The 57671-nt window shown below is 55.5% G+C and carries 48 protein-coding genes, 1 riboswitch and 1 other annotated feature (2 of these 50 running past the window's edge); of the genes, 36 read left to right on the top strand and 12 right to left on the bottom strand.

Annotation, left to right across the window (positions count from 1 at the left end; all coding sequences use genetic code 11):
* The 3 genes from BCV73_RS25345 to folE all read left to right on the top strand — a co-directional run.
* On the top strand, window positions 1-234 hold the 3' portion of the coding sequence (locus tag BCV73_RS25345) for an HD-GYP domain-containing protein (protein ID WP_089549015.1). It extends 801 nt beyond the left edge of the window; 234 of the gene's 1035 nt are visible here — the last part of the coding sequence; its start codon lies beyond the left edge, outside the window; it ends in the stop codon at window positions 232-234.
* Between the two features lie 96 nt (window positions 235-330).
* Window positions 331-579, top strand: coding sequence for a YneF family protein (locus BCV73_RS25340; RefSeq protein ID WP_076175831.1), 249 nt, complete (start codon window positions 331-333; stop codon window positions 577-579).
* 57 nt (window positions 580-636) lie between these two features.
* Window positions 637-1230: a GTP cyclohydrolase I FolE gene (gene folE / locus BCV73_RS25335; RefSeq protein WP_076175829.1), complete on the top strand. Its 594-nt coding sequence runs from the start codon at window positions 637-639 to the stop codon at window positions 1228-1230.
* A gap of 828 nt (window positions 1231-2058) precedes the next feature.
* Here the strand turns inward: folE and BCV73_RS25330 are convergent.
* Window positions 2059-3123, bottom strand: coding sequence for an alpha/beta hydrolase (locus BCV73_RS25330; protein WP_076175826.1), 1065 nt, complete (start codon window positions 3121-3123; stop codon window positions 2059-2061).
* A gap of 411 nt (window positions 3124-3534) precedes the next feature.
* On the opposite strand from BCV73_RS25330, the gene BCV73_RS25325 reads away from it, so the two are divergent.
* Entirely contained in the window at window positions 3535-4278 is a 744-nt protein-coding gene (locus BCV73_RS25325; RefSeq protein ID WP_089549014.1) for an IclR family transcriptional regulator, read from the top strand.
* Between the two features lie 171 nt (window positions 4279-4449).
* On the opposite strand, the gene BCV73_RS25320 is transcribed toward BCV73_RS25325, so the two are convergent.
* The 4 genes from BCV73_RS25320 to BCV73_RS25305 form a co-directional block, all read right to left on the bottom strand.
* Window positions 4450-6462, bottom strand: coding sequence for an alpha/beta hydrolase family protein (locus BCV73_RS25320; protein ID WP_089549013.1), 2013 nt, complete (start codon window positions 6460-6462; stop codon window positions 4450-4452).
* A 322-nt stretch (window positions 6463-6784) separates the two neighbouring features.
* Complete coding sequence (locus BCV73_RS25315) at window positions 6785-8410, bottom strand: alpha/beta hydrolase family protein (protein ID WP_089549012.1); 1626 nt, start codon at window positions 8408-8410, stop codon at window positions 6785-6787.
* A gap of 61 nt (window positions 8411-8471) precedes the next feature.
* Window positions 8472-9575: a DUF1648 domain-containing protein gene (locus tag BCV73_RS25310; RefSeq protein ID WP_089549011.1), complete on the bottom strand. Its 1104-nt coding sequence runs from the start codon at window positions 9573-9575 to the stop codon at window positions 8472-8474.
* Entirely contained in the window at window positions 9575-9973 is a 399-nt protein-coding gene (locus BCV73_RS25305; protein ID WP_076175816.1) for a GntR family transcriptional regulator, read from the bottom strand. Before BCV73_RS25305 ends, BCV73_RS25310 begins: the two co-directional genes overlap by 1 nt.
* 366 nt (window positions 9974-10339) lie before the next feature.
* Here BCV73_RS25305 and BCV73_RS25300 point away from each other — a divergent pair, with 366 nt between their 5' ends.
* Complete coding sequence (locus BCV73_RS25300; protein WP_256992995.1) at window positions 10340-10678, top strand: PadR family transcriptional regulator; 339 nt, start codon at window positions 10340-10342, stop codon at window positions 10676-10678.
* On the top strand, window positions 10675-11238 hold the full coding sequence (locus BCV73_RS25295) for a DUF1700 domain-containing protein (RefSeq protein ID WP_084204204.1): 564 nt from the start codon (window positions 10675-10677) through the stop codon (window positions 11236-11238). The genes BCV73_RS25300 and BCV73_RS25295 overlap by 4 nt, the downstream gene beginning before the upstream one ends.
* 132 nt (window positions 11239-11370) lie before the next feature.
* On the opposite strand, the gene BCV73_RS35160 is transcribed toward BCV73_RS25295, so the two are convergent.
* Window positions 11371-11511: a hypothetical protein gene (locus BCV73_RS35160; RefSeq protein ID WP_167372933.1), complete on the bottom strand. Its 141-nt coding sequence runs from the start codon at window positions 11509-11511 to the stop codon at window positions 11371-11373.
* Window positions 11512-11740: 229 nt separating this feature from the next.
* On the opposite strand from BCV73_RS35160, the gene BCV73_RS25290 reads away from it, so the two are divergent.
* A complete protein-coding gene (locus BCV73_RS25290) occupies window positions 11741-12295 on the top strand; it encodes a hypothetical protein (protein ID WP_218828190.1) in 555 nt (184 codons plus the stop codon).
* 69 nt (window positions 12296-12364) lie between these two features.
* On the opposite strand, the gene acnA is transcribed toward BCV73_RS25290, so the two are convergent.
* Complete coding sequence (gene acnA, locus BCV73_RS25285) at window positions 12365-15079, bottom strand: aconitate hydratase AcnA (protein WP_076175809.1); 2715 nt, start codon at window positions 15077-15079, stop codon at window positions 12365-12367.
* A gap of 452 nt (window positions 15080-15531) precedes the next feature.
* On the opposite strand from acnA, the gene BCV73_RS25280 reads away from it, so the two are divergent.
* From BCV73_RS25280 to BCV73_RS34840, 14 genes are all read left to right on the top strand, one after another.
* Window positions 15532-16542 carry an amidase domain-containing protein gene (locus tag BCV73_RS25280; protein ID WP_373309610.1) on the top strand — a complete coding sequence of 337 codons (1011 nt, stop codon included), beginning with the start codon at window positions 15532-15534 and terminating at the stop codon, window positions 16540-16542.
* Between the two features lie 69 nt (window positions 16543-16611).
* Window positions 16612-17706 carry a D-alanine--D-alanine ligase gene (locus BCV73_RS25275; protein ID WP_076175805.1) on the top strand — a complete coding sequence of 365 codons (1095 nt, stop codon included), beginning with the start codon at window positions 16612-16614 and terminating at the stop codon, window positions 17704-17706.
* A gap of 140 nt (window positions 17707-17846) precedes the next feature.
* The gene (locus BCV73_RS25270; RefSeq protein WP_076175803.1) at window positions 17847-18167 is read left to right on the top strand and encodes a hypothetical protein; all 321 of its coding nucleotides are present in this window, start codon (window positions 17847-17849) and stop codon (window positions 18165-18167) included.
* Window positions 18168-18203: 36 nt separating this feature from the next.
* On the top strand, window positions 18204-19205 hold the full coding sequence (uvsE, locus tag BCV73_RS25265; protein ID WP_089550397.1) for a UV DNA damage repair endonuclease UvsE: 1002 nt from the start codon (window positions 18204-18206) through the stop codon (window positions 19203-19205).
* 239 nt (window positions 19206-19444) lie between these two features.
* A complete protein-coding gene (locus BCV73_RS25260; protein ID WP_089549009.1) occupies window positions 19445-20305 on the top strand; it encodes an inositol monophosphatase family protein in 861 nt (286 codons plus the stop codon).
* 135 nt (window positions 20306-20440) lie between these two features.
* On the top strand, window positions 20441-20713 hold the full coding sequence (locus BCV73_RS25255; protein ID WP_076175798.1) for a hypothetical protein: 273 nt from the start codon (window positions 20441-20443) through the stop codon (window positions 20711-20713).
* Between the two features lie 276 nt (window positions 20714-20989).
* On the top strand, window positions 20990-22336 hold the full coding sequence (locus BCV73_RS25250) for an ABC transporter substrate-binding protein (protein ID WP_076175796.1): 1347 nt from the start codon (window positions 20990-20992) through the stop codon (window positions 22334-22336).
* Window positions 22337-22453: 117 nt separating this feature from the next.
* A complete protein-coding gene (locus BCV73_RS25245; RefSeq protein WP_089549008.1) occupies window positions 22454-23407 on the top strand; it encodes a carbohydrate ABC transporter permease in 954 nt (317 codons plus the stop codon).
* The gene (locus tag BCV73_RS25240) at window positions 23404-24270 is read left to right on the top strand and encodes a carbohydrate ABC transporter permease (RefSeq protein ID WP_089549007.1); all 867 of its coding nucleotides are present in this window, start codon (window positions 23404-23406) and stop codon (window positions 24268-24270) included. The genes BCV73_RS25245 and BCV73_RS25240 overlap by 4 nt, the downstream gene beginning before the upstream one ends.
* A gap of 99 nt (window positions 24271-24369) precedes the next feature.
* Window positions 24370-26094, top strand: coding sequence for a sensor histidine kinase (locus tag BCV73_RS25235; protein WP_089549006.1), 1725 nt, complete (start codon window positions 24370-24372; stop codon window positions 26092-26094).
* A gap of 30 nt (window positions 26095-26124) precedes the next feature.
* Window positions 26125-27477 (top strand): ABC transporter substrate-binding protein, encoded by a 1353-nt coding sequence (locus tag BCV73_RS25230; RefSeq protein WP_089549005.1) that lies wholly within the window; start codon window positions 26125-26127, stop codon window positions 27475-27477.
* A 15-nt stretch (window positions 27478-27492) separates the two neighbouring features.
* The gene (locus BCV73_RS25225; protein WP_089549004.1) at window positions 27493-29100 is read left to right on the top strand and encodes a response regulator; all 1608 of its coding nucleotides are present in this window, start codon (window positions 27493-27495) and stop codon (window positions 29098-29100) included.
* Between the two features lie 94 nt (window positions 29101-29194).
* On the top strand, window positions 29195-30457 hold the full coding sequence (locus BCV73_RS25220) for an SGNH/GDSL hydrolase family protein (protein ID WP_089549003.1): 1263 nt from the start codon (window positions 29195-29197) through the stop codon (window positions 30455-30457).
* A gap of 117 nt (window positions 30458-30574) precedes the next feature.
* On the top strand, window positions 30575-31027 hold the full coding sequence (locus BCV73_RS34840) for a hypothetical protein (protein WP_143811897.1): 453 nt from the start codon (window positions 30575-30577) through the stop codon (window positions 31025-31027).
* 298 nt (window positions 31028-31325) lie between these two features.
* On the opposite strand, the gene BCV73_RS25215 is transcribed toward BCV73_RS34840, so the two are convergent.
* Window positions 31326-32240, bottom strand: a complete 915-nt coding sequence (locus BCV73_RS25215; protein WP_089550396.1) for an NADP-dependent oxidoreductase — start codon at window positions 32238-32240, stop codon at window positions 31326-31328.
* Between the two features lie 205 nt (window positions 32241-32445).
* Here BCV73_RS25215 and BCV73_RS25210 point away from each other — a divergent pair, with 205 nt between their 5' ends.
* Entirely contained in the window at window positions 32446-33312 is an 867-nt protein-coding gene (locus BCV73_RS25210) for a LysR family transcriptional regulator (protein WP_089549002.1), read from the top strand.
* A gap of 127 nt (window positions 33313-33439) precedes the next feature.
* On the opposite strand, the gene trpS is transcribed toward BCV73_RS25210, so the two are convergent.
* Window positions 33440-34453 carry a tryptophan--tRNA ligase gene (gene trpS / locus BCV73_RS25205; RefSeq protein WP_089549001.1) on the bottom strand — a complete coding sequence of 338 codons (1014 nt, stop codon included), beginning with the start codon at window positions 34451-34453 and terminating at the stop codon, window positions 33440-33442.
* A 317-nt stretch (window positions 34454-34770) separates the two neighbouring features.
* Window positions 34771-35081 (bottom strand) — a binding site (T-box leader).
* 368 nt (window positions 35082-35449) lie between these two features.
* Between trpS and BCV73_RS25200 the strand changes: the two genes are divergently transcribed.
* The 5 genes from BCV73_RS25200 (at window position 35450) to BCV73_RS25180 (ending at window position 42094) form a co-directional block, all read left to right on the top strand.
* Complete coding sequence (locus BCV73_RS25200) at window positions 35450-37258, top strand: sensor histidine kinase (RefSeq protein ID WP_089549000.1); 1809 nt, start codon at window positions 35450-35452, stop codon at window positions 37256-37258.
* A 41-nt stretch (window positions 37259-37299) separates the two neighbouring features.
* Complete coding sequence (locus BCV73_RS25195; RefSeq protein WP_089548999.1) at window positions 37300-38625, top strand: response regulator; 1326 nt, start codon at window positions 37300-37302, stop codon at window positions 38623-38625.
* A 116-nt stretch (window positions 38626-38741) separates the two neighbouring features.
* A complete protein-coding gene (locus tag BCV73_RS25190) occupies window positions 38742-39644 on the top strand; it encodes a carbohydrate ABC transporter permease (protein ID WP_240913475.1) in 903 nt (300 codons plus the stop codon).
* The gene (locus BCV73_RS25185; RefSeq protein ID WP_089548998.1) at window positions 39645-40517 is read left to right on the top strand and encodes a carbohydrate ABC transporter permease; all 873 of its coding nucleotides are present in this window, start codon (window positions 39645-39647) and stop codon (window positions 40515-40517) included.
* Between the two features lie 116 nt (window positions 40518-40633).
* Entirely contained in the window at window positions 40634-42094 is a 1461-nt protein-coding gene (locus BCV73_RS25180) for an ABC transporter substrate-binding protein (RefSeq protein ID WP_089548997.1), read from the top strand.
* 147 nt (window positions 42095-42241) lie between these two features.
* Here the strand turns inward: BCV73_RS25180 and BCV73_RS25175 are convergent, their stop codons facing one another.
* Window positions 42242-43552, bottom strand: a complete 1311-nt coding sequence (locus BCV73_RS25175) for a glutamate-1-semialdehyde 2,1-aminomutase (protein WP_089548996.1) — start codon at window positions 43550-43552, stop codon at window positions 42242-42244.
* A 42-nt stretch (window positions 43553-43594) separates the two neighbouring features.
* Entirely contained in the window at window positions 43595-44653 is a 1059-nt protein-coding gene (locus BCV73_RS25170) for an LCP family protein (protein ID WP_076175764.1), read from the bottom strand.
* Between the two features lie 211 nt (window positions 44654-44864).
* Here BCV73_RS25170 and bcp point away from each other — a divergent pair, with 211 nt between their 5' ends.
* The 3 genes from bcp to BCV73_RS25155 all read left to right on the top strand — a co-directional run bounded on the left by bcp (window position 44865) and on the right by BCV73_RS25155 (window position 47593).
* On the top strand, window positions 44865-45323 hold the full coding sequence (gene bcp / locus BCV73_RS25165) for a thioredoxin-dependent thiol peroxidase (RefSeq protein WP_076175761.1): 459 nt from the start codon (window positions 44865-44867) through the stop codon (window positions 45321-45323).
* A gap of 304 nt (window positions 45324-45627) precedes the next feature.
* A complete protein-coding gene (locus BCV73_RS25160; RefSeq protein WP_089548995.1) occupies window positions 45628-46089 on the top strand; it encodes a MarR family winged helix-turn-helix transcriptional regulator in 462 nt (153 codons plus the stop codon).
* Complete coding sequence (locus BCV73_RS25155) at window positions 46082-47593, top strand: DHA2 family efflux MFS transporter permease subunit (RefSeq protein WP_076175756.1); 1512 nt, start codon at window positions 46082-46084, stop codon at window positions 47591-47593. The genes BCV73_RS25160 and BCV73_RS25155 overlap by 8 nt, the downstream gene beginning before the upstream one ends.
* 151 nt (window positions 47594-47744) lie before the next feature.
* Here BCV73_RS25155 and BCV73_RS25150 read toward each other — a convergent pair whose 3' ends face one another.
* A complete protein-coding gene (locus BCV73_RS25150) occupies window positions 47745-48371 on the bottom strand; it encodes a DedA family protein (protein ID WP_089548994.1) in 627 nt (208 codons plus the stop codon).
* A 205-nt stretch (window positions 48372-48576) separates the two neighbouring features.
* On the opposite strand from BCV73_RS25150, the gene BCV73_RS25145 reads away from it, so the two are divergent.
* The 6 genes from BCV73_RS25145 to BCV73_RS25120 all read left to right on the top strand — a co-directional run.
* Window positions 48577-49914 (top strand): polysaccharide deacetylase family protein, encoded by a 1338-nt coding sequence (locus BCV73_RS25145; RefSeq protein WP_256992993.1) that lies wholly within the window; start codon window positions 48577-48579, stop codon window positions 49912-49914.
* Between the two features lie 168 nt (window positions 49915-50082).
* A complete protein-coding gene (locus BCV73_RS25140; protein WP_089548993.1) occupies window positions 50083-51066 on the top strand; it encodes an AAA family ATPase in 984 nt (327 codons plus the stop codon).
* On the top strand, window positions 51063-52373 hold the full coding sequence (locus tag BCV73_RS25135) for a DUF58 domain-containing protein (RefSeq protein WP_089548992.1): 1311 nt from the start codon (window positions 51063-51065) through the stop codon (window positions 52371-52373). The genes BCV73_RS25140 and BCV73_RS25135 overlap by 4 nt, the downstream gene beginning before the upstream one ends.
* On the top strand, window positions 52374-54590 hold the full coding sequence (locus BCV73_RS25130; RefSeq protein ID WP_089548991.1) for a transglutaminase-like domain-containing protein: 2217 nt from the start codon (window positions 52374-52376) through the stop codon (window positions 54588-54590). It begins immediately after the preceding gene.
* 78 nt (window positions 54591-54668) lie between these two features.
* Window positions 54669-56207 (top strand): glutamine-hydrolyzing GMP synthase, encoded by a 1539-nt coding sequence (gene guaA / locus BCV73_RS25125; protein WP_076175744.1) that lies wholly within the window; start codon window positions 54669-54671, stop codon window positions 56205-56207.
* A 343-nt stretch (window positions 56208-56550) separates the two neighbouring features.
* Window positions 56551-56650, top strand: a riboswitch (purine riboswitch).
* Window positions 56651-56806: 156 nt separating this feature from the next.
* Window positions 56807-57671, top strand: the 5' portion of a protein-coding gene (locus BCV73_RS25120; protein ID WP_089548990.1) for an NCS2 family permease. 506 nt of this gene lie beyond the right edge of the window; the window shows 865 of its 1371 coding nt (coding positions 1-865); its start codon is at window positions 56807-56809; its stop codon lies off the right edge, out of view.

The raw sequence follows: 57671 nt of genomic DNA, 5'->3' as shown, positions 1-57671 counted from the left end.
AAGCAGCTCGACCACGGCGTGCTGGTCCAGTTTACGAGGATGGTGTCGATCTATCCCAACGGGACGGCCGTCAGGCTGTCGAACAAGGAGACGGGGCTTGTCGTCCGTCAGCACCGAGGGCTGCCGGGACGTCCAGTCGTCCGGATCGTGCGCGGCGAAGCGGGTCATTTGGATATTAAAGAGCTGGATTTGGCGCAGGAAACGACCGTATTTATCGAGGCTGTATTGGCCTAGAATTCATTTGCGAGCCGCATTTGGACATGCTATGATAGGTTCGTGCTGCTCAGGCACGCGCAAGGAATCGATTTATACTTATAGGGGTGGCGGAATATGCAATATGTAATTCCAATTATTACGCTGATCGTCGGCTTGGTCGGCGGGTTTTTTATCGGCGTGTATTATCTGCGCAAGCAAATGGAAAAAATGCAAAATGACCCGCAAATGCTTCAAAAGATGGCCAAGCAAATGGGTTACAACCTGAACGGGCGCCAGATGCAGAAAGCGCAGCAGATGATGAAAAATCAGCAGTTTTCCGGCAAGAAGGGCCCGGCACAAGGTCAAGGCCGCAAGAAGAAATAATCCCCTCGGCATAGAACGTCTACAGAGAAGCAGGGGGTAGCGATAGGAGGAAGTGCTGTGGCTGGCGTTAAAGATTACGTGAACACGCGGGTTGGTGAAAACCGCGAGAAGATCGAGTACCATATCGAGCAAATTTTGAAGCTGATCGGTGAAAATCCCGAGCGGGAAGGGCTTCTAGAGACACCCGCCCGCGTTACCCGGATGTATGAGGAAATTTTTGCCGGATATGAGGTAGACCCGCGTGATGTGCTGGGCGTGACCTTTGACGAAAATCATGAGGAACTGGTGATCGTCAAGGATATCGTGTATTACAGCCAATGCGAGCATCATATGGCGCCGTTTTTCGGCAAGGTCCATATCGGCTACATTCCGAGCGGGAAAATTGCCGGACTCAGCAAGTTGGCCCGGTTGGTCGAGGCGGTCACCCGCCGTCTGCAGGTACAGGAGCGGATTACGTCCCAAATCGCCGACATTATGGTCGATGTGCTGCAGCCACATGGTGTGATGGTCGTCGTGGAAGGCGAGCATCTGTGCATGTGTTCGCGGGGCGTGAAGAAGCCGGGCAGCAAGACGGTGACCTCCGGCGTACGCGGCATTTTCCGTGAAGACCCGGCGTCGAGAGCGGAGTTTCTGTCTTTGATCAAAGAATAATGACGGCAATATAGAAAGAGGGCACGCCCGGAAGGGGGCGTGCCCTCTTTTGTTTGTACCAGCTATTTTTTGAAGATTATAGAATTTATAAATTTCAGCGAAAGCTGAACCATTCTATAATCGCAAGAAAAACTTCAGCTAATCGCGGTCTGTCTTCTTTGAAGGTACGTCGATAGACGTTTTTCTTAAGATTATAGAATTTATAAATTTCAGCGAAAGCTGAACCATTCTATAATCGCAAGAAAAACTTCAGCTAATCGCGGTCTGTCTTCTTTGAAGGTACGTCGATAGACGTTTTTCTTAAGATTATAGAATTTATAAATTTCAGCGAAAGCTGAACCATTCTATAATCGCAAGAAAAACTTCAGCTAATCGCGGTCTGTCTTCTTTGAAGGTACGTCGATAGACGTTTTTCTTAAGATTATAGAATTTATAAATTTCAGCGAAAGCTGAACCATTCTATAATCGCAAGAAAAACTTCAGCTAATCGCGGTCTGTCTTCTTTGAAGGTACGTCGATAGACGTTTTTCTTAAGATTATAGAATTTATAAATTTCAGCGAAAGCTGAACCATTCTATAATCGCAAGAAAAACTTCAGCTAATCGCGGTCTGTCTTCTTTGAAGGTACGTCGATAGACGTTTTTCTTAAGATTATAGAATTTATAAATTTCAGCGAAAGCTGAACCATTCTATAATCGCAAGAAAAACTTCAGCTAATCGCGGTCTGTCTTCTTTGAAGGTACGTCGATAGACGTTTTTCTTAAGATTATAGAATTTATAAATTTCAGCGAAAGCTGAACCATTCTATAATCGCAAGAAAAACTTCAGCTAATCGCGGTCTGTCTTCTTTGAAGGTACGTCGATAGACGTTTTTCTTATCATAGGGTCATTGTCGATATCCTTCTGCTCAGCCAGCTTGATATTGCCAAGGAAGGTGGACACCCGGCGCAGGTACTCACGCGAGTGTTCGCGGAAGATCAGCTCGTGGTGGCTGCCTTTCACGATCCAGACGTCCGAATACGGATTGGTCTGGTTGGAGGCAAGCTTCTCCGCGATTGGATAAGGCGCCTTCTCGTCCTCCGTCCCGTGGATAAAGAAGATCGGGAACGGATAATCCTCTTTTTTGACCTGCTGGTATGGAATCTGGTTCAGGCTCGTGCCGTTCAGTACCGGGAACAGCAGCTGCAGAATTTCCAGCGACGGATGCCGCGGCAGGTCGATCTGATTTTTGATGTTATGGTACAGCGTATCCGGCTCGAGCAGGAAGGTGCTGTCGAGAATCATGGCGTCGACATCCTTGGTCTGCAGTCCGGCCTGAAGGGCGGTGCCGGCGCCCATCGAGAAGCCCCATACCACGATCTGCTTGGCCCCGCGCTGCTTGGCCAGATCGATGGCCCCCAGCAGCTGCTGGGCTTCCACCTTGCCGCCCGTTGCGACGGCTTTGCTGTTCTGGGAAGCGAAACCGTAATCGAACATAATGACGTTAAAATTTAAGCGGTGGGCGAAATGCGCCAAATCGTACATCGGGATCCAGGTTTCCTCCCGGTTGGCGCCGTACCCGTGACTGAACACGATCGTCTTGGTTGATCCTGCGGCCGGAATGTACCAGCCCTGCATCATCCGGCTGCCGTCATGGGCCGGGAAAGTGACGTCCTCGTATTTCATGGACTTGGCCTGCATCGGATTGGAGTACAAGGGGGCGACTGTCGGATTGGACAACACCCAGGCGATGTAGGCATGCAGCGCAATGAAACAGAAGAGCAGGAAAAACACAACGGACAAGAGCAGTGCCACCAAAATATGCTTAAAGCGAATCATTCGCGTAGATAACGGTAATGGTGTATCGGGCAGGGGGCGGGGAAGATGTACGTCGTTACGGGATGTCATGTTCATGCGTGCCCCTCCTTATAAATACTTTACTATATTAAGTTTAACTTCCGGGCTTCGTTTACGAAACATATAAAATTTTACTCTATATCCTATGCAAGCCTGAGGTCAAAGTCAATCCGGGGCGGACAATTGTTAGACAATTGTAATAGTGAACCGCTCCATAGTTCACCTGCCGGCTACCCTTGTCCTCCTGATGCGGACATGAGCATAGAGTGCCCGGCGGCATGAACTTGCACATGCAGATGGGCACCCGGTGGTGCGCGAGTGCAGCGAAGCCGGACATTGGCCCTAGCTACCTATTGGCGTCTTCTTGCGAAAGGGTCAAAGAAGAAAATATAGACTTTATCCGGCGAATTTCTTATAATTTATGTAACCATGTTTCATGTGGTGAAACATTTGAGGGGCGGGATCGGAATGGAAGACCGCAAATTAACGGTTCGTGCCGTTGAACGGGCACTGGATATATTGATGTGTTTTACACAGAACAGCGAGCTGGGACTGACCGAAATCGCCGGAATGATCGGACTGCACAAGAGCACCGTCCATCGGCTGATGACGACTCTTGAAGAGAAGGCTTTCGTCGTCCGCGATGCGGCGACGGAGAAATACCGGCTTGGCATTAAAGTGTGGGAGCTGTCCACGCATTTATCGCAAAGCGACGATCCGGCGGTGCTGCTGCTGCCGGCGATGGAGCGGCTGCGTGACCGGCTGGGTGAGACGGTCAGCCTGTACCTGCGGGACGGGAAGGACCGTCTGCGGATCCAGGCGGTGCAGAGCAACCAGGCCATCCGGAGGGTGGCGCAGGTCGGGGCGCGCCTGCCGCTTACGGTGGGAGCGTCGAGCAAGGTGCTGGTTGCGTTTGCCGCGCCTGCCGATCAGGAGGAGCTCCTGAGCGATCCGGATTGGGCGGAGCTGGTGAAGGGCGGCAGCTATGTGCGGCAGCTGCAGGACATTCGCGAGCGGGGCTATGCGACGAGCATCGAGGAGCGCGAGCCCGGCGCCGCCGCGGTGGCGGTGCCGATCGTGAACCGGAACGGCCGCGTCGCCGCCGCCCTGTCCGTATCCGGCCCGGTGAGCCGGCTGTCCAGCGAAACGCTGAATGAGTTTGCTCCCGTGCTGATCGAAGCGGCGCGGGAAATGGGGCTGATGATTCCGTAAACGGACGTAAGCCCACTGAGGTTGTGAACGGATGAAGAGAATAAGAAAACAAACGGTCTGCGTCATCGTTATAGAGAAAGCCCGCCATACCGGGGAAATCCGGTAGGGCGGGCTTGTTTTAGATTATAGAATATGAATTAGAAATCAGTGGCATCAGTGAAGTCAGTGAAATCAGTGCTCGATATGCTCTTCAAACCAGCGTACGATATGGGTCAGCCGGCGGGTGCGCAGATGCGGATTGCCGCTGCGGGACAGGTTATGGTCGGCTCCCGGAAAACGGATGAACTGCGCTTCCTTGCCAAGGCGCTTAAGCGCCACGAACAGCTGCTCTCCCTGCTCGATCGGGCAGCGGAGATCCTGCTCCCCGTGCAGGATCAGGAGCGGCGTGTTCACCTGCTTCACGTAAGCAATCGGGGAATGCTTCCACAGCTTCTCCAGATCGTCCCACGGATTGCCCCAAATCTGATCCTCGGTAAAATAGTACCCGATATCGCTGACGCCGTAGAACGACACCCAGTTGCAGATCGAACGCTGGGTGACGGCGGCTTGGAACCGGTCGGTATGCCCGACGATCCAGTTCGTCATGAAGCCGCCGTAGCTGCCGCCGGTGACGCCGAGCCGGGAGGCGTCGATGTAGTCATAGGCGGACAGGACATAGTCCACCGCATCCATCAGGTCCTGGTAGTCGCGTCCGCCGTAATCGCCGCGGACCGTATTGACATGGACCTGGCCATACCCGTGGCCGCCGCGCGGGTTCGTGTAGAACACGGCAAACCCGGCCGCGGCGAGCAGCTGGAACTCGTGCATGAACGTGCAGCCGTACATCGCCTGCGGTCCGCCGTGGATTTCCAGGATGGCCGGCACCTTGGAGCCTTCCTTGAAGCCGACCGGCTTCATGATCCAGCCCTGGATCGGCCACCCGTCCGAGGCTTCGAAGCGGAAGGCTTCCGGCTCGCTCAGCACAAGTTCGCTGAACAGCTCCTTGTTGCAGTCGGTCAGCCGGGTCTCTTCACCGTTTGCCATGTCAAAGGCAAACAGATCTCCCGGATGAAGCGTATCTGCGGAAGCAAGAATCAGCCTGCCTTCCGGTGCCAGGGCGAACTGGTAAATTTCCCGGTCGCCGCCGGCGATGATTTCGTAATCGGAGCCGTCCAGCGCAAAGCGGGCGACCTTGACGCCGCCGTCCTCGCTCAGCTGCAGGAAGACGTACTTGCCGTCTTCACTGAAGACGGGCGGACTGCCGGCTCCCGCGCGCATATCGCCAACGCAGGCGTGTCCGAGCTGTACGTCCAGGTCCTCATAGTAGGCGTGTGCCTCGCCGCCCTCAGCGGGAATCAGGTAGATGCGTGTCAGCGTGGCAAAGCCGCAGTTCAAGTCGTCGGCCAGCATCAGGATATGGCTGCCGTCCGGCGTGTAGGCGATGGGCCCGATGCTCAGGCGCCCGTCCGTCAATTGGCGGACATTTCCGCCGTCCCGCTCCGCCACGAATAAATCGTTGGTCAGGCGGAGGTCCGGATCCGGGAAGGAAGCGGAGGCATGTGTGGCGGTATAGATGATGCGGCTGCCGTCCGGCGACCAATGGAACGAAGACACATCGAAGTCGCCCGAAGTGACCGGCGTGCATTCGGAGGCGGCAAAATCGTGAACGAACAGATGCGTTCTTCGATCATTCCACAGCCCGGCGCCGTCGGCCTTGTATTTTATACGATGAATGATTTTTTCGTCCGGCTGTTTGTCCTTGCCGGCTTTCTCCGCCTGGGCTCCGGAGTCCGCACCGACGGCCTCATCGGCCGAAGGAGCCTCGGCGCGGAGCAGAAGGGCGCTGCCGTCGGGCGCCCATTTGAAGGCGCTGACGCCGTGCTTCAGCTCCGTTACGGCCTGGGCTTCGCCGCCGTGCGCGGGCATGACCCAGACTTGGCGGGCATCGCCCTTCTTGCGCAGAAAGGCCAGCTTGGAGCCGTCGGGAGACCATGCTGGCGAGGCGTCCTGCTCGCCGGCGGTAAAGGCGGTATCCTCCCGGCCGTCCGGCGAGATCAGGCGAATATGGGAGGTGTAGCCCCCATGCTGGTCGTTAACGGTTTTCGATATGTACGCGACAGCGCCGGTCTTGGGGGATACGGCAGGGTCGCTGACCCAATGCATCCGGTACAAGTCATCGGCGGTAATGGGACGTTTTTCACTCATGGACAGGGCCTCCTAAGCATGAAATTGGAATAGGGGATGAAGCAATCAGATTCTAAACCACATTATCCCAGAGTTCCGGCGGGAAATCCATCCGCGAATCCGCGCAGGGGATGGAGGGCGTGACCACAAATCCATAAATCCACATATCCCACACATCCCAATCATCGATGGGTTTAACAACCTAAATAGGAAGACACAAAAAACAAGCCCCTTGATCCGGTTCAAGGGGCTTGCCGTGTATTTTAGTGACGTTATCAGCTGGCGGGAGTCTGAGCCATCTAGTGTTGGGGTTCTCGCTGCCGGCCGACGCCTTACGTCCGGTCTATTTCTGTTTGCCGATCCAGCTTGCGATCGTATCGATGATTGCCGGTGTCACGTTGGAAGGCTGCGCGTATTCCGAACCGGTAGAGAGGCCGTCATATTCGGCAAGCAGATGGTTTACTTTCGGGAATGGCTTATACTCCACATCGGCGCGGCCTTTTAATGCATCCTTCCACTGCTCAAATTCATGCATCGGCACCTGCCAGTCGTTTTCGCCCTGCAGGACGAGCATCGGGCCGCTCTGCGTTTTGGCTAATTCGGCTGGCTTGTAATCCTTCTTATCGTACCACCAGTAAGCCGGTGGAATCGGAAAGCTCTCCGGCAGGTGCGAGACCGAATACTGCGGGTCGTCCAGCAGCTTGGCGGCCTGGGTCCACACAGCTGCCTGCTGCTCGTAAGGCGCAGGATCCTGACCCAGCTGTTTTACGCGGGAAACCAATTCCGCCTGCTGCTCCACGACAACGTCGATAAATGAAGAACTCGGGCCGGACAGCAGGATAGTGCCGGCGATGTTCCGGCCGGCATTGGCATCGGCATCCACGATGAGCGGCATCGCATAACCGCCTTGACTGTGCCCCGCCACGTAAATCCGGGCGGGATCGACGCCCGGGGTCTGGGTCAGCAGCTTCACCGCCGACAGTGCATCGTCAACTGTCTCTTCTTTGACGGTTAATTTCGGGTTGGCGGCGATTTTAAAGGTATGCTCAAACGTGACCTTGTCGTAGCGCAGGACGGCGATGCCTTTGGCGGCTAATCCCGCCGCCAGGTCGCGGAACGGCTTGGCTCCGCCGATGGAGGTGTCCCGGTCGTTCGGGCCGGAGCCGTGAACGAGCACGACGGCAGGGAACGGTCCTTGGCCAGCCGGCAGGGTCAGCGTTCCGGGAAGAGCCCATTCCCCTTCGCCGATCCGGACCTCCCGCTCGGTATAAGCCTCTGGGTGATCATAAGCCGGAGGCCGGTATCCTCCCGCCGAGACCGGGCCGATGTTCAGATCGTCCACCAGGCGGTCTGCATTCAAGCGAAGGGTGATCTGAAGCGGTACGGCCGCCGTCTGCAGTGTATACGTCACATTATGGTGGACGGCATTGTCGCTTTCCTGCTTGCCGCCTACTGACGATACTTGGCCGTAGGCGCTCTCGTAGTTCTTCCACAGGCCGCTCAGCGTTTGAGCGGGCAGGGCCTGCTGCAGGGCGGGGCTCATGACCTTGGCCGCCTCAGCACCGTTCCCGGCCCTTAAGGCCTGGAGGAACAAGTCGGCATTGTCGGCGGCTTCAGAAGGGCCTTCGGCGCTCTCTGTGCCGCCCAATGCTGCCGACAGGAGGGCGGCCGGAGCCATCGCTTGTTGGCCGGTAATCCGGACAGTTCCTCCGGTCGGCACGGTTTTGCCGTTCAGTACGGCGGTGGAGCGCCCGATGGTCAGTACCAGCTTCGTGCCTTCTTTTGTGACGGTCACCGAGCGCTGATTCGGGTCCCAGCTGACTTCGGCGCCCAATCGAACTGCGGTTTCGCGAATGGAGACGTAGGATGCGGCGTCCGGAGTTTCAGCAGCAGCCGCCGCAGGGACAGACAGACTGATGGCCGTCAGGGAAGCAGCAGCCACCGCGCTTAGGGTTCGTTTCTTTTTCATAAACCTTCCTCCTAAAGGGGATATCCCCGAATGATAATATGACACATCGCGTTCCTGCGGGTTAACTTGCAATTCGGGCAGCGATGATGATCACAGCTAAGATACCGACCAGGAAAATCCAGGCGCCGGGTCTGCCGAAGTTGACCGTCCAGCCGATGCCCATCCGTTTTTCCACGAACAAGGCGGGGTCCTGCGGATTGAAATAAATATTGCCGAGCTTCCAGTATTTATCATCATTAACGACATGCGTTGCCCCGGAACCGGAAGATGGACCGCCGATCCGCCGTCCGCCCTGGCCGGTGGAAAAGGCCAGCACGATGGCCAGCACGACGATCAGAAGGGGCATCATCAGGCTGACAAGCATCATAACCTCCCGGCTCAGCGGATAGATCATGTTGTACTGAACGAACGAGAACAGCAGCACTATCATGAGGCCGGCCGCGACGTTGAACATGGACCATCTGCGGCGGAAGGCGGCGTTACGGCGTACCGACTGCTGCGGATTGGCCGGGTCAAGCTGCTGTTTGCTGCGGAGGATCGACCAGTTCGTGGTCATAAAGATCCCGATCATTACCAGCTGCATCAAGTTCAGGCCGAGAACCGTCCGGTACGATTTGGCCGCCGTTCGGGTCACTTCGCCCTGCCAGTTGAACTTCATGTTCAGCGTGTCGGGGATTTTATCGTAGTAAGCCAGGGCAAGGGCGGCGCTGATCAATGCAACGGCTCCATGGATCAGAAACCATTTATTCGACCAGACCAGCTTGTTCCCGCTGCGGAATGACGTATCCACGGCCACGACGGAAGGGTTCAGCGTCTCCGGGGGAAGCGTGGCTTTGAACCGTTTCATTTTCGTATAAAAAATCAGATTGATAACTGCCGAAGCAGCTACCAGCAGCACTACGAATCCCGAGATGATGGAAGGCTGCTGCTTTTCCGGCACAGTCAGCATGGCGAGGAGGCAGGTGATCAGCAGCACGCCATATGCGACTGAACCGGTCCATACATACTGCCTGCGCATGCGGCGCAGCGGAGCGCTGTGATACACGGCTTCGCTGACCGATACGCCGAAGCTGACGGTTTCGCGCGTCAAATAAGGCATGCAGATCAGAGACAGCGACAGGGGAACGAACATGGCAATCAGAAACAAAACGGATATCCAGTACATTAGGCATTCTCCTTTGGTTCTTGGGTGATTTCGTCGTAAAAGCTTTCCACGATCCGCAACAGCTCCGCTTTATCCATGCCCCGGCAGATGGCTTCGGCGATGACGGGTCTAAGCTGGGCTTCCTGTTTGTGCTGATAGTCCGGGGTGATTCCCGGCATGCCGTCGGGGTTCACGACGACCCCTTTTTGCCGGTGAATTTGAATAAATCCTTCCTGCTTGAGCAGCGTGTAAGCCTTATTGACGGTGTGCAGGTTCACGCCGATATCCGAGGCAAGGCTGCGGACGGAGGGAAGATACTCGCCCGGGGCCAGCTGTTTGCTGGCGATTCCTTCGATGATCTGATTCATGAGCTGTGTGTAAATGGGCACGTCGGACTGCATATCCAACCGGATAATCAATGATGAGCCCTCCTTTCATCAACATGCTGCTTAGGTCATATTTATTGTTAGAGTATGAACAACTGTTATACAACAAATATAACAGATGCGCGTATGATTGTAAATAGTTCACCAACCCAGAACACGTATCGTTGTAAATAGTTCGCCAACCCAGTGCACGTATAGTTGTAAATAGTTCACCAAATTAATGGACGTATGACTGAAATCAGTTCGCCAAACTAATGGACATATCGTTGTAAATAGTTCGCAGAACCATTGCACGCATGACTGTAATTAGTTTTCGGAACTATTTTGACATAGTACCTTGCAATGCAAAGTACCTGGTGTTATTATAGTTGACGAAGGGAGCGGACGAACGAAATGGAAATGTCGGAATGGACTTCACAGGTCCGCAGAGGTATCCTGGAATACTGCATTTTGCAGCTTATCGCCAAGCAGCCGAGATACGGATACGAGCTTGTGACGCTGCTGGATCAATGGGAGCCGCTTGCCGTGACGGAGGGAACGCTCTATCCGCTGCTTCGGCGGCTGCTAAAGGATCAATACATTGAATCGTTCTGGAAGGAATCGGAGTCAGGTCCGCCGCGCAAATATTACAGCCTGACCCCTTCGGGGCACCAGCTTGTGGAGATGATGTCTGCGGAGTGGAACAAGATCAGCCGGAGCGTCGATCAAATTCAAATCTATGGAGGAGAGATCTTATGATCAGCACATATGGAAGGTCTTATTTGGAGAAATTGAACAAGTACTTGGAGAAGCTTCCCGATGAAGAGCGGATGGATGCTGTTATGGAAATCGAGAGCCATATTGCAGAGGGCATCGCGAACGGGCAGCCGGAGGCGGCGATCCTGTCGCGTTTGGGTGATCCCCGCAAGCTCGCCAAGGCGTACCGGAGCCAGCACTTCGTCGAGGGGCATCGGAGCGGATCTTTCCGCGATATTTTGGCAATGGCGTTGTTCTACTGCACGACAGGGCTGCTGAGCATCATGGTCATCCCGGTCTTAGCCGTGATTGCCTACGGCTTTGGCTTTTGCACATTGTTGATATTGATCGCAGGCGCCATACGTACTTTCGGCGCGACCTGGATCAATATGGGCGTGCCTGGCATGGAGGTCCCGACAGAATACAGCATGGTGGTCGCGGCGATCATTGGCGCCATCATTGGAGGGATCGCATACTTCAGCTGGGTAGGTCTTAAAAAGTATATGGCTTTTTTGTCGACCCAGTATCGAAGATCACTGCCGGGCGGACGGGTGTCAGCATAGGTATTTGCAATTAACTGTTAACCGGAACGGAGAAAGACCGTACGCATCATGCGCACGGTCTTTTTCATTTATACAGCGGATCGCCGTGATTGTGATTCCGCCTGGCGCCCGACTAACACCGACCTTGGTGCATCAGCGGTTCTGGCTGATTTTCTCCTGCAAAATCTCTTGAAAGCTCCTATTCTTGTCCGCATCTTCCTTCACCGGCCGGTTAACGGGCTGCGGCTTAGGGTAAGACGGGTGATAGGGTATGATGCCGTGCATATGGATCATTCTGCAGGCCTCCTTATGCCAGGGATTTTGAAACGGATTTTCGTGAAGCAAGTTTAATTAAGAGCTAATCTGAAGACGCAAAAGTCCGTCACAGTGATCTTGTATCTTTTTTACCCTGTTGCTAGGTGAATGAAACATCAGATGACGTAGTGTCATCATCCCGGAATCGTGATTGGCGAACCGCCCCAGCTGTTGTAAAATTTAGTAAATCCAAACGAGGGGGGAAATGATGAGAACCGCTTGCGCTCTAATGATCTTGTTTATCCTGGCATTGGGAGGCTGCAGCAGCAGCGAAAAGAAGGATGAAAAAAAGTTCACCGTGGAGGATTTAGGCATCGTCAGCAAGGCGGATGGACGAAAGGTGTATTACGGAATGAAGCAGGCGGACGCTGAGGCCGTATTGGGACAGGGCAAAGAAAGGAGAAAGGGAGAGTTTGAATATGCCTTCGGTGTCTACGCATTTTATCGAGATGGCAAGGTTGCCGCTATCCGGCTCGAGGAAGAAGCGAAGAATCATTATAAAACTGCATTAGATGCCGAGATCGGCATGCACAAAGACCAGTTTGAAAGTATTTACGGGGATGTTCATATGCCGACCATACCGGGTTCCCAATTAACGTATGTTTTTGATATGAAAAAGCAGGTGCTTCTGAAGGAAAATAAGCCCAAGAACGATAAAGAAGCCAAAAATCTGCTGATCTTCAGTGCGCTGGAGTACGACGGAATCGTGGATACGATCGTCATCATCGACAGTTATTCAACGTCCCATGGTATCAAAGAATAGGGCTGTATTATAAAAAAGCCCCGCAGGCCATGTCCATGGCACTGCGGGGCTTTCCTATTTAAACCTAAATTATTGGTTGGCGATCATTTGACGCAGCACGGTTTGCAGAATGCCGCCGTTGTGGTAGTAATCCACGTCGACCATGCTGTCCAGACGGGCCGTTACCGGGAATTCGAACTTGGTGCCGTCTTCGCGTGTAGCGGTGACGGTCAGGCTCTCGCCCGGCTTGATGTCGTTGCTGAGTCCGACAATGTCGAACGTTTCGCGGCCGGTGAGGCCCAGGCTGCTCCAGCCATGGCCTTCCTGGAACTGCAGCGGAAGCACGCCCATGCCGACAAGGTTGCTGCGGTGAATCCGCTCGAAGCTTTCGGCGATAACGGCTTTGACGCCGAGCAGGAACGTACCTTTGGCCGCCCAGTCGCGGGAGCTTCCCGTACCGTATTCTTTACCGGCAATAACGACCAGGTTCTGTCCGTTATCCTGATACTTCATGGAAGCATCATAGATGGACACGACTTCGTCCGTAGGCAGGTAAGTCGTAACGCCGCCTTCGGTGCCCGGCGCCACTTGGTTGCGGATGCGGATGTTCGCGAACGTACCGCGCATCATGACCTCGTGGTTACCGCGGCGGGAACCGTAAGAGTTGAAGTCCTTGCGTTCAACGCCATGCTCCTTCAGGTACAGACCTGCAGGGCTGGTCGGCGAAATGTTGCCGGCAGGGGAGATGTGGTCCGTCGTGACGGAGTCACCCAGCAGGGCAAGCACGCGTGCGGACTTGATATCCTCGATGTCGGCCAAGCCGTTTGCGAGATTCTCGAAGAACGGAGGGTTCTGAATGTACGTGGACTTGTCGTCCCACTCGTACAGCTCGCCTTCCGGAACCGGAATCGCATTCCAGCGCTCGTTGGCAGTAAACACGTTTTCGTATTTGCGGCGGAACGCTTCAGGGCTGACGGACAAGCCGATCGCTTCTCTGATTTCCGCGGAAGTCGGCCAGATATCTTTCAGATAAACCGGCTGGTTGTTCGGATCGTAACCGATCGGATCGTTCTGCAGGTCAATGTTGACCGTACCTGCCAGCGCGTAAGCGACAACGAGCGGCGGCGAAGCCAGGTAGTTGGCTTTAACCTGCGCGTGGACGCGTCCTTCGAAGTTACGGTTACCGGACAGCACGGCAGCGACGGTCATGTCGTTGTCGGTGATAGCCTGGCTTACTTCGTCCGGAAGCGGACCGGAGTTACCGATACATGTTGCGCAGCCGTAGCCCGCTACGTAGAAGCCAAGGGCTTCCAGCGGCTCAAGCAGACCGGCTTTCTCCAGGTAATCCGTAACGACGAGGGAGCCCGGCGTCAAGCTGCTTTTCACGTATCCCGGTTTCTTCAGGCCGCGTTCCACGGCTTTCTTCGCCAGGAGACCCGCGCCCAGCATAACGCTTGGGTTCGACGTATTCGTACAGCTGGTGATCGCCGCGATAACGACTGCGCCGGTTCCCATTTCACTGACGGATCCGTCTTTATGCTTCACGGACACTTTTTCTTCAATCTTGGCATCGCTGAGGCCGTATCCGCCTTTTTCGATCGGCGTACGGACGATGTCGTTGAAGGCGTCCTTCATATGAGTCAGCTCGATGCGGTCCTGCGGGCGTTTCGGTCCGGCAAGGCTCGGTACGACCGAGGCCAGGTCGAGTTCGATGATGTCCGTAAATTCAGGATCTTCGGTTTCCGCGGTGCGGAACATGTTCTGTGCTTTGTAGTAGGCTTCTACCAGAGCAACCTGCTCATCGGTACGGCCGGTGTTGCGCAGGTAAGCCAGCGTCTCGTCATCGACAGGGAAGAAGCCGATGGTTGCGCCGTATTCCGGTGCCATGTTGGCTACCGTTGCGCGGTCCGCGAGGCTGATGTTGGCCAGACCCGGTCCGAAGAACTCGACAAATTTGCCGACAACGCCTTTTTTGCGGAGCATTTGGGTAACGGTCAGCGCAAGGTCGGTCGCCGTAGCGCCTTCCGTCAGGCTGCCTGTCAGTTTAAAGCCGATAACGTCAGGCGTTACGAAGTAAAGCGGCTGTCCGAGCATGCCCGCTTCGGCTTCGATCCCGCCGACACCCCAGCCGACAACGCCGAGGCCGTTGATCATCGTAGTATGGGAGTCGGTACCAACGAGGGAGTCCGGATATACGACCGTTTCTCCGTCGGTTGTCTTGGTCGCCGCCACGGATGCGAGATATTCCAGGTTGACCTGGTGAACGATCCCGGTTCCCGGAGGAACGGCGCGGAAATTGTTAAATGCCGTTTGGGCCCAGCGCAGGAAGCGGTAGCGTTCCTCGTTGCGCTCAAACTCCACTTGCATGTTGTAGTTGAGGGCGTCGCTGGTACCGAACGCATCAACCATAACGGAGTGGTCGATAACGAGATCGACCGGTACGAGCGGGTTGATCTTCTTCGGATCCCCGCCGGCTTTTTTCACGGTGTCGCGCATAGCCGCAAGGTCGACGACGACAGGTACGCCGGTGAAGTCCTGCAATACGATACGGGCCGGAATGAAAGGGATTTCCTTGTTATCGTCACGTCCTTCATTCCATTTGGCCAGCTGCGATACATGCTCCTGGGTAATGGCACGTCCGTCGAATTGGCGGACAGCGGCTTCCAGAAGCACCTTGATGGAGAACGGAAGCTTGGAAATGCTGCCGAGTCCCTGCTCCTCAAGAGCCTGCAGGCTGTAGTAACGGTAGGTTTTGCCTCCGACTTCCAGACTGCGGGCCGTGGAGAATTGATCCTTTGCTGTCATTACATGTACCTCCTTGATCGTAATTCGGTTCCTCTGCTTACTGTGGTTCATCAAATCAGTCATCATTCAGGTGGCTTGGGTGAGAGCGATAAGGGCGATCACTTTGCCGTTCCTTGTTTCACTAGATGAAACATAATTTCAAAATAGTGAGGTTCGCTTTTAGTATACCGTTTACAAGCCGGGGAGTAAAGTACTTTTTGCGTCTATTTATATGAAGAGACCGAGGCGGCAAAAGAACGGGAAAACGTTCCCCCGATCTGCGCCGGGACTGGTTCCGCGCACTGGCGGGACGGAGTGCGCAGCTTGTCCGCTTCCGGCCTTCCGGCGGACCTCTTCCGCGCGAAAATGGACCAGGGTTCATAGGTGCTCCCTTTTTTTCATATAGTGGAATATACGCAGCCGAAACAACATATTTCGGGTTAACGAAACGGGTGAAAGGGGAATGCATGGGAATGGAGAAGGAATGGAAGCAGACGCTGTACGCCTATGTAAATCAATACAACCAGCATCAGATCGATTACCGGTCACAACATACAGATCAGGTCGTGACGGATCCGGCTTATTTATTGGCAAGGAGTGAGCGGGCTTCCCGGCTGTCACAATGGTATGCCGCAAGGGGGGCAAGGCCGCTTCGCAGCGAGACGAGGGCCAAGCTGCTGCGGACGATCCGCGATACCCCGGAGGAGGCGGTCATCGACGTGCAGCTGTATGTGCAGCTGTTCTACGAAAAGGGCGGCGTCAATCATGTGGAGGAAATGATCCAGCGGGAGAGGCTGACCCTGATCCGGGACGGGGACGCCTGGGTGATCGTGTCGGTGGAGCAGCTGACGCCGGAGAAGCATCCGGCCGCCGGCATCCCTGCCGTGCACACCGGGCAGCCGGCCTACGCCTATTCCAGCGGCGGGTCGAAGCCTTACCTGAACGCCGAGGTGCTGCAGGGTGGCCCCGGCCGCAAAACATCGCGCTACAACCGCGCGGCAGCGGCGGCTTATGCCGACGAGTGGTGGGAAACCAGCAATCCGGAGTTTGCCGCATTCGAGGTGGACTGCACCAATTACATCTCGCAATGCCTCTTTGCAGGGGGCGCTCCGATCCACTATACTGGTAAAAGAGAATCGGGCTGGTGGTACAAAGGATATGTCGGGAGCAAAGAGTGGTGGAGCTACAGCTGGGCGGTTTCGAACGCGCTGCAGTCCTTTTTATCGTCAAGCAGCTGGGGGCTCCGCGGAGAGCTGGTGGAGCGGCCCGAGCAGCTGATGCTGGGCGATGTCATTTTTTATGACTGGGACGGCGACGGCTCCTTCCAGCACAGCACGATCGTCACGGCGTTTGATGCCGGCGGCAGCCCGCTGGTCAACGCCCATACGGTCAGCAGCAAGCACCGTTTCTGGGATTACAAGGACTCCTACGCCTGGTCGGAGAACACCGTATACCGTTTTTTACATATCCCGGACTACTTCTAAGCCATTATAATGGTATATGAACAGCGGCAGGAGGACACCTGCAATCATGAGGAAAAAGAGAGGTTTGGCATGGGGAACAACAAAACAACCGTAGGCCTTGTGTACGGCGGTAAATCAGGAGAACACGAGGTATCGCTGCAGACGGCCTTTGCGGTGATGAACGCCTTTGATTACGATAAATACGAACTTATTCCATTCTATATTACGAAGCAGGGCGAGTGGAGAAAAGGAACGACGCTGCAGGCCCCCCTCGGTAAGCTGGACCAGTTGAAGCTGGAACAGAGCCAGGAAGGTACAGAAGCGGCGTTGGGAGCAATTTTCAGCAGATTGTACGGCGGCGAGGCCGGCATCGACCTGATGTTCCCGCTACTTCACGGAACCTTTGGGGAAGACGGAACCATCCAGGGTCTGTTCGAAATGGCGAACATTCCTTACGTAGGCGCCGGAGTTCTGGCTTCCGCAGCCGGAATGGATAAGGCCGTAATGAAAAAGCTGTTTGCGCAGGCGGGCCTGCCTCAATGCGGTTACCGCTTTTTCACGAAATCGCAGTGGGAGCGCAGCAGCTTCAATCTGATCATGGGCGTCGAAGACGACCTTGGATACCCATGCTTTGTAAAACCGGCGAATTTGGGATCGAGCGTAGGCATCTCCAAGGCGAGAAACCGCGAGGAGCTGGAGCAGGCGATTGAGCTCGCTTTCCGCTATGACCTCAAAGTCATCGTCGAAGAGTTTGTGGACGCGCGCGAAGTGGAGGTGGCTGTGCTCGGCAATGACGAGCCGATGGCATCTGTGCCGGGAGAAATTATTTCCTCCAGCGATTATTACGACTACGCAGCGAAGTATACGGATGGGCAATCCGAAATGGTCATTCCGGCTTTGCTGGATGCCGAAACGGCGGACCGGCTGCGGGAGCTCGCCCTGATTGCTTTTCAGGCGATCGAAGGCAGCGGCATTACCCGGGCGGATTTCTTCATCCGCAAATCGGACGGCGCCATCTTCATCAATGAGGTCAACACGATGCCGGGCTTCACTCCGTACAGCATGTATCCGCTGCTCTGGCGTGAAACGGGCCTCGGCTATCAGGCGCTGCTGGACCGGATGATCGAGCTGGCGCTGGAGCGCTACAACAGCAAGCAGTCGCTGGTATTTGCCAACGACATTTAACTTGGCGCGGCAGATGCTTTCGTGAGATATCCGCCACGTGAGCGATTTAGACGTATAGCAACACATATAAGGTATCCGGCCGGCTCTGCAGTATAGGCCGGGTACCTTTTCCATTTTAATCAGGAGAAGGAGATGAAATGATGGGTTTCCAGACCGAATTTAATTCCGTGTGCAAGTTCAAAAGCGACCAGGAGCTGTACGAGCTGCTCGAATACGGACGCGGCAAAATGGTCAAGCAGGGCTTTCGTGTCTTCCCGACAGGCCAGAAAGTGATTGCCTATACCCCAAACAACGTGGCGGTGGCGATCGTTAAGATCGTCGGCTGCATCGCCGAGATCAATTTTCAGGGGCAGGAGGTCACGGAGGTCGAAATGGAGCTCATCCGCAAGCTGACCGACGAGGAGTCGCGGATTCAGACCGATTTGGCTTACGAAATGTTTTTTGGGGAACATACTTCTTAAGGATGATTTTATAACCAAGAGGAGTAGAAGCCGATGATGAGGGTCCGTTTCGGATACGTGGCGATGTCAACCGTAATAAAAGATGCGTCTCCCTCCAAAACGATGACGATGGCCAGTTTCACCAAACTGAACGACCGGGAGGCGGCCATTCGCAAACTGGAGCGGATTGCGGCCGAAAATTTGCATAACACGCTGCGGCTGCTGAAGCATAACCATGGCAGCGGCATTCATGTGTATCGGTTTTCTTCCAAACTGATTCCGCTGGCGACCCATTCGGACCTAAGCGATTGGAGCCCATATGAAGCCCTTCGTGAGCCGTTTGCCGAGGTAGGCCATTACGTCAAGCAGCATGACATGCGGGTGTCTTTTCACCCGGATCATTTCACGGTGCTCAGCACGCCCCGGGCCGAGGTGCTGGAGAGCTCCATTCGCGACCTCCGCCACCATGTCACGATGCTGAAGGCGATGGGGCTGAACGCGACAGCGAAGAACAACATACATATCGGCGGAGCTTATGGTGACAAAACCGCTGCGGCGCAGCGGTTTGAGGAGCATTTTGCCGCGCTGGACGAAGACATCAAGCAGCGGCTGACGCTGGAAAACGACGACAAGACGTTTACGGCCGCCGAGACGCTTGAGGTCTGTCAGCATGTCGGACTGCCGATGGTGCTGGATATTCACCACCAATGGGTCAATAATGATGGGGAGAAGCCCTGGGAGCTGTGGCCGGACATCCTGCAGACCTGGTCGACGCCGCTGGCGCAGGCCGACGCGGCGAAGGACAAGCCGCTTCCGCCGAAAATCCACGTGTCCAGCCCCAAGAGCGAGTCGGACCCGCGCGGCCATGCCGATCACGTCGAGATGGAGCCGCTCTTGACCTTTTTACGGAAGATTGCGGGAGATACACCTGCCGTGGATGTCATGATTGAAGCCAAAGCCAAAGACGGGGCGCTGTTCAAGCTGATGGAGGATTTGCAGGCATATCAGGGTGACGGGGTGCGTATTCTGGATGGTGCGAGTATTGAGATTACACCCTAGATAAGGCTAATCTCTTTACGGGCATCACCTTTGGGGCCAATGTGGAAATCGGTTTCCCGGTCCGAATCGGGCGAAACTTTGCCGGAGTCTATACGTATAGTTTTAGGAGATAGAATCAGCGGTGTGACGTTATAAGCTGATCCACACGGGGACGGGAGCTGTGTTCATGAGTCGTCTTGGCTCCGCCCGCGGACGGGGCCCCCAAAGTACAGATCTAATCAGAAAGTAGAGTGAATGCTTTGAACCAAGAGGGTAAGGTACCATATGTCGTAACCAGCAAGAGCTTTACGGCTGTAGCGATTAACGCCGCCTCGAAAGCAGGCGAATGGATTAAGAGTAAACTGGGCACGGTAAAACAGCTGGATACCAAGTCCGGAGCGCCGGATTTGGTCACCGAAGTGGACAAGGGCGCCGAGCAAATGATCCGCAAGCTGATTTTCACTCATTTTCCGGATCATGCGCTTCTTGGCGAGGAAGGGGTCGAGCCCGGACCGGAGGCTTCCAAGAAAGCGCTTGAGCAGGCGCTGGACGAAGAATACTTGTGGATTGTGGATCCGGTGGACGGAACGACGAACTATGTTCACGGGTATCCGTTCTTTTCCGTATCCATTGCCTTGGCGCATAAAGGTGAAGTGATCGTCGGCGTCATTTACGATCCTTCACGCGATGAAATGTTTGTGGCCGAGAAGGGCAAGGGCGCTTATGTGCATGGCAAGCGCATGTCCGTTTCCCAGCAGGGAACGCTGAATGAGAGCCTTCTAGCAACAGGCTTTCCGGTGGGCAGAGATACGACGCTTCCGCAAAATATGGCCGGACTCAATTACCTTGCGCCGCGGGTGCGCAACATCCGCTCCGGGGGCTCCGCAGCCCTGCATCTGGCTTATGTTGCCAGCGGGCGGCTTACCGGTTACTGGGAAGTCGGCTTGAACGCCTGGGACCTGGCGGCGGGATCACTGATGATCACCGAGTCCGGCGGCAGCATCACCGATACGCTCGGCAATCCTTATCATCTGGGCGTACGCCATGTGGTCGCCACGAACGGGCTGATCCAGCAGGAGCTGGTCGGCGCATTGAAGGAAGCGAAGGGGACCGGCGAATAGTTCGGAGATTCAGAGGCTGAGCCTGACCGTCAGGCTGTTTCATTAGGCTTGAATCGGGGTAACCAAACAAAGGACGTAATCGATCTTATTCACGCGGTGGCAGGCCACCGGTACAGCGCAAAGGAGTGTCAACCCATGAGTGAGAAGGACAATTTGGAGCGGCAGCTCAGTGACATGCTGACCGAAGGCGAGCTGCAGCAGCAGCAAGACCGTGAGGAGAAGGAGCGCGAGCTCATTTCTCCGAGATATGAAATCCGGATCCAGACGAAGATGGACCCGATCGTGGAAGAGACGAAGATTTACCGGGGCATGGCGAAGGAGCTTGATGACCGGTATGATAAATATATGAAGAGGGCCGAAGGGGACGGAGCTTCCGAAAGCAAATCCCTGGAGGACGAAAAGTCGTAGAGAACAGTATCGCTTGATCAGCCCAAATTAGACCTGTGTGGCAGCTGCCGGTTCCGGCAGAGAGGCCGTACAGGTCTTTTGTCGTTTGTTAAGGCTCCGAAATTTACCTCCAAGCTGAGATTCCTCTCCAACATACTTTCCCATCATTTTGTAGAGCGCATCCCCACCGTAATAATTTCAACCCTAAATCGCAATATTGCCTCCTCAAAATTTGGAAAGCGATCCGGTAGACTGATCCTTGTAAATCAACCTATTTTCGAGAGGGGCATTAAACAAATGAGAAAAGGCAAGAAATGGCCGGTCATGCTGCTTGCGCTCATCCTGATGGTATCCTTGTCCGCCTGCGGCGGGGGCAGTAAAAGCGGCAGCGGTACCTCGGAAGGAACAGCGGAGCCAGCGGCCACGACGGACGATTCCTCAAAGACAAGTTCGGACGAGAAGATCGAACTGTCCTTCTGGTCGCTCGGCACGACCAACTATGAGGAACTTGGCAAAGAATACACCAAAGAGCATCCCAACATTACGATCAAATTCCAGAACACGTCGGACCAGACTGCGCACCATAACAACCTGACGACGGCTTTGTCCGCCGGATCCGGAGCTCCGGACATCTTCATGCTGGAGATCGGCTTCATGGAGCGGTTCATTACGGCGGAGGACAAATTTTACAACCTGAATGATTTAGGGGCTAAAGATATCGCAGCCAATTACTTGGACTGGAAATGGAAGCAGGGCTCGTCCAAGGACGGCAGCTTCCAGATCGGGCTTCCGACCGACATCGGCCCGACCGTCGTGTATTACCGCACCGATTTGATGGAGAAGGCGGGGCTGCCGACCGATCCGGAAGAATTCGGCAAGGCGATCGATACGTGGGATAAATTCGCTGCCGTGGCCAAGCAGTTCAAAGAGAAAACCGGCAAGCCGTTTGCGGATTTGACGGATCTGGTCTACAACGGCGTTCGTGACCAATCCGACGGCGAGATTTATTTCAGCAAGGCGGACGGCTCCTTCATCGGCGACAAAAACCCGATGGTGAAGAAAGCCTATGACTTTACGGTCAAAGGCATTCAGGAAGGCTGGATCGGTAATACGCTGCTGTGGTCTCCGGAATGGGGTCAAGCGACCAACGACGGCGGATTCGGCGTCATGCTCGGACCGGCTTGGATGGCCGGCAACATCAAGACCAACGGACCGGACTCCTCCGGCAAGTGGAGAATTACGCAGCTGCCTGAAGGCGCGGGCAACTGGGGCGGTTCCTTCCTGACGCTGCCGAAGCAGGGCAAGCATTCGAAGGAAGCTTACGAATTCATCGCCTGGCTAGACAGCAAGGAGAATCAGCTGGAATCGTTTAAATCCAAAGGCTTGATGCCTTCGATTCCTGCGTTGTATACGGATGCGGCCTTCACCGGCTTCAAGGACGACTTCTTCGGCGGACAGGCGACGGCCGTGGAATACGGTAAAGCCGCACAGCGGGTCAAACCGGTCTACTACGGTCCGCTGCATGACCAGACGGATACGTTCTTCAAGGATGCACTGAAGAACGTCCTTGAGAAAAAAGCCGACCCAGCCAAAGAATGGGACGCTGCCGTCGAGAAAGCCAAAACGCTGGCGGAACGCAGCTAACCATTTTTCGGAAATTCAAATGTTAAAGCATTGATTCTGCATCCAAATTCGTCAGGACGGCCGCAGCGCCGCGCCTGGCGGGTTTGGAGGATCCTATGAGAACCGCGGAGGTGCAGCATGGCAGAAACCGTAATCGCTTCGCAGGCCCGGAGCAGCAAGAAGCCTTTTCTGACGGAGCAAAGGCGGAGCCGGATGACAGCCTATACGTTTATTTCGCCTTTTTTTATTTTGTTCGCCATTTTCGGGTTGTACCCGATATTCTTTACGATCTATCTTTCCTTCTACAAGTGGGATGCGCTCGGCCCGATGAAATACGTCGGGATGAAAAACTACGACCTGATCACGAGCGATCCGACCTTCTGGATCTCGTTCGGCAATACGCTCATCATGGGCGTGATGGGCACCGTCCCGCAGCTGATTATTGCGCTTCTGCTGGCGGTCATGCTCAACTCGGCGATGACCCGGTTCAAGAAGACGTTCCGGGTTCTCTTTTTCATGCCCAACATTACGTCGATCGTTGCTGTGACACTCGTATTCAGCACCCTGTTCGGTAACAACGGCATGATCAACTGGATGCTGAACGGCCTGGGGCTGGAGAGCGTGGCCTTTAACTCCGGCTGGTGGGGCGTCAAAATCGCCATCTCCACCATGGTCATGTGGCGCTGGACGGGCTACAACGCGATCATTTTCTTGTCCGGCCTGCAGAGCATTCCGATGGACCTGTACGAAGCCGCGCGGATCGATGGGGCGAACCGCCGCCAGCAGCTGGCTTATATTACGCTGCCGCTGCTCAAGCCGTTTATCGTCTTCGTGACGTTGATATCGACCATCGGCGCGCTCCAGCTGTTTACCGAGCCGTACGTCTATTTGGGGCAGTCCGGAACGGGATCGACCCGCCAGGAAGGGATCACGATGGTGACTTATTTGTACAGCGAGGCTTTCCGGAACGGATTTTTCGGAACGGCGGCGGCCACGGCGGTCATGCTGTTTATCATTACGATCATCTTCTCCATGATTAACATGTGGGTGTCGGGACGGATGAACGGAGATACGGAAGGTGGTAAGGCATGAGTTCACTTCAAACGGCTTCTTCCCGGACGCCGGGGGATACGGGAATCATCGGCAAAACGCTCTTTTACATTTTGCTCGTGCTCGGGGCGCTGGTCTCGATCTTTCCTTTTTACTGGATGTTTGTCATTGCGACGAATGACCGCGGGGCGGTATTCCATATTCCCCCGATGCTGTCCATCGGCGGCGAGTTTCTGAACAATTTCGAGCGGGTGCTGGAGCGGACGGACTTCTTTCGCGCGCTGCTCAATTCGCTTTTTGTCTCTTCCATGGTGACCGTGTCGGTGGTGTTCTTCTGCACCTTGGCCGGATACGCCTTTGCCAAGTACGATTTTCCGCTGAAAAATGCGCTCTTTTACTTCGTCATCGCGACCCTGTTCGTACCGACCCAGCTGAGCGTGCTGCCGACGTACATCATCATGGCGAAGCTGCACTGGATTGATACGTACAAGGCGCTGATCGTCCCGGCGATGGTGAACGCCTTCGGGATTTTCTGGATGCGGCAGTATATTTCCACGGCGGTCCACTCCGAGCTGATCGAGTCCGGACGGATCGACGGCGGCGGGCATTTCCGGATTTTCTGGAGCATAGCGGTCCCTGTCATTACGCCAGCCATGGCGACGCTGGGCATTCTCAATTTCATGAACGTCTGGAACGACTTCTTCTGGCCGCTCGTTGTGCTGAAGAACAGTGAGCACTTTACGATCCAAATCGCACTGCAGCAGCTGTTCTCCAACCGCGACGGGCTCGATTACGGCATGATCATGTCCGCGACGTTTACGGCGACGCTGCCCCTTCTGATCGTGTTCCTTCTCTTCAGCCGCTGGGTCATTGCAGGCTTGACCTCCGGGGCCATCAAAAGCTGATCCCCCTAAAATCTGCCAGACACGAAGGAATTATTTCATGCCATGAAGAATGAATAGATCTAAAGACATAGAAGCAGGAGGCAGGAGGACCCAAGTGCCATGAAGCTCCGCCGCAAAATATTACTGGCTATTATTCTTCTGGTGTTCATACCGGTCATCATCATGGGCGTAGTCACCTATTACAACTTTTCCAGTGCCATGGAGAAGAAGTCGAACAATTTCTACTGGATTTCGCTGCTGGAGACGGACCGCAAGCTCAAGTTCGCCTTGAATGAGATCAACTCCGTCTCCAATGCGGCGATTACCCAGCCGGTCATTCAGCAGTTTCTGAAAAATCCGGACGTAAGTGTGACGTACGACCGCAAGCAGGAGATCAACAATCTGCTGATCAACCACCCGATGATTACTTCGTTCAGCCTGTACTCCACCAGCCAATTGATTTATCAGTACAATGCGCCGATGTCATTCGGCGATTTGAAGCGGCAAACCTGGTATGCGTCCATGCTGGGCGCCGAAGGGCGTCCGGTATGGTCCGGGCCGGGGGAGAACGGTTCGGCGGCAGCGGGCCGTCCCGTCATGATTCATGCCCGCGTCATCAAAGACTACTACTCGCTGGAGACGATCGGCTATCTGGTCATCTATGTGAAGCCGGATATTTTGGATCAGGTATTCTGGGAAGCCGCGACGCTGAAGAACGGGGACATTCTGCTGGTGAACAAAGAGGGCAGCGTCGTATTTAACAAATCCGGAGACCGGATCGGGGAGAACATTTCTTTTCCTTTTCTGTCAGACACGTTCACCAAGACGAAGGACTATTACGTAGATTCTTTTCATCATGAAAAATCGCTCATTACCTTTTTGCCGTCCCACAACGAACAGTGGTATCTGGTTGCGGTGACGCCGCTGAAGCTGATTCGTTCTGAATCCGTTTCCATTCGGAATATCGCCATTATTTTAGGACTGTTTTCTTTGCTGTCGGCACTTTGGTTCGACCAATTTTTCATCCGAAGGCTGGTCCGCAGCCTGATCAGCGCCGTAAACGGCATGAAGCGGGTCAAGCAGGGCATCTTCGTGCCGATCACATCCCATACGCAAAGCGATGATGAAACCGATCTGCTGATCGACGGCTTTAATCGGATGAGCTCGCAGATCCAGGAGCTGATCCAGCAGGTCGAGACGGAGCAGACCCGCAAGAAGGAAGCCGAACTGCAGGCGCTGGTGGCCCAGATCAATCCCCATTTTATTTACAATTCGCTGGAGTCGATCAACTCGATGGCGGTGCTGGCCGGGAACCGGGATATCAGCAAAATGGTCATTTCCCTTGGCAAGCTGCTGCGGATCAGCATCAGCGAGAACCAGGAGCTTATTCCGCTGTATATGGAATTCGAGCATGTGCGCCATTACTTGAACATTCAGAAATACCGGTTCGAAGACCGGTTCGACTATGAAATCGACATTCCCGAGACGCTGCGATCGTATATGACCCAGAAGCTGATCGTACAGCCGATTGTTGAAAACGCTTTGTACCACGCCATTGAGCCGATGGAGGACAAAGGATATATCCGCATCCAGGCCGTTGAAGCCGGCCGGGACATCGTCATCGACGTGACGGACAACGGGCCGGGCTTTGACCCGGAGTCGCTGCTTCGTATTTGGAACAAGGAGTCCGCCGGATCGAAAAAGTATCATGACAGCGGTGTGGGCCTGAAAAACGTCCATGAACGGCTGCGGATCCGGTTCGGAGGCTATTACGGCATTCTCATATGCTCCTCTCCCGGCGGCGGATCGGTCGTCCGGATCCGGGTGCCGAAGATTATGCCATAGGACCGGTGCGTCAGGGGAGGAGTAAAACGGATGTTAAGAAGAAAACTGCGAAGCTGGGGCTGGGTGCTCCTCTATGCGGTCGTACTGACCGGCACGGTCGTCGTTGTGGCGCATGCCAACCATGAGCCGATCGAGGAGGACGCCACCGATAAGGTCACGCTGACCTTCCGGCATTTCTGGATCAGTGAGCATGACCGGCCGATGCTGAACATTTTTGAAGATGTCGTGCGCGAGTTTGAGGAGGCCCATCCCAACGTCAAGGTCAACTTTGACGGGATGGATCAAACGATCCACCGGGAGCAGAAGCTCAAGAGCGAGATGGTGACCGGAACACCTCCGGACATGTTCGTCCTGTTCGGAGGCGCCGAAATCGAACCGTACGTCAGGTCGAACCGACTGCTCGATTTGACAGAGTTCGTGAACGGTAACCACCTGGAGAACGAATTTAAAGATTTGAAGCTGTGGACCTTCGACCGCCATGTCTACGGCCTGCCGATTGAAGGCAACGCCGAGCCGCTGTATGTGAACGCCGCGCTGTTCCGCAAGCTCGGGATCGCCATTCCGGAAACGTTAAGCGAGTTAAACGAAGCGGTGGACGTGCTGCAGCAAAGCGGTTATATCCCGTTTGCCCTCGGCAACGAGGAGCGCTGGCCGGCGGCTATTTTTGCCCATTATTTAATGGACCGCTACGGCAATCCGCAAATGATCGAAAACCTCGTCGAGGGAAACAGCGGCAGCGCGTTTCAAAATGCGGCTTATCTGAAGGCATTTAACCAGATCGAGGCATGGGCGGAAAAGGGGGCATTCGGCCCCCATCCCAACGATATCTCGACCGAAGAAGCGATTGATCTGTTCAGCCATGGCAAAGCGGGCATGTATTTAAACGGCAACTGGGACATTACGTTGTTTCATAACGAACGGGCGCCGGCTGATTTTCAGAACGATATCAAGGCGATTCCGTTCCCGTCCCTTGAGCCCGGCGGCTCCAAGTCGCTTGCGGGAGGCTATACGATCGGAATCGGCTTGTCTTCCAATTTAAGCGAAGCGCAAAAAAAGGCGGCCTTGGAGCTGATGAAGAGCTTGTACACGACTGAAGTGCAGGAACGGATTGTGTACGAGGGCCTGCGGATTCCGTCCATGCGTATTCCTTTTGATGCCGAGCGGACCGGGCCGGTTTTTCCGCAGGTGACCGCCTTAATGGAGCAGGATCCGCAAACCTTCGTTCCTTATGACAATATGCTGTCCCCGGAAGTGAACAAATCGTTTCTGGCGGTCATCGCAGAGATGATTCACGGAGGCATTTCGGCAGGAGACGCATTGCAGGAGCTGGACGTCTCCTCACAGCAGTACTGGAATCTGAGGCGCAGCACGGCAGTGAAATGAAAGGAGGGATAGGAAGTGGAAGGTTCAGGCCGGCATTACACAGCCATATTGGTGGATGACGAACCGATTATTCTGCGGAGTCTGAAGGCTGCCATCCCTTGGGAGGAGCTGGGCATCGAGGTGGCCGGGGTGGCGAAGAACGGGGAAGGGGCTCTCGATTTAATCCGGGAGCATGCGCCGGACATCATCATCAGCGATATCCGCATGCCCGGCATGGATGGCATTACGCTGATGAAGGAAGTGCTTACGGAGAACCCTGGGCGCATTTTCATCGTGATCAGCGGTTATGGCGAATTTGAATATGCCAGGGAGGCGCTTCGGCAGGGGGCTTTCGACTATCTGCTGAAGCCCATCGATCATGACGAATTGACAGAGATGCTGAAGCGGGCCGCTGCCCGGCTGGACGCGCGGCGGGCCGACGACAGACTGCTGCACTCGGTTCAGGTCCTGTCCGTGATGGCCCGCGAGCGGATGTACGCGGAATGGATCGAGGGCAACGACCGTCCGCGCGGACCACTGGCGTGGCTGGAGAGCCATGAACTGGATGAGGACTACTTTATGGCCGTTGTGCAGCTGGATCATTACCACCAGCTGAGCGAACGTTGGTCGATGGCCGAAAAGCGGCTGTGGCTGTTTGCAGTTCGCAACATTTTAGAGGAGTGGTCGCAGCAGTACGGATGCCTGGCGGTATTTCCTTTTCACAGCGGAGAATGGATCGTGCTGTTCCCGGATGCGCTGCAGCCGCGGAAAATCACGCTTGGCCACGACCTGATCGACCGGATCCGTACGTATTCCAAGCTGAAGTGCTCGGTGGGCCTCAGCCGGACGACCCGTGGAATCCATCAGCTGAGCCGAGCTTATGACGGGGCAGCCCGGGCGCTGTACCAGCGCTTTTACTCCGAGCAGGAGGGTGTGTTTGCCGATACGGAACATGAGGATATGGCCGGGCATCCGGATTTAAAATATCCGAAGCATCTGGAATCACAGCTGCTGGATGCCATCCGGACGCTCGATACGGGGCGCCTGAACGCATGCTGGGATGAGCTGAAGGGATATCTGGAAGAACAGGCCTATCCGAAGGAGGGAGCCGAGCGGCTGCTCATCGAGCTGACGATCGTCCTGTGCCGCCAGCTGGAGCAGGGAAATCCGCCGATGGATTGGCGCCTGGACGGCCTGATTCATGAGCTGCATGACCAGGGAAGCCTGCATGACGCGATCGCTCTGCTTAAAGAAGCGTTTGCGGTGCAGCTGACGGATCACCTGAAAAGCCAGCAGCGTGAAGACGGGCCAACCGTGGTTGAAAAGGCGAAGCAGTATATCTCGAACCATTATCATCAAGATCTCAGCATCGAGGAGGTTGCGGAAGTCGCCGACCTGAGCATCAGCCATTTCTGCACCTTGTTCAAGCAGGTGTCGGGCTATACATTCCTTGAGTATTTAACGGAGTGCCGGATGGACAAAGCCAAGTACATGCTGAGCCATACGAGCGTAAAAGTGTATCAAATCGCGCCGCTGGTGGGGTATCAGGATCCGAAATATTTTACTCAGGTTTTTAAAAAGGCCACGGGCCAAACCCCGACGGAATACCGGGAATGGCATGCCGCCATTTCGGGGAAAAACTAATCCCCCAAACCGGTAAATGGTGGTAAACTGAAGTTAGCAAGCAAGCCTTTGGCGTCCTGCCGGAGGCTTGTTCCATTGAATAAGGAGTGATCACATGCTTCGAACTGTTCACAAGTACATAGGCTCGCTGTCCGCTGCGCTGCTGTCTTCGGCCCTGGTGCTGAGCGCGGCGGGAGCGGCACCCGCTTCTTCACCGCAAGCGGCGGCGAAAGAGCCCTACCGGATCGTCGCCTTCGGCGATTCGTTAACCGTCGGCTATGAGCCCGGCAAGGGAGAGAAGGACGTTCCTTACGGTTTTGTGGACCGCCTGCAGGAGCAGGGGCTGCTTCACGGCCGGACGGAAACGCTGAACGTGGGGATTGCCGGGCTGAAGAGCCAAGGGCTCCAAAACTTTGTGGAAGCCGTCGCAGCCGGACAGCCGATCGGTGCCGAGGCGATTCAGCCGAACCTGCCGGATCCCCGGACCGCCCAGATCGGCGCAGCGGCTCCACAGACCCAAGCGGCCGTGAAGGCCGCGGACGCCATTACGATCACGATCGGCGGCAACGACATGTCCCAGCTGCTTGAGACCGGGAGCCAAATGACGGACCAGCAGCTGTCCGACCGCGTACAGGAGCTGTTCAAGCTGTACTCGGACAGCATGAAGGTCGTTCTGGACGACCTGCACGGCTTGAATCCGGACGCGCTGATCGTGGTCGCCGACCAGTACCAGCCGATGCCGGAAATCGCCGACAAGGCGCTGTATCCGAAGCTGGGGCAGGCAGCCCAGGCTTTTACGGACGTCATTGACAAGATGGCGGCCTCCTATCAGTCGCAGGGCGTCAATGTCAAAGTGGCCCATGTGGCCAAGGAGTTCGTCGGCGGCGAGGGCACGATGACGCATATCATCGCGGATCGGGACATCCATCCGAACCAGATGGGGTATGAGGCGATGGCCAAAGTTTTCTCCGAAGTGATCTGGGGCGGCTACACCAAGCTGGTTGTTCACGAGGCGGGCGCACCGATGGGCATCATCGTCGGCGGCAAGGAGCTGAACACGCCATACAAGCCGGTCATCAAGAACGGCGCGAATTTCGTGGCCATCCAGGACATCGTGAACGCGGTCGGCGCCACCTCCAAGTGGGACGGCAAGACGTCCAGCGCGACCATCAGTTACGCAGGCAACACGGTCGTCATCACCATCGGAGCCAGCACCGTGAAGGTGAACGGCCAACCGGTCACCGTCGGCGCACCGGCGTTCCTGAACAAGGTCGGCAAGGAATCGAAGACGTACGTACCGCTGGCAGCGCTGGCGCAAGGCCTCGGCTTCGACGTCCAGTACGTGGCGAAGCTGAGAACGGCATTTATCAATCCATAATAAGCACGAGAAGGGCTTCCCCGGTGATGGGGGAGCCCTTGTTTATTGCGCTTCGAGGCTTAGCCTCTGGTTGTGTCGCTCCGAAGTCTTCTTGTAGGCCCGCTGCGCGTTCGGCTCATGCTTCCGACCGCTGTTGCTCGCGAATTTCCGGGAATGGACGATGAGGAAGAAATTCGCTCACAAAGGCGGCCGCTGCCGCTTCTCCAGCATGAATCCGGCCGCTCCGCTGAAATCGGGGAAGTGGAGGTAGCTATGCCTGCTGCGCTAAGGCACCTAATTATGGCAGGGAGAGCATCACTTCGAAGCTGTGAAGGCCGGCGCTCCGGCGCTCGGACCTCTGGTGGGATTTCTCCGACGCCCACATCTCTGATCCATGCCATCGCTCCGAAGCCATCCTGTAAGCCCGCTGCGCGTCCGGCTCATGCTTCCGGCCGCTGCCGCTTCTCCAGCATGAATCCGGCCAGCTCCGCTGGAATCGGGGAAGTGGAGGTAGCTATGCCTGCTGCGCTAAGGGAGAGCATCGGCTTCGAAGCCTATGAGGGCGAGCCGACTGGAGCCCAACTCCCCTGATTAATGCCTTTTGTAGCCCCGCCCGAAACGCTGCTCCTGCTGCCGTAAACCGGCAGGCAGGTGCCCCTACACATCAGCTAACACATCTGCTGCCACTCCGTATTCTCAAAACCCGCTTCTACTTTTCTCCATTCGAACGCACGCGGAAACTGCCCGTACTCTTTACGCTGCACCTACCCGATTCACCGGCCAACCAGCTTCTGGCCCACGCCCATGCAACGGATACCCCAATTGGCCGGACAGCCGGGCAACGCCGGCCGAGTCTGCTGCGAACGGCGGGGACTCCAGCAGGCCTCCCTTACCCGATCACCAGCACGATCTTGCCCTGGCCGTGCCCGCTGGCCAGCTCGTGGTGCGCCGCGGCGGCCTCTTCCAGCGGGAAGGTTCTGCGGACGTGGACCTTCAGCTTGCCCGCGGCGCAGAGCTCCGCCAGCTCGGCCAGCCGCGCGGCCGAGCGCTGGCTGCGGATCATGCGGACGCCGAGCTCCGCTGCAAGCTCGCCGTCCACGATCGTGCCGATGCGCTCCCTGTCCGGGACGAGGTCCACGGACACGCGGAGCGCATCCCTCCCGGCAGCGTCGAGGGCCGCATCGACGCCGCCGGGAGCCAAGGCACGCACCCGATCGCCAAGGCCGGGGCCGTAGGCGACGGGGATGGCCCCCAGTGTGCGCAGGTAGTCGTGGTTCCGCTCGCTGGCGGTACCGATAACCGTGGCGCCCAAGGCGCGGGCAAGCTGGACGGCCATGGTGCCGACCCCGCCGGCGGCGCCATGGATCAGGACGGTATCGCCCTCCCCGACGCGAAGCTCCTGCAGGGCGGTGTGGGCGGTTTGCCCCGAAGCTGCGAGCGCCCCAGCTTCTGTCCAAGGGATGCCCGGCGGCTTACGTACGATTTGGCTGGCGGGAACGACGACGTATTCGGCGTAGCTGGCCAGCAGAGCCCAGCCGATTACGTCATCGCCAGCCGCGAAGTCCGTTACGTGGTCTCCAGCCTGCTCGATCGTTCCGGCGAAGTCATTGCCGAGAATTTGCGGAAACCGGATGCTTAGACCAGTCGGGACCCATCCCCTTTCCCGGACGGCCAGGTCGAACGGTTGAACGCCGGCCGCTTTTACGCGAACCCTGACTTCATCAGGGCCGGGTAAGGGGAGCGGCACATCCGCCGTATGCAGTACGTCCGGCGGACCGAACGCGCGGATCACCGCCGCTTTCATTGTCTGTTGTTCTGTCATGCTATCGATCATCCTTTCGGTCATTGAATATAGTAATATCCAGAGCTTTGATTTCATGCCTCCTGCGGTGAGTTTGAGCAGCCTCTCTCGCCTTCGGCCTGTATTTATTCTATAATCGATCATAAATAATAAAAAATATATATAATGCTATTTATTAATAACCTTTGGTATATAAGGAGGGATTTCGATGGAACTGCTGCAGCTTCAATATTTTCGCAAAGTTGCCGAACTTGAGCACATGACCCGGGCGGCGGAAGAGCTGCGCATTGCCCAGCCTGCCCTCAGTAAGACGATTTCACGGCTGGAAGAGGACCTGGGCGTGCCGCTGTTTGACCGGAAGGGGCGGCAGATCCAGCTGAACGCCTTCGGCCGGGCATATTTGCGCAGGGTGGAGACCGCGCTGAACGCCCTGGAAGACGGAAAAAGGGAACTCGAAGATCTGGCGGGAGCGGAGAAGGGCAGGGTGAATCTGGCGACGACCACGCATAAATGCTTCTCCGACCGGATCGGAGATTTTCTGGGGATGCATCCGGGAATCCGGCTGCAAATTTCCCAGGCGGGAGAGCAGGAGAAGCGGGATAAGCTGTTAAGCGGGGAGCTGGACCTGTGCATCACGTTCCCACCGATCGAGCAGCCGGGCATCGAGGGAATTTCCTTTTTGACGGAAGAAATTTTGCTGGCGGTACCTTCGTCACATCGGTTTGCGGGCCGCAGCAGCATCCGGTTAAGCGAGGCGGCGGGGGAGGCTTTTATTTGCATCCAGAGCAGCAATCCATTTCGGAAAATGACGGATCAGTTTTGCAGGCAGGCCGGGTTTGAGCCGGATATTGTGTGCGAGGTGGATGAGCATTCGGCCGTTGGCCATTTTATCCGGGCGGGAGTAGGCATCGCCTTTATCCCTGAAACGCTGGTAGACCGGATCGGATTTTCGTTTCATGTGCTGCGGATCGAGGAACCGGTCTGCCGGCGCACTTACCAAATCGCATGGCAAAAGGAGCGCTATTTATCCCAAGCTGCGCGCGAATTTCGGGACTTCCTGGTCCAGAGCTTTTAAAGCGTGCCGCTTCGTTATTACCAATCAAAAAAACCGCCCAAGGAACGGTTTCTACCGTATCACCTTGGACGGATATTCTCCTATGGGCTAACCGGAGGGTTCCGGGCAGCCCATTTTTATTGCGATTTTATCTCCGGTCAAAATAGTTGATCCCCATAGCCTCCCGCACTTCGCCCATCGTTTGGCGCGCGGTCTCGCGGGCTTTGGTGGTACCTGCCATCAGGATGTCGTCGATGTCACCGGGACGCTGTTCATACCGGGCGCGGCGTTCGCGGATCGGCTGGAGCACCTCTTCGATCGCACCGGTGATTTTAGCTTTGCAGGCGGCACAGCCGAGCGTGCCCCGGGTGCACATGTCATGAATATTGCCGCTGTCCTCGGGGCGAAAAATCCGGTGATACCCGTAAATCGTGCAGACCTCCGGATGGCCGGGATCGGTTTTGTGCACGCGCGCCGGATCGGTTGGGGCCTTGCGAATCCGGCTGCGGACCTCATCCGTGGTGGAATCGAGGGAGATGGCGTTGCCGAGGCTTTTGCTCATTTTACTCGATCCGTCGAGCCCATCCAGCCGCTCACCCACGATAATTTGCGGTTCCACCAGGACGGGGGCGTACAGCTCGTTAAAGCGCCGGACGATTTTGCGCGTCTGCTCGATATGGGGGATCTGGTCATCGCCGGCGGGAACCAGGGTGGCTTTGCAGAAGGTGATGTCCGCCGCCTGGCTGACCGGGTAGCCGAGGAAACCGTAATACAGATCCTCGTATCCGCGCTCGGCCGCTTCGCTCTTGATCGTCGGGTTGTGGCGCAGCGAGCTGACTGACACGAACATCGAATAAAACACCGTCAGCTCGGCAATCTCGGGGATCATCGACTGCACGAACAACGTCGCCTGGTCGGGATCAATGCCTACCGACAAATAGTCCAGCGCCACCTGCCGCACGCTTCCGGCCAGCATTTCCGGCGTATGAAAATGGGTGGTCAGCGCCTGCACATCCGCCAGCATGATATAGGTTTCGTACTGCTGTTGAAGCTGCACCCGGTTCTTCAGGCTGCCGACGTAATGGCCGAGATGCAGCTTGCCAGTCGTCCGGTCTCCGGTAAGGACAATGTCCTTGGGTTGTGAGTTTGTTGAAATTGTCATGGTTATTCCTCCTGAATTGAAATTGTTTTGTATACGGAACTTCATTTGCGATCATGTCTAGTAGCCCGGTCTTCCCGGGACGCCACCACCAGCCGTCATCCATGGCCATCACCTCCTTCAATCATGCAGTTTTGCTTAAGTTGATCGGGCAGAAGGACCGGCGATAGACGCCGATACCACGCTCGGGATTGGGTCTTAAGCTCATGCCTTCCTTAGGTCAAGCTCAAGACAAGTCTCCAGTCCCCATGCGCATTTCAACGCCAAAAAAGCCCCGCCCTTGGGATCTCCATGCTGAAAAATTTCCAGACGGAGATCTATCCAAGGACGGGGCTCTAACCCGCGGTGCCACCTTGATTGGCCGCCATCCTCTAGGGATGCAGCCCTGCTCAACAGGTACGGATTTCGGCGCTAAACGAAAAAAAATTGCGTATGCCTTCCTCGATACCCTGCCCCGGTTAACGGTGGGGACCTGTCGCCCATCCTACTGTCCGCTTCTTTGGGGAAGCGTTCCTGTTCAGACGGGGCACTCCGAAGCCCACTTCCGCGCGCGCCGCCACCGGCTTGCACCACCCGCCGGTTCTCTGTGAGGCCGCAATTCGCGCGTACTCTTCTTCATCATCGTGAAAATGGATTTGCACTATTGTAGCTCATTTTTTCGAGGAAGGAAAGAGGGCATCTGCCGTTATTTCGCTCCCATTCCGTTGCTATCCCATTGCAATCCCGGTGCTATTTCGGTCACGACTCCGTTGCTAACCTTTTGCTATTCCGCCGCTATTACGTTGTCATCCCGTTGCTATTTCACCGCCGCGGCCGCCAATAACACTTCCATAAAATTTTACTGGCAAGCCGTCGAAAATAAATTACACTAGGACTAATCGCCCATGGGCCTGTCTACTGGGGCATATCTTACAATCGCGAATGATTGTCGTAGAAACGCACATACTTCCCCATTTTTATTGTTGGTATATTGAAGGAAAGCCGGAGGTGTTATGACTGATGAAGCGGGGGATCCGCAATCCGCTGGCGAGAATGAACGTCAGGCAGCAGATGATCCTGCTGTTTCTGGTTCTCGTCATTCCCGTGTTTATTCTGAACGGGTACGGCAACAACAGGGCGGGCCAGATTTTAAAACGCCATGTAACCAATGCTTATATAGAGCTGAACAAGCAAAATTTCAAACTGATCAGCCGCGATATTGAAACCGTTAACAAGGTGACGGCGACGGTGTTTCAGAATTCGGTGGTCCAGCAGCTGGATACGACGGGGAAAGACACGGTGCTGCAGCGGGTGAAAACCTACGAGAAGCTGGAGCGCATGCTGAGCTCGTACTCGCAGGAGAGCGATGAGCGCGAGCCGCTGTACTATTCGCTGTACGTGTACGATCCCGGCAACCATTACTTTTTTGCCCCTTATTATCCGGAGTCCAAAAAGTCCGGGGTTTATTTCTTTTCGAACGAGGCCGAGAAGCCGGAATGGTTTGATGAGGCGGTAGCCCGTAAAGGGAACGGCTATTTGCGGCTCACCGATCATTTATCCCCGCCAGCGAAGGGGCAGTATGACCAGAAGACGCTCGGCTATGTCCGCGCGATCAACAACATTGATCAGGGCGGTACGATCGGCGTGCTGATGGTAACGAACGTCGACGCGCGGATCGGCGAATCGCTGAAGACCGTGTCGCTGCCGGAAGGCGAGTTGTATTTTACCGATTGGAACAATCACATTCTGACCTCTACCCAGCCGGATGCCGAGGGCGTGCTCAGCCTTCCTCCCGAAGTAGAGCCGGGGAATTCGCCCATGGGCGTTAAGGACGTCATTACAAAGGATTTTATCTATGTTGTGGATTATAACTATGTGCTCCAGCAGAAGCTGGTGTACAAAGTGCCGGTCAAAGCGCTCCTGCAGCAGCAGGACGAAATGAAGCATGTCATCCAGATCATCTCGGTCGCGTATTTCGCCGCCGGTTTGATCATCATTTTATATTTCTGGCGGTCCTTGATGACCCCGCTGCAGAAGCTGGTCACCTTCGTCCGGCGTTATGAGCCGGGGAATGCCGTGCCCGAAACGCCGCACCGGAAGCGCAACGACGAGGTCAGCGTGCTGATCTCCACCATTTACGAAATGGCCCGGCGCCTGAACGATCTGATTCATTACAAATACGACATGGACTTAAAGCAAAAGGAAGCGCAGCTGTCGCTGTTGTACCAGCAGATCAACCCGCATTTGCTGTACAACACGCTGGAGAGCATCTACTGGAAAAGCAAGATGGAAGGCAACCACGTGTCGGCCGAGATGATCAAGGACCTGTCTAAGCTAATGAAAATCAGCCTGAGCCGCGGGAGGGAGCTGATTACGCTCGGGGAGGAGCTGGAGCATGCGACCGCCTATATCAAGCTGCAGCAGAACCGATACGATTATGTGTTCCAGGTGGACATCAACGTCGCGGAATCGCTGCACCCGTTCAGCATTCCGAAAATTACGCTGCAGCCTTTGATCGAAAACGGAATCATTCATGGCATTAAAAATATGGGCGAGGACGGCGAAATCCGCATCGAAGCGGAGGCGTCCGGGGGCATCCTGCGCATTCGCATCTCCGATAACGGCTACAAACCGGTGGACATCGAAGCCATCAACCGGAACTTAAACAGTGAAACAGATGATCCTGCGGCCGGTTACGGGGTCCGGAACATCCATCAGCGGATACAGCTTCACTATGGCAAGGAGTACGGCCTTGTCTACAGCGTTCGCCCGGGCGGGGGGACGCTGGTCACGATCACGCTTCCCGCCGAAACGGCAGGCGGTTCATGACAAACAAGGGATAAACAAGCTACATACAAGGGGGAGCATCCATGTTCAATATTTTGGTCGTCGACGACGAGCCGCTCATATGCAAGGGATTAGCCGGGCTGCTGAGCGCATCGGGCCTCGACATCGGTCAAGTCTACACGGCGGGCAGCGGCCATGAGGCGCTCGATATCGTCCGGATGGAGGAGGTCGACCTGCTCGTCACGGACATTCAGATGGGCGAGATGAACGGAATCGAGCTGATGCACCAGGCGAAAATCATCAAGCCGTGGGTTCAGACGATTATTATTTCAGCGCATGAAACGTTCCAGTACGCGCAAAGCGCGATCCGGCTCGGAGCCAAGGACTATTTGCTGAAGCCGCTGAACAGCGAGCAGTTTCTGGACTCCGTCGGGAGCGTGCTGCTCAAGATGGATAAACGGATACCGCAGGTGAATGAGCTTTTGACAGCCACGCAAGAAGATTTTCGCATGGAGGAGCCCGAGCCCCGCAAGAACGAGCTTCTGAACCGGCTGCTGTCCGAAGAAGCGGGCCATGAATCCAGGGATCTTGAGACGGGCGGTGAATATGGCGAGCTTGGGCTGAAGGGTCCGTATTTTGCCGTCATGAAAATGAGGCTGGACCTTTCCCCCGGCAGTGCGCCCTATACCGACAGGGATCGGCGGCTTCTCCGGTATGCCTCGCTCAATATTGTGAAGGAGCTGCTCGATCAGGAATGGGATGCGCTTCTGTTTTACTCGCCGGATGACGACATCCATGCGATTATCCAGTGGAGCGAGGCGGCGAATGTCGAAACCGGCGAGAACAAGCTCAGCCAGCTCGAAATGGCCGGCCGCAGCGTGTACCATCATATCCGCAAATATTTGAAGCTGGAATGTACAGTCGCCATCAGCCAGATCCTGAAGGGCATTCCTTTTCTTTCCGTACTCGGCCGCCAGGCCGATAAAGCGATGCTGTGGAGCCGGCACTACCCGGACTACCACGTTTTTTATTACGGGGACTTCAATTGGCATAACTACGCTGAAGATCCGTCTGCAGAAGAGCTGTCGACGCAGAGCAACCGGATTGTGGAGAGCACGAGGCGCTATATCGAAGAGAACTACAGCCAGAAGGGGCTGACCATTCATGAGGTGGCGAAGAAGAATCATGTCAGTCCGAACTATTTGAGCTACCTGTTTAAGAAAATTACCGGGCATAACCTGTGGGAGTACGTCATCAAGCTGCGGATGGAGGAGAGTCGCCACCTGCTTCAGAACACGGACCTGCGCCGCTATGAAATCGCCGAGCGGGTGGGATACGAGTCGCCGGAGCATTTCAGCAAAATATTCAAAAAGTATTTCGGCGTGAGCCCGAGCGAGATGAAGAAGTAAGAACAGCTATCATTTCCATAGAACTAGACATGTGCGCGGGCAGCCTGATTTTCTACAATGATCCTTAAGAAACATTAGAGGAAAGAGGGAGACAGATGGGGGAACCCGCTACAGCTATGTTAAAGCCGGAAGCGAAGAGCGAGCCGGCGGGCAGACGAACGAGCAGGTGGAAAAAGCATCTTTGGGGATACCTGTTCATCCTGCCGGCCATTGTCATTTTCATTTTGTTTTTGTGGGTGCCGATTATCAAAGGAGCGGTGTACAGCTTCTTTACGATTGATTTCGTTAAAGGCAACACCTTTGTCGGTTTCGATAATTACGCCAGGGTGCTGCACGACCCCGATGTGTGGACAGCCGTTAAAAATACGCTGTATTACATGTTTTTAACGGTCATCATCGGCTTCTGGGTGCCGATCGTGGCATCGATCGCGATTTCGGAACTGCGGTTTTTTCAGGGCTTTGCCCGGATTGCCGCTTACCTGCCATTTGTCGTACCGGGTGTGGTGTTGTACGGCATGTGGCGGTGGATGTATGACCCGGTCGGTCCGATCAATGGGCTGCTCAGCAGCTTCGGTGTGGAACCGGTGTCCTTTATCTCCGACGGGCGCTGGTCCATGATCTCGATCGTGTTCATGGAGACGTGGCAGCAGTTCGGATCGGCGATGCTGATCTATTTGGCCGGCGTGCTCAGCATTCCGAGAGACTGGTATGAAGCCGCCGAGATCGATGGGGCCGGCGTGTGGAACCGGATCCGCTACATTACGATCCCTTCCATACGGAATCTGATCGTGCTGATGTTTATCCTGCAAATCATCGGGACGTCCCAAGCCTACCAATCCCAGCTCGCCCTGCTGGACGGGGGACCGAACAACACGACGCTGACTTATGCGCTGCTTATCGTGAAGTACGCGTTTAACCAGCTGGATTACGGCTCGGCGACGGCGCTGGGCATGCTGATGTTTATCGTACTCAGCCTGCTCGGACTGCTTCAATTCAAGATGAACAAGGAGGATTACTAGATGAGCCAGCATGACAGAGGAATCCTTTCTTCTTCCGATTTGAGGAAGCCGCTGAACAAAGTGGTGTACGGCATCATGGTGCTTGGCATCACGGTGATGATCGTCACGATGCTGTACCCGATTCTGATGACGATGTTTAACGGTCTGAAGACGAACCAGGAAGTGAACTCGTTCCCGCCGCATTTCTTTCCGCAAACGTGGAATTGGGGCAATTTCTCGGAAGGCTGGGACTACATCAACCTGCCGATGTTTTTGAAGAATACGATCTTGATCTTCGTCGGCAATCTGCTGATGACCGTGCTGGTGCTGGGCTTGGCCTCGTTCAGCATCTCGAAGCTGAATGTGCCGTTCCGCAGGGGAATCTACTTTTTCATCCTGATGACCTTGTTTATCCCGGCTTCGAGCTATATCATTCCGAACTTCGTGAATTTGAAGGAGCTGGGCCTGCTCAACACGTACTGGGCGTTCTGGCTGCCGGCCGGAGCGAGCGCCTACTATTTTCTGCTGATGAAAAATTTCTTCGACGGCATTCATCCGGAGATCTTCGAAGCGGCCCGCATCGATGGAGCGTCCGAGCTCACAAGCTACGTCCGGATTGCCGTTCCTTTGTCCGTGCCGATCTTCGCCACACTGGCTATTTTTATCTTTTCCACGGCATGGAACGACTGGTTCTGGCCGTCGCTCGTGATGCACAGCGAGGAGAAGTATACGCTGGCCACGGCGATCTACAAATACGTCATCAACGCACGGAGCATGGACAACAACATCAAATTCACGATTTTGTTCATGGTCATGATCCCGCCGATCTTCGTGTTCCTTGTGTTCCAGAGGTTCATTATGCGGAGCGTCAGTTTGTCGGCGGTCAAAGGCTGACCGGCCAACATCGTAGGCATGCACATGAAGGGCATACGATTACACATCGATTGATGAACCATCCTCTCTTATGATGAGAGGGTAAACCATACCATTTGACGAAAAGGGGAGTTTCAATGCGTAAGTTTTCCATGGTGCTGATGTGCCTCCTGCTGTCGGCCTCGGTGCTTGCGGCTTGCAGCGGCGGCAGCAAAACGGCCGGTGGCGACAATCAGGGCGGCGGGTCCGATGGATCCGGATCCGGGGGAACGACGGCGACGACGGATGCGGGGAAATCGGAGGACGATATTACCCAGAAGAAAATCACGATCAAGATCCACTACCCGCTCCCGGACCAAAAAGATCTGCGGGCGCAGGAAGACGACAAGATCAAACGGTTCACCGAGAAGTACCCGAACGTGACGATCGTGAAGGATGACTGGCAGTACAGCGTCAACGAAATCGGCATCAAAATGGCTTCGAACGAAGCCCCGACGTTCTACAACACGTTTGCGACCGAAGCGCAGATGCTGGTGGAACGCGGCTGGGTCGCGGACATTTCGGACCTGTACAACAAGTGGGAATACAAGGACGAAATGAATCCGCTGCTGCAAAACCAGTTCATGGTGGACGGCAAGGTCTACGGCGTTACCCAGAACGGGTATATCACGTCGACCATGATCAACAAAGCACTGCTTGACGCCAAGCAGGTTCCGGTGCCGCCCTTGGACTGGACGTGGGACGATATGTACAACACGGCCAAAGGCGCGGCTGATGTGAAGAAGGGAATCTCCGGCATTGCCCCGATGGGGAAAGGCAATGAAGCCGGATGGAACTGGACGAACTTCCTGTTCGAAGCGGGCGGGGAAATTCAGAAGGTGGAGAACGGGAAATATACGGCGGTGTTCAATTCGGATGCCGGCGTGAAGGCGCTCGATTTCTATAAAAAGCTGAGATGGGAAGCCAACGCCATTCCGAAGGATTGGGCTCTCGGCTGGAGCGATGCCCTGAACGCGTTCCAGCAGGGACGGACGGCGATGGTCATCGCAGGCGCGTATGACGTCATTGACGCAGCGCTCAACCAGGGCGGGCTGAAGCCGGAGAACGTGCTGGCTTATCCGATGCCGGCGGCCGAGAAAGGCGGCAAGCATTACGGTATTCTCGGCGGCAACTATCTCGTCATTAATCCGAACGCCACCAAGGATGAGCAGGAAATGGCGTTCCGTTACATCACGTTCGACTATTTTACGGATAAAGGGCTGGAAGCGCTCGAAGGTAACATCCAGGAGCGTAAGGCCAACAATAAATATTTCGTGCCGGCACCACTGAACTACTTCAAGGACGATTCGGAGTACGGCAAAAAGGTGGCCGCGATTTACGACAAGTACGACAACGTGTACAAGTACGATCCAAACCTGTTCGGACTGTTGGACGGCAAGCCTGAAGCCCAGTACGGCACCCAGGATTACTATGGCGCGATGTCCAACGTCGTACAGGAGCTGTTCTCGAAGAAAGACACGGATTCCAAGAAGCAGCTGGACGACGCGGCCAAACTGGTACAAACCAAATTTTTCGATGAGATCAAGCCTCAGCAGTAAGGAAGCGGACGGCCAGAATGGTGGCCAGATGTTAGCTTAGAGGTACTTATCATAAATACAAAAAAAGACCCTGTCCACGGCATAACAGCCGCAGGCAGGGTCTTCCGTTATAATCGGGGTGGATTCCAATAATCCCCGGATCCTCTTTTACTTGCTGATCTCCTTGAAGGAGGCTTCTGCTGCTTCCAGCGTCGCGTCGATATCCGCTTCGGTATGGGCCGTGGTCAGGAACCAGGCCTCGTATTTGGACGGCGCGAGATTGATATTACGGTTTAGCATGGCGCGGAAGAAGGCGGCGAAGGCTTCGCCGTCCGTATCCTGCGCTTCGTCGTAGTTGGTCACCGGATGGTCGCAGAAATGCGTGGACAGCGACCCGCGGATGCGGTTGATCTTCAGCGGCACGCCGTAGCGGCCGGCCGATGCCTGAAGTCCGTCCGCGAGCTTCGCAGCGAGCCGGTCCATCTCTTCATAGACGCCCTCGCCTTGAAGCACTTCAAGGCAGGCGATGCCCGCCGAGATGGAGGCCGGGTTGCCCGCCATCGTGCCGGCCTGGTAGGCCGGGCCGAGCGGCGCGACCTGCTCCATCACTTCCTTGGACCCGCCGTAGGCTCCGATCGGCAGCCCGCCGCCGATGATTTTGCCGAGGGCGGTCAGATCCGGCCGGATCGCGTCATGGTTCTGCAGGCCCGCAAAGGTCTGCGTGCTGCCGTAGTGGAAGCGGAAGGCGGTGATCACCTCGTCATAGATGACGAGGGAGCCGTTGTCACGAGCCATGCGGCAGAGGCCCTCGAGGAAGCCCTCCTTCGGCATAACCATGCCGAAGTTGCCGACGATCGGCTCGACCATGACGGCCGCCACGTCGTCACCCCATTTGGCCAGCGCCGCCTGAAGGGCGTCGAGGTCATTATAAGGCACGGTAATGACCTCGTGCGCAATGCTCGTCGGGATGCCGGCGCTGTCCGGAATGCCGAGCGTGGAAGGGCCCGAGCCGGCAGCCACGAGCACGAGATCCGAATGGCCGTGATAGCATCCGGCGAACTTGATGATCTTGTTGCGCTTCGTGTAGGCACGCGCGACGCGGATCGTCGTCATGACGGCCTCGGTGCCTGAGTTGACGAAGCGGACCTTGTCCATCGACGGGATCGCTTCCTTCAGCATCCGGGCGAGCTGGATTTCAAGCTGCGTCGGCGTTCCGTACAAGGTGCCGTTCTGAGCGGCACGCGTAATGGCTTCCGTGATATGCGGGTGGGCGTGCCCGGTAATGATCGGGCCGTAAGCGGCGAGGTAGTCGATATAACGGTTGTCGTCCTCATCCCAGAAGTAGGCTCCGTTCGCCCGCTTCATAAAGACGGGCGCCCCGCCGCCAACCGCCTTAAACGAGCGGGAGGGGCTGTTGACGCCGCCGACGATGTGCTGCAGTGCTTCCTGATACAATTGTTCGGAACGTGTTCGATTCATGACGGATAACTTCCTTTCTCAAATAAAAAGCAGGCGGGCAGCCTAGTTGCTGCTGCCCGTACTGCTGTTCTCCCCGGTCTCCCCGGAGGTTGTTGAATTGGTATTGGTTGGGGTGCCTGTTTTGCCTTCGCTGGATACCGGCACCGTCTCCGGCTTGTTCATAATATCCTGGATATACTGCTTCAGCTTGCTTTCGCTGGAAACGGTCAGGACGGAAGCACTGCCGATCTTTTCCTCTTTCAGCAGCTTCATCGGCGGAATTTGCTCGCTGCCGGCCATTTGACTCTGGTAACCGACTGTCGCCAGTTTCCACATGTCATTGACGGACAGGTTCGTATCTATATATGGGCTGACCTGCTCCAAAATGTTCGGCAGCTTCATGATGGACGTCGTGGACTGCATTTTCTGGGCGACCGCCTTCAGGAAGGCCCGCTGCCGCTCCGTCCGCGTAAAGTCCGATGTTGCGTCGTGACGGAAACGGACGTACTGCAGAGCCGTTGTGCCGTCGAGATGCTGCTGGCCCTTTTTCAGGTCGATATCGTATTCATGGTTGTCTGCGTTGCTCGGATAATACATATCCTTCTCCACGTAAAAATCTACGCCGCCGACGGCGTCCACCAGCTTGATGAATCCTTGAAAGTCCGTATAGACATAATACTGGATAGGAATGCCAAGCAGATCGCCGACCGCCTTCATTGCCGTATTCGGTCCATGGGTAATCGCTGTATTGATGCGGTCTTGGCCGTGTTCGGGAATGTCGGTGTACGTGTCGCGGAGGATCGAAAAGACATTGATGCGCTTCTTGACGGGATCCAGGGAGGCGACCATCATGCTGTCAGACCTGGGAACTTCACCTTCCTTGATGCCGCGGGCGTCCACGCCCATCAGCAGGATGTTGACCGGTTCGGTGCCTTCCCATTTGGGAGGATCGGGAACTTTGACTTCGACGGGGGTAACCGATTTAAAAGGAGAGTTTTCAGCGGACTTCTGCAATCCCTGCAGGCCATTATAAATCGATGCGAAATAATAGACCGCATAACCGATGATGGCTAATACGATAATGGCTACAATCCATAATATTGTTTTTTTCCTTGGAGTCATTCCTTTTCTTCCTTTCGCTATCCTGTTGAAGGAGAGTGCTTGTCTTCGACATGTTCAGACATTTGTAGAGTAAGGATTCATTTATTATAATTTTTTTTGACAATACAATCAATTTTACATTCTGGAAAGCATTTCACCAAGATAAAATGAACGAAAGTGTTCAATTTATATAGATGTAGTGCTTGGCCTCTGAAAGGAGAAAGTGATACATATGACACAATTTGCAGTTGGAGACATGGTTCCCGATTTTACCCTTCCGGCCTCGACAGGGGAGGAGATCACCCTCAGCAGCTTTAGGGGACGCAAGGTGGTGCTGTATTTTTACCCGAAGGACAATACGCCCGCGTGCACGCAGGAAGCCTGCGATTTCCGCGACGCACTTCCTCAGATTGAAGCGAAAGGCGCGGTCGTGCTTGGGATCAGCCCGGACGAGCTTAAATCCCATGGCAAATTTGCCGAGAAATACAGCCTGCCGTTTCCTTTGCTGTCCGACAAGGACCATCATGTGAGCGAATTGTACGGCGTATGGCAGCTGAAGAAAATGTACGGTCGCGAGTTCTGGGGCGTCGTCCGTTCGACGTTCCTGATCGATGAAGAGGGAAGGCTCATCAAGGAATGGCGGAAGCTCCGGGTGGCGGGCCATGCCGGCGACGTCGTTTCAGTCCTTTAATTTTATGTAACTGGCCGTACAAATATTAAAAGTGAAACGCATGATCATAACTATAAGAAGTAAAGCATTGAAAAGGAGCTGGGCTGCCCGGAATGGTTCGGGGGCCCAGTTTTGGTCTGCAGCCGCTCCGGGTACCGCTCTTCTAATGAAAGCGATTCCGGTAAATTTCATGGATATTTTTGAAAATGAAATGCAAAAATATATGTAAATTTATTCTTATGTTTTTATTGACACGTAAACATGTTGGTTTTAAAATAATTCGTATGCGAAATATTAAGAGATGGAAATAGAAACAGGGTGAAGAATGATTTTGGGTCCTCAAGAAGAAATTCTCGAACTGTTGTACTCTTTTCGCCAGGTCAATCTCACGTTTTACCAAATCTTCTGGAAGCATGCCGATGCTCTTGAGACCACCTGGATTCAATATCTTGTCCTGCACACGCTCCGCGAGCATCCGGACATCGGACTCTCCGAGCTGGCAGATTTAATTCTTATGGGGAACAGCGCCACAAGCGGGGTTGTCCATCGGCTCGTCAAGGCCGGGCTCGTTGAACGCAGACGGCTCCAGACGGACCGGCGGTCGATCGCGCTGCGGATAACCGAGAAGGGAGATGAACTTAGACAGCAGACCGAGCAAGTCAGCATGGGCTGCCTGCTGCCTCTTTTACAGATCAAACAGGAGGACAGAAGCCATTTACTAGCGACACACCAGCAAATTATTCAGATTTTCAGCCAAAAGGGAGAGAGAGAAAGAAATTATGAATAGCAGTCAAGCTCAATCAATGGAGCATATCCGGAAAGGGCCGATCATTGCCGCACTGCTCCTCGGCGCATTCGTGGCATTTTTGAATCAGACCTTGATGAATATTGCCCTGCCCAAAATTATGGATGATTTGGGCATTCAGCCGACGACAGGCCAATGGCTTACGACCGGCTTCATGCTGGTTAACGGCGTATTGATTCCAGTATCGGCATTTTTGATCGCACGGTTTACAACCCGCCAGCTGTTTATTTCGGCGATGACGATGTTTTCGCTGGGAACGCTGATATGCGCGATATCACCCAATTTTGGGATACTTATGGCCGGCCGCGTCATTCAGGCGGCTGGCGCAGGCATTTTGATGCCGCTGATGACCGTCGTGTTCCTGAACATTTTCCCGATCGAAAAACGGGGCTCTGCGATGGGCATGATGGGGATCGCCATGATCCTGGCTCCGGCTATCGGACCGACGTTGTCGGGGTACATCGTTGAACATCACTCCTGGCGGGTTCTGTTCTACATCATTCTGCCGGTAGCGATCATCGCCACGTTAATCGGCGTATTTTTCTTGAAGAACGTAACGAGCGTGACCAAACCGAAATTCGACTTCCTGTCGGTGGTTCTGTCGACCATCGGCTTCGGCGGCCTGCTCTATGGCTTCAGTGACGCGGGTACCGACGGATGGGGAAGTGCGACCGTTATTTCCACGCTCATTGTCGGTGCGGTAGGTCTGATCCTCTTTGTATGGCGCCAGCTCGTATCCAAGATTCCGATGCTCGAGTTCCGGATTTTTAAATACAACATGTTTACGCTGACGACGATCATTAACGTCATTATCACGATGGCGATGTACGCGGGCATGATCCTGATGCCGATCTTCCTGCAGAACATCCGCGGCTTCACGCCGCTCGAATCGGGCCTCATGATGCTGCCCGGCGCGATTCTGATGGGGATCATGTCGCCGATTACCGGCGCGGTCTTTGATAAAATCGGCGCAAGATGGCTGGCCGTCGTCGGCTTGATCATCACGGTGATCATGACTTATGAATTCAGCCGTTTGACGGTTGAAACATCGTACACCCACCTGATCGTCATTTACACGATTCGGATGTTCGGTATGTCGATGCTGATGATGCCGATTCAGACCGCCGGTCTCAACCAGCTGCCGCGGAACATGAACGCCCACGGTACGGCGATGTCCAACACGCTGCGTACGATTTCGGGCTCGATCGGTACGGCGATCCTGGTGACGGTCATGACCAATGAAACGAAGAGTCATGTCAAGGACGTTCTTGCCGGGGGGACAGTCAATCCGGCCGACAAAGCCGCTATGGCGAAGCTGACCGCCGATTCGATGGTTCACGGCATTAACTATGCGTTCATTGTTGCAACTTGGCTGAGTGTCGCCGCGCTGGCTCTCGCTTTCTTCATCAAAAGAACGAAGCCGCACACCGAGCTAAAGAACGAGCTTCAAGGACAAAGCGTCAGCACCGCAAACGCGGAGGGTTAATGAACTTATATTTTTAGGATGTAAAAGAAAAGACGCGCACTGCATTTCATGCAGCGTGCGTCTTTTTTATTTGTGGGAACGGGCGGGGAAGACGTCACTGGACGGAGCTGATCGCTTCCTTGCCGTGGCGGTTCACTGTCCAAACTGCATGTCAGCTGACATGCAGTTTGGACAGCAGCGAGCGCATTTTTTTGCGGTAACGGTAGAGAAGAAACCCGACAACAGCGATAATGACGGCGCCAACGATCCAGAAGGAATACTTTTCCACCAGGTGAAAAGCGAACTTCCACTGCGGCCCGAATATTTTGCCGATGCTGATAAACAACAAGACCCAAACCAGCGCTCCGCTGTAGGCGAACAGCGCAAACTTGCGGAAGGGCAGGGCAATCATGCCGGCGAAGTAGCCGGTAAAATGGCGGACGCCGGGGATGAAATATCCGATAAAGACCAGGCTTTGCCCGTATTTGTTAAACCAGCGGCTGGCCCGTTCCAGTTTATGCTCGGAGAGCAGGAACCATTTGCCGTAGCGCTGGAGAAAAGGAAGGCCTGCCTTGAGGCCGATAAAGTATGTAATGGTCATCCCCAGGGTTGTTCCGGCAAATGCAATAATCAGCAGCCACCCGTAATGAAGCATGCCGTCGTAGGACAGGAAGCCTGCATAGGCCATCGTCGTTTCTCCGGGAAAGGGGAGGGCGATAAATTCCAAAGCCAGTCCGAGAAACAGCACGAGGTAGCCGTACTGCTCGAACATCAAATGTATCCATTTTAACAATTCCAAAAGGTTTTCACTCCAATTCAGGTCGGGCCCCAAAGATCACACAACCGGACTCCAACGAGTTACAACGGACTCCGATGGAATGCCATCCGGAAGCAAGAATGATTAAGCTCTTGAAAGATTCGGCTCCTTAAGTCTATTTCCACTTCTCTCACCATATAATCTACCAGAAAGCAGAACTCATAGAAATAGTGGAGGTAGAAGGTACATGGTGAAGAAGACATTCAGCGTTGTTCTGGGATCGATAGGGGTCGTTTTGGCGGTGATGGCTATCATATTCTGCGCAAGCGTCTGGGAAGGGCGAACCTTGCTTCAGCCTATGACGCCCCTGGTTCAGAATGCGGTCAAGACGGCTCCGGACAATGAATCTGCAAGCGAAAAGAGTTCTGCTGTCATCGGACGGCAAACCGATCCGGTCCATGTGGGCCAAGCGGGGCTGCTTGCCTCCAATACGACGAAGAAACCCGCTCCGGTCAGTCCCAAAACGGTGTATCTGACCTTTGACGACGGCCCCAGCGATTTAACGGGCCAGGTGCTGGATATTTTAAAGAAAAACAAGATTGGCGCAACCTTCTTTGTTCTCGGTGAGCAGGTAAAGAAATATCCGCAGCTCATTTCGCGGATCTACGAGGAAGGCCATGCCATTGGCAATCATACATATGACCATAATTATACCGAACTCTATCAATCTTTTCCTGCGTTCTGGGACCAAATCAAAGAGACCGAAGAGGAGATACGCCTGATCACGGGAGAAAGGCCGCAGCTGGTCAGGGCCCCCGGGGGGACGGCCGGGCATTTTGACGACACGTATTTTAAACTGCTGCAGCAGGCAGGGTACGTCGTGACGGATTGGAACGTGGACAGCGGCGATTCCAAGCGGCGTGATGTCCCGGCTGCGGAGATCGTGAAGGGCGCCACGACGGATGTCCCGGGAGGCAAGGTAGTTCTTCTTATGCATGACGGTCCCGGCCATTCGGAAAGCGTGAAGGCCCTCCCGCAAATAATTAGCTGGTACAAGGCCCGTGGATATCAGTTCGGTGTGTTGTCACCGCAAGACCCGCCGGTTCAATTTAAAGTGAATGCCACAGCCCGCGGACTGAAGCGAAGCGCGCCAAGCGCCGCCTGGATTCAGTCGCATATTGCGCAGAATGCCGCATTGTTCGAGCCTGGCAAACCGCTCCACCTGGATGTCGGCGGGCTCGAGACCACGCTGGATACCGGCGAGTACAGCATTGTTGACGGACATTACATGGTGCCTTTGCGCGCGCTGACCGAGCGGATTGGGGGCAATACGGTCTGGGATTCGGCCGGGGCGGCCTGGGTCGCGTCCTTGTCGGCGGAAGCCGCGGTTTCGCTGCGGATCCATGCGGACACGGGCAGGCTGGAGGCGGTGGAGGGCAATCAGGTGGTCTCTAGGGAGACGCTGCAGGTGCTGACGGTCAATGGATCGCTGTGGGTGCCTCTGCGCAGCTTGTTTGAAGCTTCCGGATATGCCGGAATCACGGCATCGGTTAATGAACAGGAGCGGCGGGTCACAGTATTTTAACGGTCTGGGTGCCCAATGGAGCGAATCTACGATTTTTGCAGAGAGTTTCGTCACTCTTAAAAAATGAGCCGGTGCGGCAGGTCTACTTCCTTTTCTACATGGAGAGAATATTGATAGATTCCCTGTTTTGACGGGAACAAGCCATGATTGGAAACGGAGGTTGTTACTATGTCGACTCCATCGGTGTTTCATGATGATGTTGCCCCGGAATTATTGAACCGCGTCTTATCGCGCGTCGGATCCGTTATCGTCGGTAAAGAAAAGGAAATACGCCTGGCCCTAATATCCATGCTTAGCGGCGGCCACATTCTGCTGGAGGATGTTCCAGGGGTAGGTAAAACAATGCTGGTCCGGGCCATCGCCGCTTGCCTTGGCTGCACGTTCGGCCGGATCCAGTTCACATACGATCTGATGCCCGGCGACGTAACGGGCACTTCGATATACCATCCGCACAGCGGCAGCTTCGAGTTCCGGCCCGGGCCGGTTCTCTCCAATATCGTGCTGGCTGACGAAATCAACCGGGCTTCGCCCCGGACCCAATCCGCCCTGCTGGAGGCGATGGAAGAGCGGAAGGTGACCGTGGACGGCACCACCTATCCGCTTCCGCGCCCGTTCCTGCTGCTGGCGACGCAAAACCCGCTGCATTTCGAAGGGACTTACCGCCTGCCCGAGGCGCAGATGGACCGGTTCATGATGCGGCTGAGCCTGGGGTATCCGGAGCCGGCTCAAGAGGTGGAGCTGCTGACGCGAATGCAGCTGGAGCATCCGCTGGACGCCATAAAGCCGGTCATGCTGGCGGAAGAAATGGCGAACATGCAGCGCGCCGTCCGCGGCGTCTTCGTAGACGAGTCCATCAAGCTTGCCCTCGTCCAGGTGGCGGACGCCTCACGCCGGCATCCGAACGTCCAGCTCGGCATCAGCCCGCGGGGGACGCTGGCCTGGATGAACGCATCCCAGGCCTCGGCCTATATGGCCGGCCGCTCTTATGTCATCCCGGATGACATCAAGGATACCGCCGTGCCGGTCCTCGCCCATCGGCTGATACTGAACCATGCCGCGCTTCTTGCGGGGGCCGGCGGCGAGGAGCTGGTCCGGGAGCTGCTGCAGCAGCTCGTGCTGCCCGTTCACTCCCGCAAAGGAGGCCGCTTATGATGCGGCGGGTCCTCGAATGGGGGATCGGGCTGGCCGTGCTGGGCGGTCTGGTGGCCATGTACCGGCTGCACGGAGGCGAGGCCTTATGGTTCATGATGTTTGTGACCTGCCTGGTGCTGGCTGGCGGCATGCTGGTTCAGCTGCTCGGCCCCCGGCAAATTCTTGTGGAACGCAGCTTGCCCCAAAGCCTGATTCCGTCAGGGGAGGCCGTGCCCGTGACCCTGCGGATTCATTTCCGCTCACCGCTGCCCCTCCCCTGGATGGCTGTGGAGGATTATTATACCGGCGGGAGCTTCCGCCGCGTGCTTTTTCCGGGATTTCGGCGCTCCTTAACGTATCGCTATGAGATTCCCGCTCTTCCGCGGGGGCATTACGGGTTTGAAGCCTGTGCGCTGGAATGGGGCGGCTTGTTCGGCTGGTTCCAGGGAAGGAAGGTCGTTAAGGGAGAAGGCCGGTTTATCGTGCTGCCGGAGCCGCTGCCCGTCGGACAGGAATGCCGGCCGGCGGCTTCGCTGTCTTACAACGAAGAGGCCAGTCTCCAGCCTCCCCGGTTTGCGGACGGCATGAAGGGGATGGAGGTGCGGGAATACGTTCCGGGGGATCCGCCGAACCGTATCCATTGGAAGCACCTTGCCCGGTGGGGCCGCCTGCATACGAGCCTGCCGGAGGAGGCGCAGCAGTCCTCTTACGCGGTCATGATCGACCGCTCCTTCAGCGGCTATATGCCGGACGGCGCCCGGGCAGGCGACGTCAGCGGCGAGGCCGCGCAGCGGGGGTTCGAGACCGCCGTATCGACGGCGGCAGGGCTGCTCGTTGAAGCCGGGCGTGCCGGCGAGAAGGCGGTTCTGCTCGGATCCGGGCTTCGTGCCGATATGCCGGGAGAAGCCGGAGGACCCGGCCCTGCGTCAAGGCAGGAGACCGGGCAGGAGATCACCGGCATGCTCGCAGCCTTGTCGGGACTGACGTTGGCCGGCGGCATGCCGCTGCCTGCACAGCTTCAAGCCGCGGGGAACTTGAAAGGCAAAAGAACGGCCGTCGTCACCGGCTATCTGACCGACGAGCTGCTCCGCGCCGTATCCGGAATCATCTCCTCCGGGGGATATGTGGATATCTATTGCGCAGGCGCTGCGGAAAGAAACGGCAGCAGCGATTCGGCATCGTACGCTGCGGCGGTTCACGATCCCGGCCTGTTCCGCCGGGCGGCGCTGCTTTCGCGTCTGGGGGCCGGCGTATTTATCGTGCACGGCGGCCGCGTATCCCGCGTCGGTCACGTGGAGTCGAACTTCCCCGGAGAGGGGGCGGTATAGATGGAGGAACGTACGGATCCGCTTCTGTACAGACTCATCATCTCTCTGCCCTTTATGGGGCTGTTCGCCGAATGGCTCATTCCGCTCCGGCCGCTGACGGGTTCCGCGGACGACGGATTTATGACGACGCTGTTGTGGCTGACAGCGCTTCTGCTGCTGTGGGGAACCCTGCTGGCGAGGTGGACGTTGACCCTCCCGGTGTACTTCGTGCTGGTCGGCGCCGCTTGGTTTAACGTTTCCGGAGAGGGCCAGCCCTTTAGTTGGCTGATTTCCTGGATATCGCAATGCCGCGATGATATTCTGCTGCTGCTGTCCACCGGACACTTTGCCGAAACCAGCTCGGAGACCCGGACGCTGGTTTTGATCGTCGGCTGGTCCTTATTGGTTTATTCCGTGCAATCGCTCGCCCTGTCGCGGCGCAGCATTTTTTTGTTCGCCGCGGCCACCCTGCTCTACCTGATATGCCTTGAGACGCTCCTCGGCATCCATATTTACGCCGATATGATCCGCACCTGCGGTTTGCTGCTGCTGCTTCAAGGGATGCTGCATCTGTCCGGACTGCGCGAGAGCGATACGTCGGGGAGGTTTGGCGGCAAGGTGTACGGCACCTGGATCGTGTCGCTCAGCCTGTTGTCCCTCCTGGTCCTCGGCGGCAGCTGGGGACTGGGATATGCGGCCGAGGCCAAGCCACCAGGGAGGTTATCCTTGGAGCAGGCGGCCGGCCGGCTGGAATCCTGGATCCGGGACAATTACGGCGACGCCTCAGCCACAGCCGTGACGGGCTACAACCTGAGCGGGGACGATCAGGACATGGGAATGCCCCTGAGCCAAGGCGGGCGGCTCTATTTTGAAGCGGAGAGCCCTGTCCCTACATATTGGCGCGGGGAAACGCTCAGCCTCTATGACGGCCGTAAATGGACCGGCCAGGAGGCCGATTCCCGCACCTTGTTCATTCCGGGCGCGGTCCGGCCTGAAGGCTCGGACCCGGAAGCAGAGGAGCCGGCCGCTCCGATGGTTGAGTACCGGACCGTTACCCAGCAAATCATGTTCAGCCGGCCCATGACCGAGAGCTTCCCTCTCTTTGCCGGCGGCCCCATCGCCGAAGTGCTCGACCTCGAGTCGAGCCGGAAATCGGTGTCCCTGACCGTGATCGCCGACGAAGATGCGGGAACGGTCAAGGTGCCGCTGATTTCGGGCGTGCCGGAAGTGAACGGCTACCGGATCAAGGCGGACATTCCCGCCGTGGATCCTCAGGTGCTGAGGGAAGAGACTGGAGCGGATCCGGCGCGGGTGAAGGACGAATACCTTCAGCTGCCGGACAAGCTGCCCGAACGCGTGAAGCAGCTGGCGGACCGGATTACGTCGGCGTCGCTCACGCGATATGACGCGGTCGTCGCGGTGGAGGACTATTTGAAAACCTACTATGCCTACACGATGGACACCCGCGTCCCACCCCAAGGCGAGGATTTTGTAGATGACTTCCTGTTTACGACAAGGAAAGGATACTGCAACCACTTTTCGACCGCTATGGCGGTACTGCTGCGAAGCGAGGGAATTCCAACAAGGTATGTCAGAGGATTTGCCCCGGGAAAAGAGGACAGCAGCCACCCGGGACGCTATCAAATCAGCGAAGGCGACGCTCACGCCTGGGTCGAGGTGTATTTCCCCGGCTCCGGCTGGATTCCGTTCGACCCGACGCCTGGATTCGCGCTGCCTTCTGACAGCGGAACGGTCCAGGCACAGGACGTTCATTCAGGGGGGACCTGGGATTGGGTTCGCGCCGCCCTCCAGTTGAAGAACATCACGCTGGGGATCGCGTCTTATATAGCCAAGCATGCGTGGATCGCGGTTGGAGCAGCTGCCACCGCTCTGCTGCTGGCCGCCGCCGTCCGCTGCGTCTGGATGTATCGCGGCCTGATTTGGCTGTGGTGCCTGGTGTATTTATCGCGGCGGACCTTTCCGGGCAAGGAGCAGCTGCTCCGGGCGGCGCTTCCGGCCTGGAAGGGCATTACCCGCCGCTATGGCGCGGCTCCGCCGGGGGCCACCGTTCGGGAATACGTGCAGTCCCTACAGGTCGATGATGAAATGATGCGCAAAGAAATGTACGATTTTGCCGCGGAATGGGAAAAGATAGCTTATGGTCAGGTTCCCGTAAGCCGCAGCCAAGGTAGCGCTTTCCTGCGAAGATGCCTTTTGATCGCCGGCAGGCTGGCATAACTTAGGTGCTGCGGCTTCCTTGACGGTATGAATTATCGTTGCGTATAATTGATTTCATTAATTGAGGGAGGCACGGTAATGAATAAGCCAAATGAAATCATCGTTGTCCTCGATTTCGGGGGACAATATAACCAATTAATCGCAAGACGTATCCGCGATCTGGGAGTATATAGCGAGCTCTTGCCTTTTAACACGCCAATCGAGAAGATCCGGGAGCTGAACCCGAAGGGTATCGTGTTCTCCGGCGGACCGCTCAGCGTGTATGCGGAAGACGCACCCCATGTGGACCCGGCTGTGTACGATTTGGGGCTGCCGATCTTCGGCATTTGCTACGGCATGCAGATGATGGCGCAGCAGCTCGGCGGCAAAGTGGAGCGCGCGCACAAACGCGAGTACGGAAAAGCAGAGCTTGAGTTCAAACCGAACACGACGCTTACCCAAGGATTGGACAACCGTCAGGTCGTATGGATGAGCCACGGGGACCATGTCGTTGAGCTTCCGTCCGGCTTCCAGCTCGACGCGGGTACGGAGTCGGCTCCGATCGCGGCGATGAGCCATGGCGAGAAGAAGCTGTACGCGGTGCAGTTCCACCCGGAAGTACGCCACTCCGTGAACGGCAACGAAATGATCCGCAACTTCCTTTATGAAGTTTGCGGCTGTGAGGGTAATTGGACGATGGAATCCTTTATCGAGGATCAGGTTCGTGAAATCCGCGAAACCGTCGGTGACCAGAAAGTGCTGTGCGCGCTGAGCGGCGGCGTGGATTCCTCTGTCGTTGCGATGCTGATCCACAAGGCGATCGGCGATCAGCTGACCTGCATGTTTATCGACCACGGCCTGCTGCGCAAGGGCGAAGCCGAGAGCGTAATGGATACCTTTGTAGGCAAATTCGATATGAAGGTTGTCAAAATCGACGCCCGCGAGCGTTTCTTGTCCAAGCTGGCCGGCGTGGATGATCCGGAGCAAAAACGGAAAATCATCGGCAACGAATTCATTTACGTGTTTGAGGAAGAGTCTGCGCGTTTTGACGACTTTGCCTTCCTGGCACAAGGAACGCTGTACACGGATATCGTCGAGAGCGGAACGGCAACGGCTCAGACGATCAAGTCGCACCATAACGTGGGCGGCCTTCCGGAGGATATGAAATTTAAACTGATCGAGCCACTCAAAACGCTCTTCAAGGACGAAGTCCGCAAAGTCGGCGAGGAATGCGGTCTGCCTGATGAAATCGTTTATCGCCAGCCTTTCCCGGGTCCGGGCCTTGCGATCCGCGTGCTGGGCGAAGTGACGGAAGAGAAGCTGACGATCGTTCGGGATTCCGACTACATTTTGCGCGAAGAAATCGCCAAAGCCGGGCTTGACCGGGAAATTTGGCAGTACTTCACGGCTCTGCCGAACATGAAGAGCGTGGGCGTCATGGGTGACGCACGTACGTATTCGTACACCGTCGGCATCCGCGCGGTAACTTCGATCGACGGCATGACCGCCGACTGGGCCCGCATTCCGTGGGACGTATTGGAGAAAATTTCGGTGCGTATCGTCAACGAGGTGGAGAACGTTAACCGCATCGTGTACGATATCACCTCCAAGCCGCCGGCCACAATCGAGTGGGAGTAAGGTTAATCGTTATCCTTTTCAAGGTTCAAGATCCGTATCTGCTTAGGCAGGTGCGGGTCTTTTTTTTGTTTTTTACATAATTTCCGGGTCGATTCCAAAAGCTAAGCCCTATATAGAATGAACTAAAGAAATGAACGTTACAGGGCCGCAGTGGGCCGTTATAACAGGAAGTTCAATGCAAAACTTTAGTTCAATCTATCTAGTTAGAGAAAATGTTCTGTATAAGGCTCCATCGTCCCATGGGAGAAATATGTAAATTTCCGAACATTGAATCATGTCATACTCTCGATTATTCGTTTTTTCTGTTGACAAGTGAAGCTTGTCTCCATACAATGAATGATGTGAGAAACGACATATGTTCTTTCGTATAATCCCGGGAATTGGCCCGGGAGTCTCTACGAGATCACCGTAATGATCTGGCTACGAATTTAGAAGAGATGATGTCCAACTCGCAGCGCAGCTTGCCTTGACCATGGTAAGTCCAAGCTGATGCTGGCGGGATATCTCTTTCTTTCATTCATAATGTCCGGTGGTCGCTTTGCGGTCTGCCGGGCTTTTTTGTCGTTCTGACTCAAATTTCTAAGGGGGATTATTTGAAAATGGAACGGTTCTTTAAATTAAAGGAACGCGGCACAAATGTAAAAACAGAAATGATCGCCGGTCTCACGACGTTTATGGCGATGGCGTACATCCTGTTCGTCAACAATCTGTTTCTCGGGCCGGACGGTGCGGGTATCCCTCATGAAGGCGTGTTTTTCGCCACCGCAGTCGGCGCGGGCCTCGTTACCATCCTGATGGGATTGTTTGTCAATATCCCGATCGCCTTGGCGCCGGGTATGGGTCTGAACGCTTATTTTATGACCGTCGTGCTTGGATCCAACGGTCAAATTACCTGGCAGGCTGCTTTGGGCGCCGTATTTATTTCGGGTATTATTTTTATCATTCTGACGGTAACGCGCGTCCGGCAAATGCTGATGGTCGCCGTTCCGAAAAACATTAAGACCGCCATTACGGTGGGGATCGGCCTGTTCGTCGCCATCATCGGCTTCAAGCTCGCCAACCTGATCTCGATCACCGTGAACGCTGGTACCGATATCAGCAAGCCGATCGGCGGCGGAAGCTTCAACCTGGCACTAAGCGATTTCTTTACACATAAAGATGCGCTGCTTGCTTTGATCGGACTTTTGATTATCGCCATTCTGATGGTGCTGAAAGTAAGAGGGGCACTCCTGATCGGCATTATCGTAACGACGCTGATCGGCATTCCAATGGGCGTGACGGACCTCAGCGGCTTGTCCCATGCCAACTGGCTGCCTTCGTTCTCCAACCTGGCTGTCGGAGATCTGGATCTGAGGGGCGCGCTGCACATCGGATTGTTCGATATCGTCTTTATTTTCACGTTCGTGGAGCTGTTTGACACCTTTGGCACGCTCGTGGGTACGACGACCCGGATGGGCATCATGA

This window comes from Paenibacillus sp. SSG-1 (assembly GCF_002224835.1).
GTDB lineage: Bacteria > Bacillota > Bacilli > Paenibacillales > Paenibacillaceae > Paenibacillus_AQ > Paenibacillus_AQ favisporus.
Note: the sequence above shows the minus strand (reverse complement) of the source record. Positions and strands in the feature narration are given on the sequence as shown.

Coding starts and splice junctions, on each gene's coding strand:
- BCV73_RS25340 (WP_076175831.1), top strand. CDS start 331: ATGCAATATGTAATTCCAATTATTACGCTGATCGTCGGCTTGGTCGGC.
- BCV73_RS25330 (WP_076175826.1), bottom strand. CDS start 3,123: ATGAACATGACATCCCGTAACGACGTACATCTTCCCCGCCCCCTGCCC.
- BCV73_RS25325 (WP_089549014.1), top strand. CDS start 3,535: ATGGAAGACCGCAAATTAACGGTTCGTGCCGTTGAACGGGCACTGGAT.
- BCV73_RS25320 (WP_089549013.1), bottom strand. CDS start 6,462: ATGAGTGAAAAACGTCCCATTACCGCCGATGACTTGTACCGGATGCAT.
- BCV73_RS25315 (WP_089549012.1), bottom strand. CDS start 8,410: ATGAAAAAGAAACGAACCCTAAGCGCGGTGGCTGCTGCTTCCCTGACG.
- BCV73_RS25310 (WP_089549011.1), bottom strand. CDS start 9,575: ATGTACTGGATATCCGTTTTGTTTCTGATTGCCATGTTCGTTCCCCTG.
- BCV73_RS25300 (WP_256992995.1), top strand. CDS start 10,340: ATGTCGGAATGGACTTCACAGGTCCGCAGAGGTATCCTGGAATACTGC.
- BCV73_RS25295 (WP_084204204.1), top strand. CDS start 10,675: ATGATCAGCACATATGGAAGGTCTTATTTGGAGAAATTGAACAAGTAC.
- BCV73_RS35160 (WP_167372933.1), bottom strand. CDS start 11,511: ATGATCCATATGCACGGCATCATACCCTATCACCCGTCTTACCCTAAG.
- BCV73_RS25290 (WP_218828190.1), top strand. CDS start 11,741: ATGAGAACCGCTTGCGCTCTAATGATCTTGTTTATCCTGGCATTGGGA.
- acnA (WP_076175809.1), bottom strand. CDS start 15,079: ATGACAGCAAAGGATCAATTCTCCACGGCCCGCAGTCTGGAAGTCGGA.
- BCV73_RS25280 (WP_373309610.1), top strand. CDS start 15,532: ATGGAGAAGGAATGGAAGCAGACGCTGTACGCCTATGTAAATCAATAC.
- BCV73_RS25275 (WP_076175805.1), top strand. CDS start 16,612: ATGGGGAACAACAAAACAACCGTAGGCCTTGTGTACGGCGGTAAATCA.
- BCV73_RS25270 (WP_076175803.1), top strand. CDS start 17,847: ATGGGTTTCCAGACCGAATTTAATTCCGTGTGCAAGTTCAAAAGCGAC.
- uvsE (WP_089550397.1), top strand. CDS start 18,204: ATGAGGGTCCGTTTCGGATACGTGGCGATGTCAACCGTAATAAAAGAT.
- BCV73_RS25255 (WP_076175798.1), top strand. CDS start 20,441: ATGAGTGAGAAGGACAATTTGGAGCGGCAGCTCAGTGACATGCTGACC.
- BCV73_RS25250 (WP_076175796.1), top strand. CDS start 20,990: ATGAGAAAAGGCAAGAAATGGCCGGTCATGCTGCTTGCGCTCATCCTG.
- BCV73_RS25245 (WP_089549008.1), top strand. CDS start 22,454: ATGGCAGAAACCGTAATCGCTTCGCAGGCCCGGAGCAGCAAGAAGCCT.
- BCV73_RS25240 (WP_089549007.1), top strand. CDS start 23,404: ATGAGTTCACTTCAAACGGCTTCTTCCCGGACGCCGGGGGATACGGGA.
- BCV73_RS25235 (WP_089549006.1), top strand. CDS start 24,370: ATGAAGCTCCGCCGCAAAATATTACTGGCTATTATTCTTCTGGTGTTC.
- BCV73_RS25230 (WP_089549005.1), top strand. CDS start 26,125: ATGTTAAGAAGAAAACTGCGAAGCTGGGGCTGGGTGCTCCTCTATGCG.
- BCV73_RS25220 (WP_089549003.1), top strand. CDS start 29,195: ATGCTTCGAACTGTTCACAAGTACATAGGCTCGCTGTCCGCTGCGCTG.
- BCV73_RS34840 (WP_143811897.1), top strand. CDS start 30,575: ATGCTTCCGACCGCTGTTGCTCGCGAATTTCCGGGAATGGACGATGAG.
- BCV73_RS25215 (WP_089550396.1), bottom strand. CDS start 32,240: ATGAAAGCGGCGGTGATCCGCGCGTTCGGTCCGCCGGACGTACTGCAT.
- BCV73_RS25210 (WP_089549002.1), top strand. CDS start 32,446: ATGGAACTGCTGCAGCTTCAATATTTTCGCAAAGTTGCCGAACTTGAG.
- trpS (WP_089549001.1), bottom strand. CDS start 34,453: ATGACAATTTCAACAAACTCACAACCCAAGGACATTGTCCTTACCGGA.
- BCV73_RS25200 (WP_089549000.1), top strand. CDS start 35,450: ATGAAGCGGGGGATCCGCAATCCGCTGGCGAGAATGAACGTCAGGCAG.
- BCV73_RS25195 (WP_089548999.1), top strand. CDS start 37,300: ATGTTCAATATTTTGGTCGTCGACGACGAGCCGCTCATATGCAAGGGA.
- BCV73_RS25190 (WP_240913475.1), top strand. CDS start 38,742: ATGTTAAAGCCGGAAGCGAAGAGCGAGCCGGCGGGCAGACGAACGAGC.
- BCV73_RS25185 (WP_089548998.1), top strand. CDS start 39,645: ATGAGCCAGCATGACAGAGGAATCCTTTCTTCTTCCGATTTGAGGAAG.
- BCV73_RS25180 (WP_089548997.1), top strand. CDS start 40,634: ATGCGTAAGTTTTCCATGGTGCTGATGTGCCTCCTGCTGTCGGCCTCG.
- BCV73_RS25175 (WP_089548996.1), bottom strand. CDS start 43,552: ATGAATCGAACACGTTCCGAACAATTGTATCAGGAAGCACTGCAGCAC.
- BCV73_RS25170 (WP_076175764.1), bottom strand. CDS start 44,653: ATGACTCCAAGGAAAAAAACAATATTATGGATTGTAGCCATTATCGTA.
- bcp (WP_076175761.1), top strand. CDS start 44,865: ATGACACAATTTGCAGTTGGAGACATGGTTCCCGATTTTACCCTTCCG.
- BCV73_RS25160 (WP_089548995.1), top strand. CDS start 45,628: ATGATTTTGGGTCCTCAAGAAGAAATTCTCGAACTGTTGTACTCTTTT.
- BCV73_RS25155 (WP_076175756.1), top strand. CDS start 46,082: ATGAATAGCAGTCAAGCTCAATCAATGGAGCATATCCGGAAAGGGCCG.
- BCV73_RS25145 (WP_256992993.1), top strand. CDS start 48,577: ATGGTGAAGAAGACATTCAGCGTTGTTCTGGGATCGATAGGGGTCGTT.
- BCV73_RS25140 (WP_089548993.1), top strand. CDS start 50,083: ATGTCGACTCCATCGGTGTTTCATGATGATGTTGCCCCGGAATTATTG.
- BCV73_RS25135 (WP_089548992.1), top strand. CDS start 51,063: ATGATGCGGCGGGTCCTCGAATGGGGGATCGGGCTGGCCGTGCTGGGC.
- BCV73_RS25130 (WP_089548991.1), top strand. CDS start 52,374: ATGGAGGAACGTACGGATCCGCTTCTGTACAGACTCATCATCTCTCTG.
- guaA (WP_076175744.1), top strand. CDS start 54,669: ATGAATAAGCCAAATGAAATCATCGTTGTCCTCGATTTCGGGGGACAA.